The sequence below is a fragment of the Curtobacterium sp. PhB172 genome (assembly GCF_003752545.1).
Lineage (GTDB): Bacteria > Actinomycetota > Actinomycetes > Actinomycetales > Microbacteriaceae > Curtobacterium.
The window spans coordinates 1-55,502 of sequence record NZ_RKIF01000011.1; the positions used below are offsets into that span (position 1 = coordinate 1).

51 protein-coding genes, 2 tRNA genes, 1 pseudogene and 1 riboswitch (1 of these 55 running past the window's edge) are annotated in these 55,502 nt (G+C 71.4%); of the genes and pseudogenes, 30 read left to right on the forward strand and 24 right to left on the reverse strand.

Annotated features, from left to right (window positions below; translation table 11 throughout):
- Positions 1-402 (forward strand): annotated as a pseudogene (locus EDF42_RS15710) (dolichol-phosphate mannosyltransferase); the annotation flags it as partial.
- A gap of 149 nt (positions 403-551) precedes the next feature.
- Here EDF42_RS15710 and treZ read toward each other — a convergent pair.
- Genes treZ through glgX form a run of 3 tightly spaced genes read right to left on the reverse strand, consistent with a single transcriptional unit; the run spans position 552 to position 7,035 of the window.
- Positions 552-2,306, reverse strand: a complete 1,755-nt coding sequence (gene treZ / locus EDF42_RS15715) for a malto-oligosyltrehalose trehalohydrolase (protein WP_123673284.1) — start codon at positions 2,304-2,306, stop codon at positions 552-554.
- Complete coding sequence (gene treY / locus EDF42_RS15720) at positions 2,303-4,804, reverse strand: malto-oligosyltrehalose synthase (RefSeq protein ID WP_123673286.1); 2,502 nt, start codon at positions 4,802-4,804, stop codon at positions 2,303-2,305. Before treY ends, treZ begins: the two co-directional genes overlap by 4 nt.
- Entirely contained in the window at positions 4,801-7,035 is a 2,235-nt protein-coding gene (gene glgX / locus EDF42_RS15725; RefSeq protein ID WP_123341134.1) for a glycogen debranching protein GlgX, read from the reverse strand. The genes treY and glgX overlap by 4 nt, the downstream gene beginning before the upstream one ends.
- Before the next feature lie 129 nt (positions 7,036-7,164).
- Here glgX and EDF42_RS15730 point away from each other — a divergent pair, with 129 nt between their 5' ends.
- From EDF42_RS15730 to EDF42_RS15745, 4 genes are all read left to right on the forward strand, one after another.
- A complete protein-coding gene (locus tag EDF42_RS15730) occupies positions 7,165-7,485 on the forward strand; it encodes a hypothetical protein (protein ID WP_111086838.1) in 321 nt (106 codons plus the stop codon).
- 99 nt (positions 7,486-7,584) lie between these two features.
- A riboswitch (TPP riboswitch) is annotated at positions 7,585-7,696 on the forward strand.
- Positions 7,692-8,330 carry an ECF transporter S component gene (locus EDF42_RS15735; RefSeq protein WP_123294023.1) on the forward strand — a complete coding sequence of 213 codons (639 nt, stop codon included), beginning with the start codon at positions 7,692-7,694 and terminating at the stop codon, positions 8,328-8,330. Its footprint overlaps the riboswitch before it by 5 nt.
- A 2-nt stretch (positions 8,331-8,332) precedes the next feature.
- Positions 8,333-10,945 carry an ATP-binding cassette domain-containing protein gene (locus EDF42_RS15740; RefSeq protein WP_221181037.1) on the forward strand — a complete coding sequence of 871 codons (2,613 nt, stop codon included), beginning with the start codon at positions 8,333-8,335 and terminating at the stop codon, positions 10,943-10,945.
- Positions 10,938-11,597 (forward strand): ATP-binding protein, encoded by a 660-nt coding sequence (locus tag EDF42_RS15745; protein ID WP_221181038.1) that lies wholly within the window; start codon positions 10,938-10,940, stop codon positions 11,595-11,597. The genes EDF42_RS15740 and EDF42_RS15745 overlap by 8 nt, the downstream gene beginning before the upstream one ends.
- A gap of 105 nt (positions 11,598-11,702) precedes the next feature.
- On the opposite strand, the gene EDF42_RS15750 is transcribed toward EDF42_RS15745, so the two are convergent.
- On the reverse strand, positions 11,703-13,106 hold the full coding sequence (locus tag EDF42_RS15750) for an MFS transporter (protein ID WP_260235534.1): 1,404 nt from the start codon (positions 13,104-13,106) through the stop codon (positions 11,703-11,705).
- Between the two features lie 102 nt (positions 13,107-13,208).
- Between EDF42_RS15750 and EDF42_RS15755 the strand changes: the two genes are divergently transcribed.
- Both EDF42_RS15755 and EDF42_RS15760 read left to right on the forward strand, forming a co-directional pair.
- Complete coding sequence (locus EDF42_RS15755; protein ID WP_123673290.1) at positions 13,209-14,642, forward strand: LLM class flavin-dependent oxidoreductase; 1,434 nt, start codon at positions 13,209-13,211, stop codon at positions 14,640-14,642.
- Complete coding sequence (locus EDF42_RS15760; protein ID WP_123673292.1) at positions 14,639-15,904, forward strand: acyl-CoA dehydrogenase family protein; 1,266 nt, start codon at positions 14,639-14,641, stop codon at positions 15,902-15,904. Before EDF42_RS15755 ends, EDF42_RS15760 begins: the two co-directional genes overlap by 4 nt.
- A gap of 125 nt (positions 15,905-16,029) precedes the next feature.
- On the opposite strand, the gene EDF42_RS15765 is transcribed toward EDF42_RS15760, so the two are convergent.
- The 5 genes from EDF42_RS15765 to EDF42_RS15785 all read right to left on the reverse strand — a co-directional run bounded on the left by EDF42_RS15765 (position 16,030) and on the right by EDF42_RS15785 (position 19,767).
- Positions 16,030-16,374 carry a metallopeptidase family protein gene (locus EDF42_RS15765; RefSeq protein WP_123341128.1) on the reverse strand — a complete coding sequence of 115 codons (345 nt, stop codon included), beginning with the start codon at positions 16,372-16,374 and terminating at the stop codon, positions 16,030-16,032.
- A 124-nt stretch (positions 16,375-16,498) separates the two neighbouring features.
- Positions 16,499-16,574 (reverse strand) — tRNA-His (locus tag EDF42_RS15770).
- A 75-nt stretch (positions 16,575-16,649) separates the two neighbouring features.
- A complete protein-coding gene (orn, locus tag EDF42_RS15775; protein WP_123673294.1) occupies positions 16,650-17,288 on the reverse strand; it encodes an oligoribonuclease in 639 nt (212 codons plus the stop codon).
- Positions 17,289-18,088: 800 nt separating this feature from the next.
- On the reverse strand, positions 18,089-19,330 hold the full coding sequence (locus tag EDF42_RS15780) for an MFS transporter (protein WP_123673296.1): 1,242 nt from the start codon (positions 19,328-19,330) through the stop codon (positions 18,089-18,091).
- Entirely contained in the window at positions 19,327-19,767 is a 441-nt protein-coding gene (locus EDF42_RS15785) for a MarR family winged helix-turn-helix transcriptional regulator (protein WP_123341126.1), read from the reverse strand. The genes EDF42_RS15780 and EDF42_RS15785 overlap by 4 nt, the downstream gene beginning before the upstream one ends.
- Before the next feature lie 81 nt (positions 19,768-19,848).
- Here EDF42_RS15785 and EDF42_RS15790 point away from each other — a divergent pair, with 81 nt between their 5' ends.
- Both EDF42_RS15790 and EDF42_RS15795 read left to right on the forward strand, forming a co-directional pair.
- The gene (locus EDF42_RS15790) at positions 19,849-20,139 is read left to right on the forward strand and encodes an oligoribonuclease (RefSeq protein WP_111086801.1); all 291 of its coding nucleotides are present in this window, start codon (positions 19,849-19,851) and stop codon (positions 20,137-20,139) included.
- A gap of 29 nt (positions 20,140-20,168) precedes the next feature.
- On the forward strand, positions 20,169-20,429 hold the full coding sequence (locus EDF42_RS15795; protein WP_123313641.1) for a thioredoxin family protein: 261 nt from the start codon (positions 20,169-20,171) through the stop codon (positions 20,427-20,429).
- On the opposite strand, the gene EDF42_RS15800 is transcribed toward EDF42_RS15795, so the two are convergent.
- Genes EDF42_RS15800 through EDF42_RS15810 form a run of 3 tightly spaced genes read right to left on the reverse strand, consistent with a single transcriptional unit; the run spans position 20,373 to position 23,688 of the window.
- Complete coding sequence (locus tag EDF42_RS15800) at positions 20,373-21,965, reverse strand: DUF6716 putative glycosyltransferase (protein WP_123673298.1); 1,593 nt, start codon at positions 21,963-21,965, stop codon at positions 20,373-20,375. The two genes, EDF42_RS15795 and EDF42_RS15800, sit on opposite strands and share 57 nt — an antisense overlap.
- 26 nt (positions 21,966-21,991) lie before the next feature.
- Positions 21,992-22,864 (reverse strand): N-acetylneuraminate synthase family protein, encoded by an 873-nt coding sequence (locus tag EDF42_RS15805; protein WP_123673300.1) that lies wholly within the window; start codon positions 22,862-22,864, stop codon positions 21,992-21,994.
- Positions 22,861-23,688, reverse strand: a complete 828-nt coding sequence (locus EDF42_RS15810) for a cytidylyltransferase domain-containing protein (protein ID WP_123673302.1) — start codon at positions 23,686-23,688, stop codon at positions 22,861-22,863. The genes EDF42_RS15805 and EDF42_RS15810 overlap by 4 nt, the downstream gene beginning before the upstream one ends.
- Before the next feature lie 112 nt (positions 23,689-23,800).
- On the opposite strand from EDF42_RS15810, the gene EDF42_RS15815 reads away from it, so the two are divergent.
- A tRNA-Arg gene (locus tag EDF42_RS15815) sits at positions 23,801-23,873 on the forward strand.
- A gap of 124 nt (positions 23,874-23,997) precedes the next feature.
- On the opposite strand, the gene EDF42_RS15820 is transcribed toward EDF42_RS15815, so the two are convergent.
- On the reverse strand, positions 23,998-25,290 hold the full coding sequence (locus EDF42_RS15820) for a hypothetical protein (RefSeq protein WP_123673304.1): 1,293 nt from the start codon (positions 25,288-25,290) through the stop codon (positions 23,998-24,000).
- Positions 25,291-25,379: 89 nt separating this feature from the next.
- A complete protein-coding gene (locus EDF42_RS15825) occupies positions 25,380-25,646 on the reverse strand; it encodes a hypothetical protein (protein ID WP_111086795.1) in 267 nt (88 codons plus the stop codon).
- Between the two features lie 159 nt (positions 25,647-25,805).
- Here EDF42_RS15825 and msrA point away from each other — a divergent pair, with 159 nt between their 5' ends.
- The 3 genes from msrA (at position 25,806) to EDF42_RS15840 (ending at position 27,303) form a co-directional block, all read left to right on the forward strand.
- The gene (msrA, locus tag EDF42_RS15830) at positions 25,806-26,333 is read left to right on the forward strand and encodes a peptide-methionine (S)-S-oxide reductase MsrA (protein ID WP_123673306.1); all 528 of its coding nucleotides are present in this window, start codon (positions 25,806-25,808) and stop codon (positions 26,331-26,333) included.
- A gap of 37 nt (positions 26,334-26,370) precedes the next feature.
- The gene (locus tag EDF42_RS15835) at positions 26,371-26,574 is read left to right on the forward strand and encodes a methyltransferase (RefSeq protein WP_111086793.1); all 204 of its coding nucleotides are present in this window, start codon (positions 26,371-26,373) and stop codon (positions 26,572-26,574) included.
- A 123-nt stretch (positions 26,575-26,697) separates the two neighbouring features.
- Complete coding sequence (locus tag EDF42_RS15840; RefSeq protein ID WP_123341120.1) at positions 26,698-27,303, forward strand: single-stranded DNA-binding protein; 606 nt, start codon at positions 26,698-26,700, stop codon at positions 27,301-27,303.
- Positions 27,304-27,332: 29 nt separating this feature from the next.
- Here EDF42_RS15840 and EDF42_RS15845 read toward each other — a convergent pair whose 3' ends face one another.
- A complete protein-coding gene (locus EDF42_RS15845; RefSeq protein WP_148053908.1) occupies positions 27,333-28,061 on the reverse strand; it encodes a hypothetical protein in 729 nt (242 codons plus the stop codon).
- A gap of 129 nt (positions 28,062-28,190) precedes the next feature.
- Here EDF42_RS15845 and ettA point away from each other — a divergent pair, with 129 nt between their 5' ends.
- Complete coding sequence (gene ettA / locus EDF42_RS15850) at positions 28,191-29,876, forward strand: energy-dependent translational throttle protein EttA (protein WP_111086790.1); 1,686 nt, start codon at positions 28,191-28,193, stop codon at positions 29,874-29,876.
- A gap of 32 nt (positions 29,877-29,908) precedes the next feature.
- Positions 29,909-30,364: a thioesterase family protein gene (locus EDF42_RS15855; RefSeq protein ID WP_123673308.1), complete on the forward strand. Its 456-nt coding sequence runs from the start codon at positions 29,909-29,911 to the stop codon at positions 30,362-30,364.
- Here the strand turns inward: EDF42_RS15855 and EDF42_RS15860 are convergent.
- The gene (locus EDF42_RS15860; protein ID WP_123673310.1) at positions 30,351-31,214 is read right to left on the reverse strand and encodes an acyl-CoA thioesterase II; all 864 of its coding nucleotides are present in this window, start codon (positions 31,212-31,214) and stop codon (positions 30,351-30,353) included. The two genes, EDF42_RS15855 and EDF42_RS15860, sit on opposite strands and share 14 nt — an antisense overlap.
- 47 nt (positions 31,215-31,261) lie before the next feature.
- On the opposite strand from EDF42_RS15860, the gene EDF42_RS15865 reads away from it, so the two are divergent.
- Both EDF42_RS15865 and EDF42_RS15870 read left to right on the forward strand, forming a co-directional pair.
- Positions 31,262-31,963 carry a hypothetical protein gene (locus EDF42_RS15865; RefSeq protein WP_123341116.1) on the forward strand — a complete coding sequence of 234 codons (702 nt, stop codon included), beginning with the start codon at positions 31,262-31,264 and terminating at the stop codon, positions 31,961-31,963.
- Between the two features lie 37 nt (positions 31,964-32,000).
- Positions 32,001-32,843, forward strand: a complete 843-nt coding sequence (locus tag EDF42_RS15870) for an NAD-dependent epimerase/dehydratase family protein (protein ID WP_123673312.1) — start codon at positions 32,001-32,003, stop codon at positions 32,841-32,843.
- A gap of 198 nt (positions 32,844-33,041) precedes the next feature.
- Here EDF42_RS15870 and EDF42_RS15875 read toward each other — a convergent pair whose 3' ends face one another.
- The 3 genes from EDF42_RS15875 to pepN all read right to left on the reverse strand — a co-directional run bounded on the left by EDF42_RS15875 (position 33,042) and on the right by pepN (position 37,273).
- Complete coding sequence (locus EDF42_RS15875) at positions 33,042-33,554, reverse strand: globin (RefSeq protein ID WP_311316784.1); 513 nt, start codon at positions 33,552-33,554, stop codon at positions 33,042-33,044.
- Positions 33,551-34,618: a mechanosensitive ion channel family protein gene (locus EDF42_RS15880; protein ID WP_123673314.1), complete on the reverse strand. Its 1,068-nt coding sequence runs from the start codon at positions 34,616-34,618 to the stop codon at positions 33,551-33,553. The genes EDF42_RS15875 and EDF42_RS15880 overlap by 4 nt, the downstream gene beginning before the upstream one ends.
- Before the next feature lie 75 nt (positions 34,619-34,693).
- Positions 34,694-37,273, reverse strand: coding sequence for an aminopeptidase N (gene pepN / locus EDF42_RS15885; protein WP_123673316.1), 2,580 nt, complete (start codon positions 37,271-37,273; stop codon positions 34,694-34,696).
- A 227-nt stretch (positions 37,274-37,500) separates the two neighbouring features.
- Between pepN and EDF42_RS15890 the strand changes: the two genes are divergently transcribed.
- Positions 37,501-38,061: a disulfide bond formation protein DsbA gene (locus EDF42_RS15890; RefSeq protein WP_395865825.1), complete on the forward strand. Its 561-nt coding sequence runs from the start codon at positions 37,501-37,503 to the stop codon at positions 38,059-38,061.
- Positions 38,062-38,113: 52 nt separating this feature from the next.
- On the opposite strand, the gene EDF42_RS15895 is transcribed toward EDF42_RS15890, so the two are convergent.
- Positions 38,114-38,641, reverse strand: a complete 528-nt coding sequence (locus EDF42_RS15895) for a GNAT family N-acetyltransferase (protein ID WP_123673320.1) — start codon at positions 38,639-38,641, stop codon at positions 38,114-38,116.
- Here EDF42_RS15895 and EDF42_RS15900 point away from each other — a divergent pair.
- Genes EDF42_RS15900 through EDF42_RS15910 form a run of 3 tightly spaced genes read left to right on the forward strand, consistent with a single transcriptional unit; the run spans position 38,640 to position 40,707 of the window.
- Positions 38,640-39,248: an XRE family transcriptional regulator gene (locus EDF42_RS15900; protein WP_123673322.1), complete on the forward strand. Its 609-nt coding sequence runs from the start codon at positions 38,640-38,642 to the stop codon at positions 39,246-39,248. The two genes, EDF42_RS15895 and EDF42_RS15900, sit on opposite strands and share 2 nt — an antisense overlap.
- A gap of 22 nt (positions 39,249-39,270) precedes the next feature.
- Positions 39,271-39,768, forward strand: coding sequence for a ribose-5-phosphate isomerase (locus EDF42_RS15905; protein ID WP_123293994.1), 498 nt, complete (start codon positions 39,271-39,273; stop codon positions 39,766-39,768).
- A gap of 9 nt (positions 39,769-39,777) precedes the next feature.
- Positions 39,778-40,707 carry an Fpg/Nei family DNA glycosylase gene (locus EDF42_RS15910; RefSeq protein WP_123673323.1) on the forward strand — a complete coding sequence of 310 codons (930 nt, stop codon included), beginning with the start codon at positions 39,778-39,780 and terminating at the stop codon, positions 40,705-40,707.
- A gap of 48 nt (positions 40,708-40,755) precedes the next feature.
- On the opposite strand, the gene EDF42_RS15915 is transcribed toward EDF42_RS15910, so the two are convergent.
- Together EDF42_RS15915 and EDF42_RS15920 are read right to left on the reverse strand one after the other, a co-directional pair.
- On the reverse strand, positions 40,756-42,225 hold the full coding sequence (locus EDF42_RS15915) for an amidohydrolase (RefSeq protein ID WP_123673326.1): 1,470 nt from the start codon (positions 42,223-42,225) through the stop codon (positions 40,756-40,758).
- Positions 42,222-42,881 (reverse strand): FMN-binding negative transcriptional regulator, encoded by a 660-nt coding sequence (locus tag EDF42_RS15920; RefSeq protein WP_123673563.1) that lies wholly within the window; start codon positions 42,879-42,881, stop codon positions 42,222-42,224. The genes EDF42_RS15915 and EDF42_RS15920 overlap by 4 nt, the downstream gene beginning before the upstream one ends.
- Positions 42,882-43,039: 158 nt before the next feature.
- Between EDF42_RS15920 and EDF42_RS15925 the strand changes: the two genes are divergently transcribed.
- The 7 genes from EDF42_RS15925 to EDF42_RS15955 all read left to right on the forward strand — a co-directional run bounded on the left by EDF42_RS15925 (position 43,040) and on the right by EDF42_RS15955 (position 51,659).
- The gene (locus EDF42_RS15925; RefSeq protein ID WP_260235535.1) at positions 43,040-44,626 is read left to right on the forward strand and encodes an ABC transporter substrate-binding protein; all 1,587 of its coding nucleotides are present in this window, start codon (positions 43,040-43,042) and stop codon (positions 44,624-44,626) included.
- Positions 44,627-44,637: 11 nt separating this feature from the next.
- Entirely contained in the window at positions 44,638-46,125 is a 1,488-nt protein-coding gene (locus EDF42_RS15930) for a M14 family zinc carboxypeptidase (protein ID WP_260235536.1), read from the forward strand.
- Complete coding sequence (locus EDF42_RS15935) at positions 46,125-47,066, forward strand: ABC transporter permease (RefSeq protein ID WP_123293990.1); 942 nt, start codon at positions 46,125-46,127, stop codon at positions 47,064-47,066. The genes EDF42_RS15930 and EDF42_RS15935 overlap by 1 nt, the downstream gene beginning before the upstream one ends.
- The gene (locus EDF42_RS15940; protein WP_111086776.1) at positions 47,063-47,953 is read left to right on the forward strand and encodes an ABC transporter permease; all 891 of its coding nucleotides are present in this window, start codon (positions 47,063-47,065) and stop codon (positions 47,951-47,953) included. Before EDF42_RS15935 ends, EDF42_RS15940 begins: the two co-directional genes overlap by 4 nt.
- Positions 47,954-48,037: 84 nt before the next feature.
- Positions 48,038-49,447: a serine hydrolase gene (locus EDF42_RS15945; RefSeq protein WP_260213549.1), complete on the forward strand. Its 1,410-nt coding sequence runs from the start codon at positions 48,038-48,040 to the stop codon at positions 49,445-49,447.
- Positions 49,444-50,010 (forward strand): GbsR/MarR family transcriptional regulator, encoded by a 567-nt coding sequence (locus EDF42_RS15950; RefSeq protein ID WP_123673328.1) that lies wholly within the window; start codon positions 49,444-49,446, stop codon positions 50,008-50,010. Before EDF42_RS15945 ends, EDF42_RS15950 begins: the two co-directional genes overlap by 4 nt.
- A complete protein-coding gene (locus EDF42_RS15955) occupies positions 50,007-51,659 on the forward strand; it encodes an ABC transporter ATP-binding protein (RefSeq protein WP_123673330.1) in 1,653 nt (550 codons plus the stop codon). Before EDF42_RS15950 ends, EDF42_RS15955 begins: the two co-directional genes overlap by 4 nt.
- Positions 51,660-51,674: 15 nt before the next feature.
- On the opposite strand, the gene EDF42_RS15960 is transcribed toward EDF42_RS15955, so the two are convergent.
- Together EDF42_RS15960 and EDF42_RS15965 are read right to left on the reverse strand one after the other, a co-directional pair.
- Entirely contained in the window at positions 51,675-52,256 is a 582-nt protein-coding gene (locus EDF42_RS15960; protein ID WP_123673333.1) for a hypothetical protein, read from the reverse strand.
- 101 nt (positions 52,257-52,357) lie between these two features.
- On the reverse strand, positions 52,358-53,200 hold the full coding sequence (locus tag EDF42_RS15965; protein ID WP_185041001.1) for a helix-turn-helix domain-containing protein: 843 nt from the start codon (positions 53,198-53,200) through the stop codon (positions 52,358-52,360).
- A 133-nt stretch (positions 53,201-53,333) separates the two neighbouring features.
- Between EDF42_RS15965 and EDF42_RS15970 the strand changes: the two genes are divergently transcribed.
- Entirely contained in the window at positions 53,334-54,890 is a 1,557-nt protein-coding gene (locus EDF42_RS15970) for a sensor histidine kinase (RefSeq protein WP_123341100.1), read from the forward strand.
- A gap of 39 nt (positions 54,891-54,929) precedes the next feature.
- A protein-coding gene (locus tag EDF42_RS15975; protein WP_111084503.1) for a response regulator transcription factor crosses the window boundary here: on the forward strand, positions 54,930-55,502 show its 5' portion. It continues 90 nt past the right edge of the window; 573 of the gene's 663 nt are visible here — the first part of the coding sequence; it begins with the start codon at positions 54,930-54,932; its stop codon lies off the right edge, out of view.

A 55,502-nucleotide genomic window follows, 5' to 3' on the forward strand; every position in this document is an offset into this window, starting at 1 on the left:
TGGTACCGCGAACTGCTCTCCCGTGGCGGGAACCTCTACACGCGCCTGGCGCTCGGCATCGCTGTCCGCGACGCCACCGGCGGGTTCCGGGTCTTTACCTCGCGGGCGTTCGAGCGGATCGACCTGGCCGGCGTCGCCTCGAAGGGCTACTGCTTCCAGGTCGACCTGTGCTGGCGTGCCCTCGAGGCCGGTCTGCGCGTCGTCGAGACCCCGATCACGTTCACGGAGCGGGAGTTCGGTGTCTCGAAGATGAGCGGCAACATCGTGCGCGAGAGCCTGGCCCTCGTGACGAAGTGGGGCATCGACCGCCGCATCCGCGAGACCCGTTCCCTGGTCAAGGACCACCGGAAGCTGCCGTCCGTGCGCACCAACGCACACGCCGTGGCCGACCACGCGGCCTGACCCGCTGGAACGGCGTCCGACGTCGGCGTCCGACGTCGGCCCCCGGCGTCGGTACCGCGAAAGCGACAGTGTCCCGCGAACCATTCGCAGGACACTGTCGCTTTCGCGGATCGGGCTCCCATGGGCAGCCCGGGCGCCGAGCGCACTGACTAGCGCAGCACCACCACGCCCCGCCCGCGAAACCGCACGCAGTCCGTCGCGACGTCGGCCGCTCCGAACCGGTAGAGCTCTTCGCCGGTGGCACCGGGGACCGGCACCTCGGCAGCGTCGTCGAGGAAGTTCACCACGACGTGCACGGGTGCCACGTCCGGTCCGAGCAGCCCACGTGTGAGCACCAACCACCGCCGGTCCTCGCTGAACCGCACGGCGTTCGCCTCGTACCGGTGGTCGACGAAGGCCTGGTCGGTCCGGCGCAGGGCGACGAGCACCCGGTAGGCGCGCAGGATCGCCGCACCCCGCTCGGAACTGACGTCGGCCCAGTCGAGCTTCGAGTTCGTGAACGTCGTCGGGTCCTGCGGGTCCGGCACGGCCGACTCGTCCCAGCCGTGCTCCGCGAACTCGCGGATGCGGCCCTCGGCCGTCGCCTTGCCGAGCTCGGGCTCCGGGTGCGAGGTGAAGAACTGCCACGGTGTCGTCGCGGCGAACTCCTCGCCCATGAACAGCATGGGCGTGAACGGACCCAGCAGCGTCAGTGCCGCGGCGATGACGAGGCCTTCGTCGTCGAGCGTCGCCGCCAGACGGTCGCCCGCCGCGCGGTTGCCGATCTGGTCGTGGTTCTGGTTCGTGACCACCAGCGCCGTCGCCGGGGAGGTCCCACGGTCGATCGGTTGCCCGTGGCGTCGGCCACGGAACGACGACCACGTGCCGTCGTGGAAGAACCCGTGGTCGAGCACCTTCGCGAGCGCCGACAGCGGTGCGAAGTCGGCGTAGTACCCGTTCGTCTCGCCCGTCAGCGCCACGTGCACGGCGTGGTGGAAGTCGTCGGACCACTGTCCGGCGAGCCCGTACCCGGCGGCTTCCCGCGGGCGGAACATCACCGGGTCGTTGAGGTCCGACTCGGCGATCAGCGACAGCGGACGACCGACGAAGGAACCGTAGGCGTCCGTCTCGTCGGCCATCTCGGCCAGCACGTGCGGTCGGGTGGTGTCGCGGATCGCGTGCACGGCGTCGAGTCTGAGCCCGTCGACGTGGTGGTCGCGGAACCACATGCGCACGTTGTCGAGGACGTACCGACGCACCTCGGGGTGCTCGACGTTCACCGAGTCACCCCACGTGTTCGCGAGCCCCTGCACCAGGTACGGCCCGAACAGCGGCAGGTAGTTGCCGCTCGGCCCGAGGTGGTTGTAGACGACGTCCTGGATGACGCCCAGGCCGAGTGCGTGCGCCGTGTCGACGAAGCGGTCGTAGGCGTCGGGGCCGCCGTACGGGGCGTGCACCGCGTACCAGGCGACCCCGTCGTAGCCCCAGTTCCACTCGCCGTTCACACCGTTCACGGGCAGCAGTTCGACGAACTCGACGCCGAGCTCGACCAGGTGGTCGAGCTTCTGCGCCGCCGCGTCGAGGGTGCCCTCCGGCGTGTACGTGCCGACGTGCATCTCGTAGATCACGGCACCGCGGGCTGGACGTCCGGTCCACGACTCGTCGGTCCACGCGAAGCGCGCAGGGTCGACGACGGCGGACGTGCCGTGCACTCCGTCCGGCTGGAAGCGGCTGCGGGGGTCGGGTCGCACCGCGTCGTCGTCGCCGAGGCGGAACCCGTAGCGGGCACCGACGACCGGCATGATCGCGTCGGTCGACCACCAGTCGTCGTCGCCCCGGGTCAGCGGGTACTCGACGTCGTCGACGACCAGCCGGACGCGGTCCGGCTCGGGCGCCCAGACGGCGTAACGGTCGGGTGCGGTCATGCGTGACCCTCCAGGATGTCGATCTCCGCTTGCGCGTCGGACTCGGTCGCCGGGGTGGTCCGGGCAGTCGACCGGGAGGCCCGTTCCGCGTCGGACGCGTCGGTCACCGTGTCGGCGTGGCCGGGTTCCCCGACCGTGGCGGCCGGCACGAGCAGCGCGACCGGGTAGGTGGTGAGCAGGTCCGCGAGTGCGATGCCCCGGCTGGCCGGGAAGGTCCTGCCGGTGAGCAGGTCGACCCGGTCGACGGGGACGGCGTGCACGAGGGTGTCACCCCAGCCACCGACCCGTTCGAGGCCGATCGGCAGTCGCGTGGCGACCGTGACGGCACCGCCGCGGTCGAACGCGACGACGTGGTCCGCCGCGCTGCCCGTCGCCTCGAGCGCGAGGTACCGCGTGAAGAGCTCCGGGTGGTCGCGGCGGAGACGGAGTGCACGGGCGGTCACGAGGAGCTTCGCGGCGCCGTCGATCCCGATCGCCGGGAGGTCCTCGGGGCCGTCGTCGTCCGGGCCGTCGATCTCGGCGAGGACGTGGCGCCGTTCGGCGTAGTCCACGGCTCGGCGGTTGTCGGGGTCGACGAGGGACCGGTCCCAGAACTCGGTGCCCTGGTAGACGTCGGGGACGCCGGGTGCCGTGAGCTGCACGAGCTTCTGCGCGAGCCCGTTCGACCACCCAGCCGCGTCGATCCGTTCGTCGAGGGCATCGAGCACGGCCACCACGGCGGGCTCGTCGAACGCTGCGTCGACGAGGGCGTGCATGCGCTCCTCGAACGCCGTGTCCGGCTCGGTCCAGGTGGTGCTGTCGCCGGCTTCGCGTGATGCCTTCTCGGCGTAGGCGTGCAGCCGCTCACGACTCGCGGGTCGGGCGCCGACGATCGCCTGCCAGAGCAGGTCCGCGAACACGCGGTCCTCGAGCGGGACGAGGGACTGCAACCGGTCGAGCGCGTCGGCCCACTCGCTGCCGAGCTCGGCCAGGACCGCGATGCGTGCGCGGGTGTCCTCGCTGCGCTTCGTGTCGTGGGTGGTGAGCGTCGTCATGGTGTGCGGCCAGCTGCCGAGTCGGTCGCGCTGCGCCTGGTGGAAGTCGGCCACGGACACCGCGAAGACGCTCGGGTCACCCCCGACCTCGCTCAGGGACGTCAGGCGCGATGTGCGGTAGAACGCGGTGTCCTCGACGCCCTTGGCCATCACCATGCCGCTCGTCTGCTGCAGGCGGATCGCGGCGGCGTTCTCCGGGTCGACGAGCGCCGGGGCGATCCGGTCGATGACGTCGTCGAGGTCGGGACGGGCCTCTGCCGCGCGTTCGAGCGACGCGATGAGGTGGTGCGCGCCCTCGGGCAGGTAGGTGCGGTACACGTCGAACGACGCCACGACCTCGGCGAGGGCGTCGACGAGCCGTTCGTGCGTGATCGCGTCCGCTCCGGCGGTGACCGGCGCGAGCAGTCGGGCGAGTCGCTCGACCTCGCTGCCGAGGATCCCGTCGGCGATGCCGCGGCGGGTGTCGTGCGTGAGCTGCTGCCACTCGGCGGGCTCCGCGCCCGATGCCGCGGTCAGCGCGGGTTCGCCCGCGGGGTCGACGAGCACACGGTCCAGGACGCCGAGCGCGTCGTACCCGGTCGTGCCGTCGACCGGCCAGGAGCTCGGGAGCTCCTCGCCGGGTTCGAGGATCTTCTCGACGAGGGTGTACGCACCGCCGGTCAGCTCGGCGAGGTCCTGCAGGTAGCCGGCGGGGTCGTACAGTCCGTCCGGGTGGTCGATGCGCAGTCCGTCGACGAGGCCGTCGCGGAACCAGCCGCCGATGACGCCGTGCGACGCCGCGAACACCTCGGGTTCCTCGACCCGGATGGCCGCGAGCGTGTTCACCGCGAAGAACCGGCGGTAGTTCAGCTCGTGGTCCGCACGCTTCCAGTGCACGAACGCGTAGTGCTGCAGCGCGTGCACGGCCTCGACCGAGTCGCCCGGGTGGGCGGTGCCCGGCGCGGTCGGGTACGCGGTCTCGCCGACCCGGAGCACCGGGTGCTCGGCGTCGGACGTGTCGAGCGTCACCGCGTCGAGCAGCCGGTCGTCGAGGACCGGCACCCGGACCTTGCCGTCGCCGGCGTCCCAGTCGACGTCGAACGCCCAGGCGACGGGGGAGCCCTGGCCGAGTTCGAGCAGGGACCACCACCACGGGTTGACCGCCGGGGTGGCGACCCCGACGTGGTTCGGGACGACGTCGACCAGCACGCCGAGCCCGACCGCGTGCGCGGCCTCGGCGAGGACCCGGAGGGCCTCGTCGCCGCCGCGGTCGGTGTCGACGTGCGTGTGGTCGACGACGTCGTAGCCGTGGTTCGAGCCGGGCTCCGACTGCAGGACCGGCGACAGGTACAGCCAGTCGGCCCCGAGGTCGTGCACGTAGTCGACGAGGTCGCGTGCGGCGGCCAGGTCGAAGTCCGCCGACACCTGCAGCCGGTACGTCGAGACGGGCACGCGACGCCCGGCCCCCGTCGTGCCGGTCGTCATCGCGCGGTGCCGCTCGGTGCGGTGGAACCGGCCGGGTTGGCCGGGGTGACGGCGTCCTGCGGGGACCGGGGCTCGGGGGCGCCGTCGTGGTGCTGCACCTCGACCGGGGTGACCGAGACCTCGTGGTTCGGCTCGGCACGCAGGACGATCATCGACCGCGCCGGCACGTCGAGCGGTGTGCCCGCCTCGACGATGTCGTCGCGGGCACCGGGCTCGGCGGTGTCGATGCGGACCGTCCAGCCGGGTGCGTACTCCTCGGGCGGCAGCGTGAAGGTCACGACGTCGTCGTGGGCGTTGAAGTACGTGATGAACGCAACGTCGGTGACGCGCTCGCCGCGGGAGTCACGCCCGCGGATGCCGTCGCCGTTCAGGTACATGCCGACGCTCTTGCCGAAACCGGAGTCCCAGTCCTCCGGCGACATGGCGTCGCCCTCGGGCGTGAGCCAGACCACGTCGGGCAGCGGCTCGTCCTGACCACGGCGCACCGGGCGCCCGTTGAAGTACCGGGTGCGGCGGAACGTCGGGTGGTCGTGGCGCAGCTTGACGACGTCGGCCGTGAACTGGACGAGGTCGTCGTCCGCGGTGTCCCAGTCGATCCAGCTGAGCTCGGAGTCCTGTGCGTAGACGTTGTTGTTGCCGGACTGCGAACGGCCGAGCTCGTCACCGTGGGCGATCATCGGCACGCCCTGGCTGAGGAGCAGCGTCGCCAGGAAGTTCCGGCGTCGCTGGAGCCGCAGGGCGTTCACGGACTCGTCGTCCGTCGGGCCCTCGGCGCCGGAGTTCCAGGACCGGTTGTGGCTCTCGCCGTCGTTGTTGTCCTCGCCGTTGGCGTCGTTGTGCTTCTCGTTGTAGGCGACGAGGTCGTACAGCGTGAATCCGTCGTGGGCGGTGATGAAGTTGATGCTCGCCTTGGGCGTCCGGCCGTCGTGCTCGTACAGGTCGGCCGAGCCCGAGATGCGCGAGGCGAACTCACCGAGGGTCGACGACTCGCCGCGCCAGAAGTCGCGCACGGTGTCGCGGTACTTGCCGTTCCACTCGGACCACTGGGGCGGGAAGTTGCCGACCTGGTAGCCGCCGGGGCCGACGTCCCACGGCTCGGCGATGAGCTTGACCTGCGACACGATCGGGTCCTGCTGCACGAGCTCGAAGAACGCGGACAGCCGGTCCACCTCGTAGAACTCGCGGGCGAGCGCCGAGGCGAGGTCGAAGCGGAAGCCGTCGACGTGCATCTCGGTCACCCAGTAGCGCAGGGAGTCGAGGATGAGCTGCAGCGAGTGCGGGTGCCCGACGTTGAGCGAGTTCCCGGTGCCCGTGTAGTCCATGTAGAACTTCTTGTCGTCGTCCACCAGGCGGTAGTACGCCGCGTTGTCGATGCCGCGGAACGACAGCGTCGGCCCGAGGTGGTTGCCCTCGGCGGTGTGGTTGTAGACGACGTCGAGCACGACCTCGATGCCGGCACGGTGGAGCTCCCGCACCATCGTCTTGAACTCCTGCACCTGCTGCCCCTGGTCGCCCGAGGACGAGTACGAGGAGTGCGGCGCGAAGAAGCCGATGGTGTTGTAGCCCCAGTAGTTCGACAGCCCCTTGTCCTGCAGGGTCGAGTCGTTCACGAACTGGTGCACCGGCATGAGCTCGAGCGTCGTGATGCCGAGTCGCTTCAGGTGCTCGATGACCGCGGGGTGCGAGACGCCGGCGTAGGTGCCGCGCTGCTCTTCGGGTACGTCGGGGTGGGTCTCGGTGAGGCCCTTGACGTGCGCTTCGTAGATGACCGTCTCGCCGTAGGGCGTGCGGGGTGCGCGGTCGCCCTGCCAGTCGAAGAACGGGTTGATCACGACGCCCTTCATCATGTGCGCCGCGGAGTCGTCGTCGTTCGTCGAGTCCGGGTCGCCGAACGTGTAGGCGAAGAGCGACTGGTCCCAGTCGATCTCGCCGCTCGTCGCCTTGGCGTAGGGGTCGAGCAGGAGCTTCGACGGATTGCAGCGTGCACCGTTGTCGGGGTCGTACGGGCCGTGGACACGGAAGCCGTACTCCTGGCCGGGGCCGACGTTCGGCAGGTATGCGTGCCAGACGTAGGCGTCGACCTCGACGAGGGGGATGCACTCTTCGTTGCCGTCGGTGTCGAACAGACAGAGTTCGACGCGCTCGGCGACCTCACTGAAGAGCGCGAAGTTCGTGCCGCTTCCGTCGTAGGTCGCCCCGAGCGGGTACGGGTTGCCGGGCCAGGTGTGCAAACGGTCCTCCAGGTGATGGTCGCGCCAACATATCGGTGACACCCGTCCGCGTCCGCAGACAAGCACCAGCTGTGTACCCGTGCGCGCGTGGCCCGCCCTGTGGAGGAACGGACGAGTAGCGTCGCGCGCATGGCCAACATCGTCACGCAGATCGCAGACAAGGTACGCCCGATCGGCGTCTCCACGAACTACGGAGACCCCGTCGAGGTCGGCGACCAGACCCTCATCCCGGTGTCCCTCGGCTGGTTCGGCTTCGGGGGCGGCGGGGACGACGAGAACGGCGGCGGCGGTGGCGGCGGCGCGTCGATCCCGGTCGGCGCGTACATCCGTCGCCCCGGCAAGGACCTCGAGTTCGAGCCGAACCTCATCTCGCTCGTCGCCGTGAGCATCCCGCTCGTCTGGGTGACCGGCACCGTGCTCCGCAAATTGGTGCGCGTCCTGAAGAAGTAGCGACACATCGGACGGGAGGCCCGTGGCGGACCCGCCACGGGCCTCCCGTCCGATGTGTGGTCGCGACCCGTCACGTGGTCGCGACCACGTCTAGACTGCTGGGACACACACGGGAGTCCGGGACCGCCGGGCTGAGAGGGAGCGAGTGGCGCTCCGACCGTCGAACCTGATCCGGATCATGCCGGCGCAGGGAGGAGTCCAGCACCATGTCTTCTGGCACGTCATCAACCGTCCACACCGCACCGCGGCGATCGCTGCGCTGGCGGGTCGTCGACATCGTCGTCGCGAGCGTGCTCGCGGTGGCGCTCGGCGTCGTCTTCCGGCTGTGGGAGTTCGGCTACGAACCCATCAGCGCCGTCATGGACCTCGTCCTCCCGGGAACGAAGGCCCTGTTCGGCGGAGTGTGGTTGCTCGCCGGCCCGCTCGTCGCGATCGTCGTCCGCAAGCCCGGTGCCGCGCTCTACGGCGAGATGGTCGCCGCGTCCGTCGAGGCACTGTTCGGCACGCAGTGGGGGTGGCTGACGCTCGAGGCCGGACTGGTCCAGGGACTCGGTGCCGAGATCGTCCTCGCACTCTTCCTGTACCGCGTGTACCGGCTGCCGGTCGTCGTCCTGGCGGGCGCCGCAGCCGGCCTCGCGCTCGGCATCAACGACACCGTGCTGTGGTACCCGGGTCTCGACGCCGCGTTCAAGGTCGTCTACGTCGTGTGCGCGATCGTGTCGGGTGCCGTCATCGCGGGCGCCGGCTCGTGGCTGGTCGTCCGGGCGCTCGCACGCACCGGCGTGCTGTCGTCGTTCGCGGCCGGCCGGGAGCACAGCCGGCGTCGGCCGCGCGAACTGGTGTGACGGTGTCCGCTCCGTCGTCGACGTCCCCGGACGTCGTCGGCGTGCGCGCCGCGCGCATCGCGTTCCGCGACTGGGGGTGGCGCTACCCCGAACGCGCCGAGTGGGCCGTCCGCGGCGTCGACCTGACCGTCGAGCCGGGGGAACGGGTCGCGATCGTCGGGCCGTCCGGCTCCGGCAAGTCGACGCTGCTCCGGGCAGTGGCCGCCGTGCTGCCCGACGAACCCGACCCCACCGACGACACCGCTGCTTCCGTGCAGGGCTCGGTCCTGGTCGACGGTGCCGACCCCCGCGCGGTCCGCGGGCGTGTCGGCCTCGTCATGCAGGACCCCGAGGCGCACACCGTGATGTCGCGGATCGGCGACGACGTGGCCTTCGGGTGCGAGAACCTCGGCGTCCCGCGCGACGAGACCTGGGCACGGGTGCGGGCGGCGCTCGCGGTCGTCGGGCTCGACCTGCCGCTCGACCGTTCGACCGCGATGCTCTCCGGCGGCCAGCGGCAACGACTGGCGCTCGCCGGGGTGCTCGCGATGCGTCCGGGAGCCCTCGTGCTCGACGAACCCTGCGCGAACCTCGACCCGGCCGGCGTGGCCCAGGTGCACGACGCCGTCCGCGCACTGCTCGACGAGACGGGGGCGACCCTGCTCGTGGTGGAGCACCGGATCGGCACCTGGCTCGACCTGGTCGACCGGCTCGTGCTGCTCGAACCCGGCGGCGGGGTCGTCGCGGACGGCGCGCCTGCCGAGGTGCTCGCGCGCCACGGCGCCGCACTCACCGCGGCCGGGGTGTGGGTGCCCGGCGCCGAGCCCGAGCGTGGTGCGGCCCGCGGGCGGATCCGTGCGGCTGCGCGAACGGGCGAAATGCCCGGGTCGGCCGCCGAGGCCACCGCGGCATTTCGCCCGCTCGGCGAGGGGGCCGGAGAGGTGGCGGGCGACGAGTTCCGTGCGGCTGCGCGAACGGGCGAAATGCCCGGGTCGGTCGCCGGGGGGACCGCGGCATTTCGCCCGCTCGGCGAGGGGGCGGGCGCGGGCGTCGGGGCGGGGGCGGGCACTGGGGCGGGCGCGCTGCTCGTGGCGCGGGACCTCGGGACTGCCCGGGGCAAGCGACAGCGGGTGGGCAGCGGGATCGACCTCGAACTCCGAGCCGGGCAGGTCCTGGCGATCACGGGGCCGAACGGGATCGGCAAGTCGACGCTCGGCCTCACGCTCGCGGGGCTCCTGCCGCCGGTCGCGGGGGAGCTCGCCGCCACGCAGGACCTCGCCACCGGCCTCGGCCCGGCGCCGCACACGTGGTCGAGCCGTGAACTCGCCGCCCGCATCGGCACCGTCTTCCAGGACCCCGAGCACCAGTTCGTCGCCGGCTCCGTCCGCGAGGAGGTCGAGGCCGGCCCCCGCGCGATCGGTGCTCCGGACTCCACGGGTCGGGCGGACGTGCTCCTCGGCGAGTTCGGCCTCGCCCACCTCGCCGACGCCAACCCGTTCACGCTCTCCGGCGGCGAGCAGCGACGGCTCGCCATCGTCGCGGTCGTCGCCGCGCGGCCGCCGGTCGTCGTGCTCGACGAACCGACCTCCGGGCAGGACCGGTCCACGTGGGACGCCGTCGTCCGGCACCTCGGAGCGCTCGCCGACGCCGGTACCACCATCGTCGCCGTCACGCACGACCGCGACCTGATCCGGGCGCTCGACGCCGACGAGGTCGTGCTCGCGGCGGACGGCGCCCGGCGTGTGGACCGCGACCAAGGGGGTGTGACGGCGACCACCCCGGAGACGGGGCCGACGTCGACGGGCCGAACCGCGCCTCCAGGCCGAACCGACGCAACGACCGCGACCGCGACCGATCCGCCCGCGACCGCCACCGACCGGACAGACCACCGCCGCGGCGTCCGCGCCGTCCAACCGGTGGCCTCGCTCGTCGGCGTCCTCGCGCTCGGCGTGTGCCTCGTGCTGAGCCTGGACGTCGTGTCCGCAGCCGTCGCCCTCGCGGTCGAGCTCGCGCTGCTGCCCCTCCTGCGGCTGCCGGTGCGGACCCTGCTGCTGCGGGTGTCACCGGTCCTGGTGGCCGTGCCGCTCACGGCGGTGAGCATCGCGCTGTACGGGCGGCCCTCCGGACGGGAGTGGTTCGACTTCGGCTTCGCCCACGTCACCGACGGGTCGCTGACGCTCGCGTTGGCGACGGCGCTCCGCGTGCTCGCGGTGGGGCTGCCCGCGGTCGCGTTGTTCATCCGCGTCGACCCGACCGATCTGGCCGACGGGCTCGCGCAGGTGCTGCGGCTGCCGGCACGGTTCGTGCTCGGGGCCCTCGCGGCCATCCGGATGATGACGCTGCTGGTGGACGACTGGCGGCAGCTCGCGATGGCGCGGCGTGCGCGGGGTCTTGCTGACACCGGGCGGCTGCGGCGCGGGGCGTCGATGGCGTTCGCGCTGCTGGTCCTGGCACTGCGACGGGCGACGACGTTGGCGGTGGCGATGGAGTCGCGCGGGTTCGGGGCTCCCGGGCGACGCACGTGGGCGCGGGCCGCACGGTTCGCGTGGGCGGAGTGGGCGATGGTGGCGGTGCTCGTCGGGATCGGTGTCGCGTCGATCGCGGTCGCCGTGGCAGCGGGGACCTGGCATGCGTGAGTCGGCGGACCCGGCGGACCCGGCGGACCCGGCGGACCCGGCGGACCCGGCGGACCCGGCGGACCAGGTGGACCAGTTGGACCCGGCGGACCCGGTGGACCCGGTGGACCCGGTGGACCCGGCGGACGGCGAGGGCCTCGCCGCAGGCGTCGCTGCGGCCGCGGCCGGTGCTGCGGCGGCATCGGGCGGGCGCCTCGTGGTCCTCGTCGACGGCCGCTCCGGCACCGGCAAGACGACTCTCGGCGATCAGCTCGCGCAGCTGCTGGGGGCGCAGGTCGTGCACCTCGACGACGTCTACCCGGGGTGGGACGGACTCCGCGCGGCGGCCGACGCCGTGGTCCGCGACGTGCTCGGGCCTCCCAGCGGGTACCGCCGGTGGGACTGGGTGTCCGACGGCCCGGCGGAGTGGACCGCGGTCGACCCCGACCTGCCGATCGTGATCGAGGGTTGCGGGGCGGTGTCCCGGGCGTCGGTGGCGCTGGCCTCGTTGGCGGTGTGGCTCGAGGCCGACGACGCAGTCCGCTGGGACCGGGCGATCGGCCGCGACGGCGACACCTTCGCGCGCGAGTGGGACCGGTGGGCGGCGCAGGAGCAGGACTTCATCGCCGCCGAGGACCCGGCGTCCCTCGCCGACGTGGTGCTGCGGACGTAGCGGACCGCCCGGCGCGGCCAGCTGGCCGCGCCGAGTCTCGGGCCGGCCGCGCCGAGTCTCGGGCTGAGCGACAGTTCACGGACGCCCGAGCGCGAGAACTGTCGCTCACCGCGAGACTCGGCCCCGCGCAGCGCCCCGCGCAGCGCCCCGCGCACCGCCCCGCGCACCGCCCCGCGCACCGCCCCGCGCCCGCGCGACCGGATCCACCGCGAACACCGCCGCCACGATGGTCAGCACCGCGTACACCCCGAGGTACCCGCACAGGATCCACGGCGAGCCCCCACCGAGCTCCACGAACACCGCGGCCAGCAGCGGCGTGAGTCCCACCGAGAAGATCGACCCGATCTGGTACCCGAGCGACATCCCCGAGTAGCGCCGACCGGTCGGGAACTGCTCCGCGAACCAGGCCGCCTGCGGCCCGTAGATGCTGTCGTGGAAGACGCACATCCCGATCAGCGCCACGAGCGGCAGCAGCACGAGCGGCCCGGCGTCGAGGAACGCGAAGAACGGCCAGATGAGCACGGCGATGCCGACGGCCGACCAGATCGTGAGCACGCGGCGTCCCACCCGGTCGGACAGCCACCCCCAGAACGGCGTCGACACGAGCGACACCGCCGAGATGACGAGCACCGCCTGGAGCCCGGCGGCCGACCCTTCCTCGCCGCGTTTCGCCAAGAGGTACGTCAGCGAGTACGTCGTCAGGATCGAGTACAGCGCCGGCTGCACCAGGCGCAGTCCGGCGGTCACCAGGATCGCGCGCGGGTGGTGCCGGATCGCCTGCCAGACCGGGAACCGCTCGACCCCGCCGGAGGCCCGCAGCTCCTGGAACACCGGAGCGTCCTGCACACCGAGCCGGATCACCAGTCCGACGGCCACGATCACCGCGGAGAACAGGAACGGCAGCCGCCACCCCCAGGCCAGGAACGCCTCGTTGCCGAGCAGGGACCGCACCACGGTGAACACGCCGGTCGCGAGCAGCATCCCACCCGCCGATCCCATCTGCGTGAACGCCCCGAACAGCCCGCGGTGCCGTTCGGGTGCGTGCTCGACGGACAGCAGTGCAGACCCGCCCCACTCCGCGCCGGCGGCGACACCCTGCAGCAGCCGCAGGAACACCAGCGCGACGACGGCACCGACCCCGATGGTCGCCGCCGACGGCACGACCCCGATCAGGGTCGACGCGATGCCCATCAGCACCAGGGACGCGACGAGCAGCTTCTTGCGTCCGATGCGGTCGCCCAGGTGTCCGGCGATCACCCCGCCGAGCGGCCGCGCGACGAAGCCGACCCCGTAGGTCGCGAACGACGCGATCACCCCGACCGCGGGCGTCACCGACGGGAAGAACGTGGGCGCGAACACCAGGGCGGACGCCGTCGCGTACAGGTAGAAGTCGTAGTACTCGACCGTCGTGCCGACGAACGAGGCGAGGGCGACCCGACGGCGGGTCGCGGTGGTCGACGGTGCGGCGGGACGGCCGGGAGGCGCGGTGACGGTGCTCGGGGTCGGCATGCCTCAGGAGCATGGTCGCCTCCAGGGCCGGGGGGAACACCGCGCGTAACGGAAGGTCACGTCGCTGTCGTCCGGCGGTGCCCGCCGACCACGATGGGGTGCATGAGCGATGCACCGAACCGACCGCTGCGCTTCGCGGCCTTCGTCATGAACACGACGTCGCACATCCAGCACGGCCTCTGGCGGCACCCGGACGCCCGCCAGGCCGACTTCGACGATGTCACGCTCTGGACCGACCTGGCGAGGACCCTCGAGCGCGGCAAGTTCGACGCGATGTTCTTCGCCGACGTCGTCGGGACCTACGGGCCGGGGCGCGGCGACTACTCGACCAACCTGCGCGAGGGGCTGCAGATCCCCTCGGACGACCCCTCGGTGTTGCTCTCCGCGCTCGCCGTGTCGACCGAGCACCTCGGCCTGGCGTTCACGTCGAGCGTCATCCAGTCGCACCCGTTCGACTTCGCCCGCAAGGTCTCCACCCTCGACCACATCACCCGGGGCCGGATCGGCTGGAACGTCGTCACGAGCGCGCTCGACAGCGCCGCCCGGAACTTCGGCGCCGACCGGCTCGAGGAGCACGACGAGCGCTACGTCTGGGCCGAGGAGTACCTCGAGGTCTGCGCGAAGCTCTGGGAGGGCTCGTGGGAGGACGGCGCCGTGCTGAAGGACCCGGTGCGTGGCTACGCCGACCCCGACAAGGTGCACCGCATCGATCACCACGGGAAGCGCTACGACGTGCAGGGGCCGCACCTGAGCGCGCCGAGCCCGCAGCGGACGCCGGTGCTGTTCCAGGCCGGCTCCTCGCCCGCCGGTCGGGCCTTCGCCGCACGGAACGCCGAGGCCCAGTTCATCCTGACCTCGAACCGCGACGCCACCGAGCAGCTCATCCGCGAGACCCGCGACCTCGCCCGGGCAGCCGGGCGTCGGCGGGAGGACATCGCGTTCTTCCTCGGGCTGACCTTCGTCACCGGGTCCACCGAGGCCGAGGCGAAGGCGAAGGAAGCGGAGATCGACGAGTACCTGGCCGCCGACGGCTTCCTGGTGCACTCGAACCTCGGCTTCGACCCGGACACCGGCGAGGCCCTCGACCCGGACACCCCGCTGTCCGAGGTCCGCACCCACGCCGGGCAGTCGCACCTGCAGTGGCTCCGCGAGGCCGCCGGCGACCGCGAACCCACGATCGCCGACCTCGCCCGCCTGTCCGCCAAGCTCCGTGCGCGGGTCGTCGGCACACCCGACCAGATCGCCGACGAGCTCGCCGACTGGCAGCGCGTCGGCGTCGACGGGGTGAACGTCATCAACTGGACCCTGCCCGGCTCGTACGAGGAGTTCGTCGACCACATCGCGCCCACCCTGCAGGAGCGTGGGCTGATGCAGTCCGAGTACCGCGAGGGGACCCTGCGCGAGAAGCTCTTCGGGCACCCGCAGCTGCCGGACTCGCACCCCGCCCGGCAGTGGCGCGGCGCGTTCACGGGCGGCGCGAGCGCGACCGTGCCGGCGCCTGCGGACGCGGCACGTGCCGTGGAGGTGACCGCATGACGGCCGCGACGACGACCGACGGACGGGTGACGGGCCTCCCGGCCGATCGTCTGGCGACCCTGCGCGAACGCTTCGCACCCGTGTTCGCGACCATCCGCGAGGGCGCGGTCGAGCGCGAGCTCGCCTCCGGCACCCCCGGCGACCGGCCGTTGCCGCACGCCGAGGTCCGCGCACTCGCCGACGCCGGGTTCGGGCGGCTGCGCGTCCCCGAGGACCGCGGCGGGTTCGGCGTGAGCCTGGTCGAACTCGTGCACCTGGTGGCGGACCTGGCGGCCGCGGACTCGAACATCGCGCACCTGTGGCGGGGGCACTTCGGGTACACCGAACTCGTGCTGCTCCGGCGATCGTCGGCCGGACGGGATGAGTGGCTCCAACGCATCGTCGACGGGGCGATCGTGGGGAACGCGACCTCGGAGCGGACCGGGACGACCCTGGCCGACATCTCGACGACGGTGACGCCGGCTGGCGATTCCCTCCGTCTCGACGGGCGGAAGTTCTACTCGACCGGCACGCTCTACGCCGACTGGATCTACCTGGCGGCGGACCGCTCGGGGGACCGCGTGACGTTCGCCGTGCCGGTCGACGCGCCGGGCGTGACGAGCGTCGACGACTGGGACGGGTTCGGCCAGCGGCTGACCGCCTCCGGCACCACGGTCTTCGAGGGTGTGCCGGTCGACCCCGCCGTGGTGTCGGCGTACAAGGACGCCCCGCTGTCGCACATCCAGGCCTTCTACCAGCTGTACCTGCTGGCAGTCCTGGCCGGCATCGGACAGGCGGTGTCCGACGATGCGGTCGCCTTCGTGCGGCCGCGGACCCGGACGTACATCCACGCGAACGCGGCGACGCCGGGGGAGGACCCGCAGGTGCTGGCGGTCCTCGGTCGGTTGTCCGCCGGGGCGTTCACCGCCCGGTCGCTCGTCGTCGCGGCCGCGGGGCTGCTCGACCAGGTCGTCGCGACGAACGAGCCGGGGGTCGGGGTCGACCACGTGCTGCTCGATGCCGCCGAGAACGCCGTGTACCAGGCGCAGGTCGAGATCGGGCCGCGGGTTCTCCGGTCGTGCTCTGAGCTGTTCGAGGTCGGCGGGGCGTCCGCTGCCGACCGGACGCGCGCGCTGGACCGGCACTGGCGGAACGCGCGCGTCGTGGCGTCGCACAACCCGGCCGTCTACAAGGAGCGGCTCGTGGGGGAGTACGCGCTGCACGGGCGGGGGCCGGTGGACGCGTGGGAGAAGTACCACGAGGTGGGGCCGACGCGGTTCTGAGGGGCGCGGGGGCTGTCCGGGCGGAGGCGGCGAGACTCGGCGTGGGCGACACTTCTCGCGTCCCGAGCGCCGAGAAGTGTCGTGCAGCCCGAGTCTCGGCCCCCGCGCGACGAGTCTCGGGGCGCCTACGCCCAGCCGAGCTCGTGCAGCCGCTCGTCGTCGATGCCGTAGAAGTGCCCGATCTCGTGCACGAGGGTGGTGTGCACCTCGTCCTTGAGCTCCTCGACGGTGTCGCACTCGGCCAGGTGCTGCTTGCGGAACACCACGATGCGGTCGGGCAGCTCGCCGAAGCCGTACTGCCCGCGCTCGGTCGCCGCGATGCCGTCGTACACGCCGAAGAGCTCTTCGCCGTTCTCCGGCTCGTCCTCGACCACGAACACCACGTTGTCGAGCCCGTCGACCATCTCGTCGGGGAGCAGGTCGAGTTCGTCGGTCACGAGCTGCTCGAAGTCGTCGGCGGACATCTCCATCACGCAGGGATCGTCCCACACCGCGCTGACCACTCGCGGCGAAGCCGCACGGCGTCGGAGGCGCCCAGACAAACACTGAGGAAGAGTCCTGGTTGCGTCACACGCAACAGGACTCTCCCTCGACTGGGGTGAATAACGGGTCTCGAACCCGCGACCTCCTAGACCACAACCAGGCGCTCTACCAACTGAGCTATATCCACCATGCACACACCGGCGGACCGGCGCGACCACTCAATAGTAGTACATGCTGCGGGCGGTGCCGACCACCCGTGTCGTCACTCGGCCGCAGGCTGTGCCAAGCGCGGTTCCCACTTCTCGACGACCTCGTCCTGGACGGCACGCACCTCGTCGGTGGTCGGCCCCGGCTCGGCGACGAAGCCGGCGCGGCGGTAGTACTCGAGCTCGCGGATCGACTCGAGGATGTCCGCGAGGGCACGGTGCCCGCCGTGCTTCTCCGGCGAGTTGAAGTACACGCGCGGGAACCAGCGGCGGCAGAGCTCCTTGATGCTCGACACGTCGACGCTGCGGTAGTGCAGGTGCCCGTCGACGCGGGGCATGTACTTGGACAGGAACGCGCGGTCGGTGCCGATGGTGTTGCCGGCCAGGGGGGCGGTGCCCTCGGCCGGGACGTGCTCGAGGATGTACTCGAGCACCTGGTACTCGGCGTCCGCCAGGCTGACGCCGTTCGGGATCTCCTCGATGAGTCCCGACGTGACGTGCATGTTCGTCACGAACTCGTTCATGTTGTCGAGCGCGGACTGGTCCGGCTTGATCACGATGTCGAATCCGGGGTGCACGGGCTCGAGGTCGAAGTCGGTGATGACCACGGCCACCTCGACGAGTTCGTCGACCTCGAGGTCGAGGCCGGTCATCTCGCAGTCGATCCAGACGAGGCGGTCATTCGCGGTTGCCATGTGCACGATCCTATTCCCGGCGTGCGCACGCCCCGTGCGCAGGTGGTGCGCGGCCGGTGTGGGGCTCGCGTCCGCGGCTGGTGCGCGGTCGCGTCCCCCGAACCCGCGAGCGGGCGAAATGCCCGGGTCGCGTCGCGAGGCACACGGGCGTTTCGCCCGCTCGCGGGCGCGGCGGTGCCGGAGGCGCGTGTGGCGGTGGTGGTGACGGCCTGGAGGCCCGGTTCCGGTCCGCCGGGCGGGCGCCGCGCCTCCCGGCTGGTCGCGTCCAGTGCGCGCACCGCGAGCGGGCGAAATGCCGCGGTTGCGCGGCGGGGTGACGCGGGCATTTCGCCCGCTCGGCGAGGCGCTCGGCGAGACCCTGGGGAGGGGCTGCGCTCTGGCCACTCCGCGCCAGCGCGAGCGGGCGGAATGCCCGGGTCGCGTCGGGAGGCACCCAGGTGTTTCGCCCGCTCGGCGAGCGGGCCGGCCGAGGGGGCGGGGCGGACGCACGCCCGGCGGTGACGATGGCCACCTGGAGGCCCGGTGGCTGTCCGTCGGACTGGCGCCGCGCCTCCAGGCTGGTCGCGCCCAGTGCGCAGAGCGCGCGCGGGCGAAATACCCGGGCCACGTTGCAGGGGACCCAGACATTCCGCCCGCTCGCGGCCGGCCAGCCGGGCGGACGACGGCAGGCGGACGTGCGTGGGCAGAGCGCGAGTGGGCGAAACACCCGGGCTGCGTCGGGAAGTACCCGGGTGTTTCGCCCGCTCGCGGAAGCGGCGGCGGGGTGGGGCGGGGCGGGGCGGGGCGGGTGAGCTGTGCGGCTAGGACATCTCGCCGGCGCCGATCGCCTCGGCCTCGATGCGCTCTGGCTCGGCACCGTCGTCCACGCGGCGCAGGACCTTCGTGGTGCAGAGGATGACGACGAACGCGACGGCGACGGACGCTCCGGCGAAGACGTACGCGGCCGAGGGGGCGTACGCGTCGGCGAGCAGGGTCGCGACGGGCGGGGCGATGGCGCCGCCGATGAAGCGGACGGCCGAGTAGGCGCTCGAGGCGACCGAGCGGGGCAGGTCCGTGGCCTCCATGACGCACTCCGTGAGCACCGTGTTCAGAACACCGAGCACGAGTCCACCGATGATGACGCAGATGATGAGGCCGACCTGCGAGTCCACGACGACGGCCGCGGCGAAGAGGTCGAGTGCCAGCAGGGGCAGCGCGATCTTCAGCACCGTCGTCCTGCGGAGACGGGCGGTGAGCATCGGGGCGACCCAGACGGAGGTGATCGCGAGACCGAGCCCCCAGCCGAAGAACGTGAAGCCGATGCCGAGCGCACCGAAGCCGAGCGGGAACGGCGTGTAGGCGAGCAGGACGAAGAAGCCGATGTTGTAGAAGAGAGCGGTCGCGGCGAGTGCGGCGAGCGCGGGACGGCCGAGGGCGCGGAACGGCGCCGAGAGCTTCGTGGGCGTGGGCTTCTCGAGGCTGCCGGTCTTGAGGAGCGCCACGATGGCGATGAACGCGACGGCCATCAGGGTGGTGACGCCGAAGAACGGGCCGCGCCAGCTGACCGACCCGAGCAGGCCGCCGACGAGCGGGCCGACGGCGATGCCGATGCCGAGCGCTGCTTCGTACAGGATGATCGCCGAGGCGGTCCCGCCCGACGCTGCACCGACGATGGTCGCCAGGGCGGTGGAGATGAAGAGCGCGTTGCCGAGGCCCCAGCCGGCACGGAAGTCGATGATGCTCCACACGCTGTTCGACGTCGCGGCGAGGACCGAGAACACGACGATGAGCGCCAGGCCGATGAGCAGCGTGCGCTTCGCGCCGATGCGGCTCGAGACCCAGCTCGTGAAGAACATCGCGACGCCGGTGACGGCCAGGTAGCTCGTGAAGAGCAGTTCGGTCTGCGCTGGGGTCGCCTTGAGCGATCCAGCGATCGCGGGGAGGATCGGATCGACGAGGCCGATGCCCATGAAGGCGACGACGCAGGCGAAGGCGATCGCCCAGACCGCTGAGGACTGCTTGAGGATGGAGCCGGACTGGCCGGCAGGTGCGTGGGCGTTCACGCGGTGGTCTCCGTTCTGGTGTTCGTGCGCTGGGCGATCAGGACGGACGCGTGGTGCAGCACGTCCCAGTCGTCGTCGGTGAGGTCGGCGAACAACGGGCCGACCGTGTCGGTGAGCGTGGCGCGCCAGGCGGTGAGCCGGGCGCGCCCCGCGTCGGTGATCTCGATGAGCTGGCCGCGGGAGTCGTCGGGGTCGACGCTCCGCGTGACCAGGCCGTCGGCGAGCATGCCCGTGACGAGCCGGGTCATCGTGGGTTGCGCCACGCGCGAGGCCGCCGCGAGCTCACCGAGCCGGAGCGGCTCGTCGGACTCGAGGATGCCGAGCGTGCGCCAGACCGCTGCCGACGTGGTGTTGCCCGTCGACTGCGCGGCGCTGCGGATCAGGCGGTTGACGGAGACGAGGAGTGTCTCGATCGTCTGCGCACGCGTTGTTTCCATAGCTGAACTATATAGCAATGCTATGCGTTCTGCAACAGACCGCAACAGACCGCATCAGGGGCCGCCTGGTAGAAGGGATGCATGAGCGACATCACCATCCACGAAGGCGACGAGTACACCGCGATCTTCCACGGCGGACCCTTCGACGGCACGACCGACACCCGCACCGCGACGAGCGACGCGCTGGACGACGAGGTCACGGTGTTCGCCGACGTCGAGGGCCTGCAGACGGCCTTCACCTACCGCGCCACCAAGTCCCGTCAGGTCCTCGACCAGACCTCGGTCGAGTTCACCTACGAGCCGGGGGAGTCCGACCCGGTGGACGACCTCGCCGACCGCGGCGACCGCAGCGGCGAGTTCGACCGGGAGTAGAACCCCGCGCCGCCGCGTTGCACGGTCACATGCAGCTCGACCTCTGGACGTCCGCCTTCTGTGCGCCGTGCGCCGCCGCCCGCCGGGTGTCGGCCGAGGCGTCGGCGCTCGTCCCCGGGCTCGCCGTGACCGAACGCGACGTGGCGTCGTACCCCGACGACGCAGAGGACCTCGGCATCCGTTCCACGCCCACGATCATCGTGCGGCGGGAGGACGGGGCCGAGGTCTTCCGTTCACCCGGGGTCCCCACCCGCGACCAGCTCCTGCTGGCGATCGCCAAGGCCCTCTGACGCGGCGTTCGCCGCGCCGCCCGCCACGCGCTCGCCGCCCGCCACGCGCTCGCCGCCCGCCACGCGCTCGCCGCCCGCGCCGCCCGCCACGCGCTCGCCGCCCGCGCCGCCCGCCGCCCGTTGGGAAGTCGGCGCCGCCACCACGACCGGCTCCGGCGGGTCGACCAGCGCCCTGGCCTTCCGCGCGAGCCGCTTGGTCGTCCGGATCGGCGCCCCGATCACGAGCGCGAGCCAGCCCAGCGCCGAGCGGTCCGCTCCGCCCAGGGCGTTCTTCCGCTCCCAGGCCCGGCGCAGTACCCCGCCCCGGCTGCGGCGTGCGGGTTCCCGGTCGACGAGGGTCCCGGCGTCCCGCTGCACCATGAGCTCGGTGAGCCGGCGCTGCCAGTCGTCGTCCGAGGCCGGGTGGAAGTAGTTGTCCTGCATCCAGCTCGGGCGGACCGTCCCGAACCGGCCGTCCACCAGGTCGACCGAGTCGCCCTCGAGGCCGCTCGACACGAACACCTCGTTGATGAGGTGGCGGCCGATGCCGAAGTCCGTCAGCGTCAGCGCGGGCACACCACGTGCGGCCGCTTCGAGCACCGCCGTCGAGCTGATCGTCACGAGGGCAACCGCACGGTCGAGGTGTTCGGCCATCGGCCCGCTCTCGACCACGAGGTTCGCCGGTGCGTCGGCCGGCACGAGGTCGGGGTAGGGGTGTTCCTCGCGGTGCGTCTGGTGTTCGCCGGCGGCCGCGCGGGTCTTGATCACGACGCGCCACTCCGGGTGCTGCCGTGCGGTCGCGACGAGCCACTCCACGACGAGGGCCCGGTCGACGCGCTCCAGCGGGACGCTCGGCTGGGCTGCGAAGACGACGGCGTCGCGGACGGGGGCACCGTTCGCGCCCGTGCTGGCGCTCGCAGTCGCGCCCGTGCTGGCGGTCGAGCTCCGGGCGAAGGGCAGCGTGGCGAGCGCGAAGTGCGGCTCCACACCGCCCTCGGTCGCCATCTCCTCGTACGCCCGTACCTCGCGGTGGCTGTGCAGCACGAACAGGTCGGCACGCGCACGGAAGAAGATGCCCTTCCACTTCGCCGGGAACGAGATGCCCGGCAGGCCGGACACCAGCACCGGCCGGTCCGGGATCCGGCGGTGCACCTCGTCGATGACGAGTTCGGCGACCGGGCCGATCAGGGACACGAGGACGGCGTCGGGCGGATCGACGCGGAGCTCCTCGACGACGGCGTCGACGTCCTTCGGCGTCGGCGGAGTCGCCCGCAGGTGCGCGAGTCGTGCGTCGAGCCCGCGGAACGCCGAGCGCAGCTGCTTCGCGCTGGCCGAACGCGGCGTCGCGACGGTCCGCAGGTCGAGGTCCCAGCCGGCCGGTGCCGCCGCGAGCAGGTGGGCGCCCCACTTGGCGAACGAGTCGGTGTCGACCAGGGCGACCACACGTCGGCCGCGGGATGACGGGCCGGACGGGAGGCGCGCCTCCCGTCCGGCGGTCGACGCACCCCCGTCAGCCGGCACGTCCAGGGCGCCGGTCTCGTCGACCGGGCCGCTCACGCGGTCTCCGCTCACGCGGTCTCTGCTCACGCGCCGACGCGGCGCAGCTTCGCGAGCGGCGCCCGCTCGCCGGGGAAGATCCGCTTCACCCCGTCACCGAGCGCGGTCTCGATGATCCGGATGTCCCGCGCCAGGGTCTTCAGGCCGTGCGGCTCGAGCGAGGCCGCGTGGTCCGAGCCCCACATCGTGCGGTCGAGCGTGATGTGCCGTTCGACCGCGGTGGCGCCGAGGGCAACGGCGGCGATCGAGATCTGCAGGCCCGGCTCGTGGCCGGAGTACCCGACGGGCACGCCCGAGTAGCGGTGCGCGAGGGTGTCGATCATTCGCAGGTTCGCCTCCTCGGCGGGGAGCGGGTACGTCGACGTGGCGTGCATGAGCACGAGGCGGTCGGTGCCGAGGGCGTCGACGGCGGCGTCGATCTGCTCGAGCGTCGACATGCCCGTCGACAGGATGACGGGCTTGCCGGTCGCGGCGACGGCCGCGAGCATCCCGAGGTCGGTCACCGACGCCGAGGCGATCTTGTACGCGACGACGTTGAGGTCCTCGAGGAATTCCACCGACGGCTCGTCCCAGGGGGAGGCGAACCAGTCGAGGCCACGCAGCGTCGCGTGGTCGCCGATCTCGATGTACTGGTCGCGGTCGAACTCGACGCGGTAGCGGTACTCCAGGTAGGTCATCTCGCCCCACGGGGTGCTGCGGGGCGTGTTCTTCATGTGCTCGGGCGTGGAGATCGCCGGGGTGCGCTTCTGGAACTTGACGGCCTGCAGCCCGGCGTCGGCGGCGACGTCGATGAGCCGCTTGGCGATGTCGACGTCACCGTTGTGGTTGAGGCCGATCTCGCCGATGAGGTACGCGGGGTGGCCCGCGCCGATCGTGGACGTGCCGATGGTGACGGTCATGGTGCTCCGTTCAGTGCGGGGGCTGCCCGCGTCGGGGATGGGTCGTGGTCGGGGATCTGGGGAACGACGACATCGGCCGCGACATCGGCCGCGGCTTCGGCCGTGACTTCGGCCGCGGCTTCGGCCGCGGCTTCGGCCGTGACTTCGGCCGCGGCTTCGGCCGCGATCAGGTCGGTCTCGTCGTCGATGTCGATCGCGCCGGCGGGGTCGACGGCGATGAGCTCGACGCGGCCGTGGAAGCGGTGCCGGTGCTGCCGGAAGCCGTCGGTCCGCATGACGTACGAGGCCCCGGTCTCGCGGTACTCGGCCGCGCGGTCCTGGCGACGCGGACGGGTGGCCGCGTCGTGGTTCACAGCGACGGCGGAACCGTCGTCGGCGACCCGCCACAGGAACGCGTGCGACGGCGCTGCGGTGAACACGACGTCGGCGTGCCCGTCCGAGACGCGCCGGATCGCCGTGTCGAGGTCGTCCGGGTCGATGAACGGCGAGGTCGCCTGAAGGAACACCAGGACCTCGGGCAGCGCACCGCCGGCGGCCTCGAGTTCGTCGAGCACGTGGAGCAGCGCGGACTCCGATGACGCCTGGTCGCCCGCGAGGTCGGCCGGCCGTCGGACCACGTCGGCACCGGCGGCGCGGGCCTCCGCGGCGATGGCGTCACCGTCGGTCGTGACGACCACGGCGTCGATCAGTGCGGCGCTCCGCGCCGACTCCACGGCCCGACGGACGAGCGATCGGCCGGCGACCGTCCGGAGGTTCTTGCCCGGGATGCCCTTCGAGCCGGCGCGTGCGGGGACGACGGCGAGGACGGTGGCAGAGGAGTGCATCTCCCGGACGGTACGAAGCGCGGGTGTCCCGGAGGCGAACTGTGGGCAGACGACGGCCGAACCGTTCCGGAACCGCTCGACCAGCGGGTCCCGGTTAGAATCGACGTCGCTCGCCTCCGTAGCTCAGTGGATAGAGCAGGTGGTTTCTACCCACCGTGCCGCGGGTTCGATTCCTGCCGGGGGCACGACGCGAACGGGCCGCCATCCGATCGGATGGCGGCCCGTTGCTCGTTCGTGGGGGTGTCGGACGCTGGGTGCTGGGTGCTGGGTGCTGGGTGCTGGGTGCCGGGTGCTGCTTGTCCGTGCCCGCTACTCGTCGTCGTCCGCGGCGCGGCGACGGAGTTCGGAGGCGCTGATCGGCTGCGTGTGCGTCGCCTCGGACGTCTCGTCCGCGTCCGTGGGCTCTGCCGGCGCCTGGGTGATGCGGGTCGGGATCGACGTCGTGTTCGTCGTGCCCGGGGTTTCGACCCTCGGAGCAGGAGCGGACGCCGGGGTCGTCGGTGCGCCCGGGGTCGTCGGGACGTCGTTGGCGGGCGTCCGGTTGACGTGGGCGTCGGCCGAGGTGGGCGCCGGCGTCGCGACGGTGGACGACGCGGGACGGTCGGTGCCGCGGGCCGGGGTCACCCGGTCGGTGTCACCGAAGGCCTTGGTGACGGCGTCGTCGTCCACCACCTCGGTGTCGTCGGTGCCGCGGCTCGGGGTCGAGCGTGCGGGGGACGTGGGTGTGCCGAGCGCCGGGCGCACGGGCGGTGCGGCGTCGTCACCGTAGACGCGGGTGGTGTTCTCGCCGTAGGAGCGGGTGGCGTTGGCGTCCGACCCACCGCGGTTCACCGAGAACCCGGGTCCTGCAGCGGGAGCGGACGCCGACCCGGCTGCGGCAGCGGGGGCGCCACCGGCGGGGGCCGACCCGGCGTTGGCGGGGGCCGACGGCGCGGAGGCGGGCGTGCCTCCTGGACGCTGTGCCGGACGCAGGGAAGTCGTCGTCGGCGTCGGGCGCTCGACGGGAGCGGCCTGAGCGGGCGCTGCCGGGGTCTGCGGGCGGGGGGTGCTGTTCTGGTCGGCGTTCCAGTCCTGCTGGCGCTTGATCAGGTCGGCATCCGGGTCGGGGGACTCGAACTTCCAGCGCTCGAGGTCGGCCTTGAAGAGCTTGCGTGCGCGACCCGGACGGGCCTGCCACTCGAGCAGGCGGTCGCGGAACTCCGCGAGCGACTGGTCGGCCTGGAAGCTGAAGGTCGACGAGTTCTTCTTGATGTCGGCGATCTCGTGCTGTGCCCAGTTGGCGGCGAGGGGCGCACCCTGCACGGGGAGCAGCCGGAGCCGGATGTCGGCATCCTCTGCCAGGTGGTCCGCGTAGCCGCGTTCGTCGTGCCCGAGCGAACCCCAAGCAGCGGCCTTGCGCGCCGCGGAGATGATCGCCGCGACGGCGGCGTTCTTCGACTCGCGCTCCTGCAGGGCCACGACCCGTTTGGTCGCACCCCGTCCGATGAGCGCCGCGATCACGCCGGCGACGACGATGGCGACGAAGGGGATCACGGCACCCGAGATCACCCGCCATCCGTCGTCGGACGAAGTCCAGTCGGTCAGGTCGTTCCACCAGTCCATGCGCGCACCATACTCACGAAACGGTCAGGCCCCGGGGAGGACGAACGGCGTTCCGCGCATCCGACCCGAGATGATTCCAATCTGGAACATCATGACCAGCGGAGGCAGTCCACGGCGTCGTCGGCGGACCACACGTTCGGCAGCTCGACGAACCGACGCTCGGTCGCGACGTAGCGACGGGCGCGGTAGGCGGTGTCACCGGCGACGTCGATGCGGTCGACGTAGCCGACGATCTCGCCGTTGGCGCGGGTCACGCGGCTCAGGTCGTCGCGGACGTCGAGGATGCGGTAGTCGCCGCGCGACCGGGAGAGCGGGACGGTGCGGATCCGCAGTGCGGGTTCGGTCGTGGTCTGCATCGTGGGCCTCCTGGTCGGTGTGGACTCGACGCTACGGGCCACCACCGACACGCCGGGGTGATGCCGGCGCACCGTGGACGGTCGGACAGGCGGTGCGCGTTGTGGAGGGACTGTCCCCTGTCCGATCCCGTGCGGATGTGGGGGAGGTAGGTTGTGGCCATGACCACGTTCGTGCTCGCAGGTGGATGTTTCTGGTGTCTCGACGCCGTGTACCGCACGCTCCAGGGCGTGCAGGACGTGGAGTCCGGCTACATCGGCGGTCGGGTGGAGAACCCGTCGTACGAGCTGGTGTGCACGGGGTCGACCGGTCACGCCGAGGCGGTCGCGGTCACCTTCGACGAGACGGTGATCCCGGCCGAGGTCATCCTCGACGTGTTCTTCACGCTGCACGACCCGCGGCAGCTCAACCGGCAGGGTGCCGACGTCGGCACGCAGTACCGCTCCGCGATGTTCCCGGCCGACGACGCGCAGCGCGCACTGTTCGAGCAGGCGATCGAGCGCGCGTCCGACATCTGGGACGGCGGGATCGTCACCACGATCGAGCGGCTCTCGACGTTCTACCCGGCGGAGGAGTACCACCAGGACTTCTTCGCGAAGAACCCCGGTCAGGGCTACTGCCTCGCAGTCGCGCTGCCCAAGGTGAACAAGGTCCGGAAGGCCTACAGTCAGTACATCCTGGCGTCCTGATCCTCGGGCGTCGGGGCCACGAGGAGGTGGTCGAACGATGACGAACAACACCGGGACCTGGGTCGCGATCGGTCCGGCAGGTGCGGTGGGCAGCATCCACCGTGCCGCGGACGGCTTCCAGGTCGAGCTCTACGGACGAGGGCGCACCGGCGGGCTCTACCCATCGCTCGAGTCGGCGAAGGGCGCGGTCCACGCCGCGCTCGGCCCGCTCGCGGCGCGGCCCGAGTTCCGAGCGCACTAGCGGTCCAGGGCCGGACAGGAGGCCCGGGGGACTCGTCCTCCACAGGTCGCCTGATCGGGTCCACACGCCACAGATCGAGCCCGGGGCTGCTTCCGCAGCCCCGGGCTCGATGACGATCGACGCATGAACGACATCATCACCGTCTGCGGAATCGTCGCCACGGAACCCCGTCACCTCGTCACCGAGACCGGCATCGCCATCACGAGCCTGCGCCTCGCCTCACCGTCACGTCGATGGGACCGGGCCAGCGCGGCCTGGGTCAACGGTGCGACCAACTGGTACACCGTCACCGCGTTCCGCTCCCTCGCGTCGAACGTGTTCAAGTCCCTGAAGAAGGGCGACCGCATCGTCGTGTCCGGCCGCGTCCGGATCCGCACCTGGGAGCGCGACGGCCGGGGCGGCACGTCGGTCGAGATCGACGCCGACGGCATCGGGCACGACCTGGCGTGGGGCATCAGCAACTGGGTCCGCGTCCCTCGTCACACCGGAGAGCCGACCGCGCCTCCCGGACCTGCCCAGACGGTCGACCCGCGCACGGGCGAGATCGGCGCTGCCGGTCCGGACGCGGACACGCAGATCGACGGCGACCACCCCGACCTCGACCACCACGACCTCGACGCCGACGGTGGTCACCCGCAGCCCGATCCTGCTTCCCCGGACGCGATCGGGCAGGATCCTCGCCGACCCGCAGACGACGACGGGGACCCCAGCACGCGGATGGCGGCGTGAGGTCCCCTCGACGGAATCCGACCCGGGCGCTACCAGCGCTGGGTGATCATGGCGATGCCGGCGACCTCGGTCGTGTCCCAGTTGCCGCCCTTCGGCAGCCCGGACACCCGACCGTCGACCCAGAACGTCGCGCCCTGGACCTTGCCCGGGTTGGTCTGCTTGGCCTTCAGTCCGTGGAACGAGAAGTTCGGGTTCCAGGTGCCCTGGAGTCCGCTCACACCGGGCTTGTTGCGCACGGTGATCTTCACGTCACGCATCGAGGAGTGGACGACGTCGCCGTTGAGACGGCCGTTCCCCTCGACGTTGAAGAACAGCCGGCCCTTGAGGTTCAGGCCGACCGCGGCGATCGTGTGGCCGTTCGCGAAGAACGTGCCGACGTTGTTCGGGTAGAAGCGGAGTCCGACGGGTGTCACGTTGTGCGTCGCCGGACCGAGGTACCCGTAGGTGAACTTGCCGTTCTGCACGCGCTCCCAGATGAACCGCGGGGCGCCCTTGCTGACCGTCGACCCCTTGTCCGACTGGATCCCGACCGAGAAGGCGTTGTTGTAGGCGTCGTGCACGTTGATGTAGGACGAGTAGCCCGTCCCCGAACCACCCTCGGTGATGTTGGCCGTGTACTCGACCAACGGGGTGCCGTGGGGGGCGACGGTCGCGGCGGACGCCGTCGACGTGGTGCCCGTCGGGACGACGAGGGCCGCTGCCAGGGCGATGGCCCCGACGAAGGGGAGTGCGAGTCGGTGCAAACGTGTTCTGGTCATGATCCTGATCCTGATCTCCGCATGGACGACGATGCCTCTGGTCGAAGGCGAGGCCACGGTACGTCGAAGTACGCGAGGACAACACCCCCCGTGCGGGTTCCGGCGATCCGTCAGTAGACTTGCACCGATATGGCTGAGTACATCTACCAGATGGTCCGCGCCCGCAAGGCGGTCGGCGACAAGCTGATCCTCGACGACGTCACGATGTCGTTCCTCCCCGGCGCCAAGATCGGCGTCGTCGGACCGAACGGTGCGGGCAAGTCGACGATCCTGAAGATCATGGCCGGTCTCGACCAGCCGTCGAACGGTGAGGCGAAGCTGACGCCGGGCTTCACCGTCGGCATCCTCATGCAGGAGCCGGAACTCGACGAGACGAAGACCGTGCTCGAGAACGTCCAGGAAGGTGTCGGTGAGATCCACGCGAAGCTCGCCCGCTTCAACGAGATCTCCGCCCTGATGGCCGAGCCGGACGCCGACTTCGACGCGCTCCTCGCCGAGATGGGCACGCTGCAGGAAGAGATCGACGCTGCCGACGCGTGGGACCTCGACTCGCAGCTCGAGCAGGCCATGGCCGCGCTCCAGTGCCCCCCGGGGGACGAGCTCGTCACGCACCTGTCCGGCGGTGAGAAGCGTCGTGTCGCGCTCTGCAAGCTCCTGCTCCAGAAGCCCGACCTGCTCCTGCTCGACGAGCCCACCAACCACCTGGACGCCGAGAGTGTGCAGTGGCTCGAGCAGCACCTGCAGCAGTACCACGGTGCCGTCCTCGCCGTGACCCACGACCGGTACTTCCTGGACCACGTGGCCCAGTGGATCGCCGAGGTCGACCGTGGTCGCCTCTACCCGTACGAGGGCAACTACTCGACGTACCTCGAGAAGAAGCGTGCGCGCCTCGAGGTGCAGGGCAAGAAGGACGCGAAGCTCGCGAAGCGCCTGTCCTCCGAGCTCGACTGGGTCCGCAGCAACACCAAGGGCCGTCAGGCGAAGTCGAAGGCCCGTCTCGCCCGGTACGAAGAGATGGTCACCGAAGCCGAGCGCACCCGCAAGCTCGACTTCGAGGAGATCGTGATCCCCGTGGGCCCGCGTCTGGGCTCGCAGGTCATCGACGCCGAGAAGCTGCACAAGCAGTTCGGTGAGCGCGTCATCATCGGTGACCTGTCGTTCACGCTGCCCCGCAACGGCATCGTCGGCGTCATCGGCCCGAACGGTGTCGGCAAGACGACGCTGTTCAAGACGATCGTCGGGCTCGAGCCCCTCGACGGCGGCACGCTCAAGATCGGCGACACGGTCGACATCTCGTACGTCGACCAGAGCCGTGGCGGCATCGACCCGAACAAGAACCTGTGGGAGGTCGTGTCCGACGGGCTCGACTACATCCAGGTCGGCAAGACCGAGATCCCGTCCCGCGCGTACGTCTCGCAGTTCGGCTTCAAGGGCCCGGACCAGCAGAAGCGTGCCGGCATCCTGTCCGGTGGTGAGCGCAACCGTCTGAACCTCGCGCTGACCCTCAAGCAGGGCGGCAACCTGCTGCTCCTCGACGAGCCGACCAACGACCTGGACGTCGAGACCCTCGGCAGCCTCGAGAACGCCCTGCTCGAGTACCCCGGTTGCGCCGTGGTCATCACCCACGACCGGTGGTTCCTCGACCGCATCGCGACCCACATCCTGGCGTGGGAAGGCCTCAACGAGGACGGCACGCCGAACTGGTACTGGTTCGAGGGCAACTTCGAGGCGTACGAGGAGAACAAGATCGAGCGCCTCGGTGCCGACGCCGCGAAGCCCGGGCGTGCGACGTACCGCAAGCTCACCCGCGACTGACCCGCGTGGCGAGACTGCACGCTCCCATCCGCATGCGGTGGAGCGACATCGACGCCTACGGCCACGTCAACAACTCCGCGATGCTGCGCCTGCTCGAAGAGGCCCGCATCGTGGGGTTCTGGGGCCCGGACGCCGGTGAGCTGTCGGCTGACGGCAGCCTGCCCGAGCCGATCATCGACGGTCGGCCGGGCTCGGGCACGATGACGGTGATCGCCGGACAGCGCCTCGAATACCTCGCGTCGATCCCGTACCTGCGCCAGCCGCTCGACATCCAGATGTGGATCGGGCGGCTCGGCGGGGCGAGCGTCGACGTGTCGTACGAGGTCTGGTCGCCGGTCGGGCAGCAGCCGGCCGAGCTCTACACCCGGGCGACGACCGCGCTCGTCATGGTGGACGCCGCCACGAACCGTCCTCGGCGGCTGACCGCGGCCGAGCGCGCGGCGTGCGAGCAGTACCTCGAGGCGCCGGTGGAGTTCAGCCGCCCGTAGGGACCCGCATCATCCCCTCCTGCGCCACGGTCGCCAGCAGGCGTCCGTCGCGGGAGAACATCCGGCCGAACGCGAGCCCCCGGCCGCCCTGCGCGCTGGGGGACTCCTGCGTGTACAGGACCCACTCGTCGGCCCGACCGTCGCGGTGCCACCACATCGCGTGGTCGAGGCTGGCGCTCTTCACGCCGGGCGTGCCCCAGGCGACGCCGTGCCGACGCATGATCGGTTCGAGGATCGACAGGTCGCTGGCGTACCCGAGGACCGCACGGTGCAGCGCCGGGTCGTCCGGCAGGTCGCCCTGCACACGGAACCAGACCGCCTGGTGCGGCACGTGCTCGCCCTGCACGTCGACGAACACCGGTCCCTCGACGTGCCGCAGGTCGATCGACCGTTCGGCCCAGGCCTTGGCGACGGGGTGGTCGATGGTGGACAGGATCGACGCGGCGGACGGCAGCGACTCCGGTGACGGCGTGTCGACCGGGTACGGGTCCTGGTGCTCGACCCCGGTGTCCGGCACCTGGAACGACGCGATCATCGAGAAGATCGGCACACCGCGCTGGTAGGCCTGCACGCGCCGCGTCGCGAAGGACCGACCGTCGTGGATGCGTTCGACGCCGAAGGTGATCGGCACGTCGATGTCGCCGGGGCGCAGGAAGTACCCGTGCATCGAGTGGATGTCACGCCCCTCGATGGTGGCCTGCGCAGCGACGATGCACTGGGCGAGCACCTGACCGCCGAACACCCGCCCACCGGGGGACCAGTGGTTCGCGCCGGTGAGGATCGTCTCACCCGTGCTCGCACCGGTGTCCTCGAGTCGGAGTGTCCGCAGGAAGTCGGGTTCGCCGTTCACGTGGTGCAGTCTACGAACACAGGGTGCGCCGGTAGGATCGGTTCGACATGGGCACCTCGTTCACGCTTCCCGACGCCGCCTCCCTCGGGGACCTCCGCACGTACCTCGGACGTGCCGCTCGGATCGAGGACGGTTCGGTCCGGCTCATCGCCGACTCCGGTGTCCTCGCGGTCTACACGGCGATCCTGTACCCCCTCGGGCTCCTCGACGAGCTGCCGACGGTGCTCGGCCTCCGCACGTTCTCGCTCACCGAGCCCGCGACGATCGACGTCGTGGTGCCGCTGCAGTCCCTGCTCGAGCGGCTCCGGCTCCTCGCCGAGGCGCAGGACGCCGAGCACGCCGACGGCGCCGACCCGACGCGGGCCACCCCGATCGAGGTCGAGCTCCCGCACGAGGTCCACACCGTGACGTGGGCGGCGATCTCCCCGCCCCGTGGCGGATGGGTGCCGCTGCCCGACGTCTCACCGGAGCTGCTGCGCCGCGCCACCCGTGACGGCATCGCCGAGGTCGCCGACGCTGTCCCGACCAACGCGGGTGAGGCGATCATCCGCAAGGTGCGATCCGAGGTCTGGGGCCGTCCGGTCCCGGGCATCGAGCACCTGCCCGCTGGTGCAGGCTTCGCAGGGGAGAGCCTCGGCTTCCTCGGGCACGACCCGGTGCGCCTGTTCGAGACGGGTCCGTGGAGCCGCCTGACGACATCGCGCGGGCACGTGCTCGTCAAACGCCGCGCCTGGACCCTGAACCTGTAGCGAACGCCGCGTCCAGGCCAGGTGGTTGGCTGGCCGCATGCAGGTCTTGCTCACCGGCGCGTCCGGGTACATCGGCTCTTCCGTCCTCCGCGCCCTCGTCGCCCACGGGCACGAGGTGACCGCCATCGTCCGCTCCGACGAGAAGGCGCAGCACGTGCGTGATGCCGGTGGGCACGCCCTCGTCGGGGACGTCACCGACACCGAGGTCGTCGAACGACTGCTGCACGAGACCGACGGCGTCGTCCACACGGCGTCCGCGCCCGACGTCGACCCGGACTTCACCGCGACGGTCCTTCGCGCGTCCGCCGGCACACCGAAGCCGTTCGTGCACACCGGCGGCATCTTCACCTTCGGCAACTCGACGGACATCTCCGAGCAGTCGCCGATCGATCCGCCCGAGCTGACGTCGTGGCGTACGGCGAACGAGGCTGCCGTGCGGGCGAGCGACGTGCGGACCACGATCGTCGCCCCGGGCATCGTGTACGGGCGCGGTGCCGGCATCCCCGCGATGTTCGTCAGCGATGGCACCCAGCCGGTCACGCTGGTCGGTGACGGCTCACAGCGCTGGACCACGGTGCACGTCGACGACCTCAGCGAGCTCTACGTCCTCGCGCTGGAGCGTGCCGAGCAGGACGGGTACATCGTCGCCGCGACCGGGGACAACCCGACGGTGCGCGAAGTCGCCGAAGCGGGGGCGCATGGCGCACCGGTCGTCGCCGAGAGCGTCGACGCTTCGCGCGAGCGACTCGGTGGGGCCTTCGCCGACGCGCTGCTCCTGCACCAGGAGACGTCCGGAGCCCACGCCCGCTCGGCCTTCGGCTGGAACCCGACCCACCCGTCCCTGGTCCAGGACCTCGCCACCGGCTCGTACGTGCGTTGAGGACGACGAACGGCCCTCGACGACGGCGTCAGCGCCGCCGAGGTTCCACGACACGCCGCGCACTGTTCGCCAAGGTTCCACGAACGGGGCGAGGCGGCGCCGAGATGTGCAGATTTCGGAACCTGAACGGCAGTCGGAACCTGGGCGGCAGTCGGAACCTGGGCGGCAGACGGAACCTGGGCGGCTGAAGAGCTGGCGTCAGTCGAAGGTGTTCGTCATGGCGTGCGCTGCGCGGTCGAGGTACGCCCAGAGCTCGGCCTCGTCGAGGGGTGCGAGCTGCAGGGACTCGACGGCCTCGCGCATGTGGTGCAGCCAGCGCTCGCGGGCCTCGGACGTGATGCGGAACGGGTTGTGCCGCATCCGCAGCCGGGGGTGTCCGCGTTCCTCGCTGTAGGTGCCCGACCCGCCCCAGTACTGCTGCAGGAAGGCCGACAGGCGCCAGATCGCGCCCTCGAGGTCGTCGGCCGGGTACATCGGCCAGATGACGTCGTCCTGCTGCACGCCCTCGTAGAAGCGGCGCACGAGCCGGTCGAAGGTCGGGGCGCCGCCGATGCGGTCGAACAGCGAGCCGGTGGCCGAGACGCCGTGCTCGCCGACGCGAAGCGTGATGGGCTGCGCCGGAACACCCGGAACACCCGGAACACCCGGCACGCCGGGCATGCCGAGACCAGCCCCGCCGGAACCGCTGCTCGGAGGTGTGGGATCGATCACTGGGAGTCCTTCCCACCGTCGTGGTGGTCGTCGGTGCGGATCGGCTGCCCGAGCATGTTGCGCTTGGTGCGGCGCGGCTTGGTCGGTGCCGGGGTGGGGCGCGTCTGCACCGACCGCAGGCCGTTGATCGAGGTGGCGTTCTCCCAGCCCTCTGGCATGATCATCGCCATCGCCGGCAGGGTGATGCCGAGCTCGTCGACGGCGTGCTTCAGGCGGGCGCGGAGTTCGCGGCCGACGACGTCGAGCTCGGAGGCGCGGGTCTTCACGACGAGGCGGAAGACCATGCCGTCGGGGGAGACCGACTGCAGCCCCCAGATCTCGGGCTTCTCGACGATGCGCTGGCGCCAGCGGGGCTCCTGCGACATGGTGACGGCGGCCGCGAGCAGGGCGTCCTGCACGGCGTCGATGTCGGTGTCGTAGGGGACGGTGATGTCGACGAGGACGCGCGACCAGCCCTGGGACAGGTTGCCGACGCGCAGGATCTGCCCGTTCGGCACGAACCACAGGATCCCGTTGACGTCGCGCACCTGCATGACACGGAGTCCGACGTTCTCGACGACGCCGGTGGCCTGCCCGGTGTCGACGACGTCGCCGACGCCGGCCTGGTCCTCGAGGATCATGAAGATGCCGGACAGCAGGTCCTTCACGATCGACTGCGCGCCGACGGCGAGGCCCGCGGCCACGAGCGATGCGCCACCGACGATGCCGACGGCGGCGTCCGGGATCGCCACGGGGATGATGATCGCAAGGGCCACCACCACGACGATGACCGTCGCGAGGTTCTCGAGCACGCTGCCCAGGGTGCGGGTCCGCTGCACCACGCGCGCGGTCTGGACCGGCGACGCGATGAGTGCCTGCGTGTCCTCGGCGCCCTGACGCTTCTTCACGCCGTTCACGACACGGTCGACGATCTGCTTGATCATCCGGCGGAGGATCACGCGCAGGATGATCGCCGCGATGATCGTGATCACGATCGTGATCGGGATGTGCCAGGCGTCGACGAACTGGGTGAACGCGTTGGATGCCCACTTCGGGACGTCGGAGGTCTCTGCAGCCAAGGTCATATCCGGTCGATGCTAAGGGCGGGGCCTCGGCGTTCCATGAGGAACGCCGAGGCCCCGCAGATCAGCGACGCAGACTCAGGCGTCGGCGGCCTGCACCCGGAGCGCACGCTCCGTGCCCGCAACGCTCTCGGACACGATGCGACGCAGCGCCGGGGTCTCCGGGTGCGCCTCGAGCCACGCGTGGGCGGCGTCGCGGAGCTCGGCCGACGCGAGCGGCGCCGGGTAGAGGCCCGAGACGATGGTGTCGGCCATGTGGTAGCTGCGCTCGGCCCAGATGCGGGTGAGCACCTCGAAGTACTTCGGCACGAGGCCTTCGAGCACGACGGGGCTGTTCACGTGCTGGAACCCGACCGTGGTCTGGCGCACGATCGCGTTCGGCAGCTCGGCGGAGTCGACGAGCGACGCGAAGGCGGCCAGCTTGCCCTCGGCGGTCGGGATCGTCGCACGGGCGCGGGCCGCGGCCTGCTCACCCGACGCGGTCTTGTCGGCCGCGAGTTCGGCGTCGACCTCGGCGTCGGAGGCGGCACCGGCGAGCACGAGGCCCTCGAGCAGCTCCCAGCGCAGGTCGGTGTCGATCTCGAGCCCGTTCAGCGTGACCGAACCGTCGCGCAGCCCCTGCAGGGTGGCGACGTGCTCGGGCGTCGACGCGATCTGCGCGAAGAACTTCACGAACTGGAACTGGGCGTCCGAGCCGGCCTCGGCCGAGGCCGCGAGCTGCCAGAGCGTCTCGCCCACCGTGCGGACCGTGGCGTCGACCTTCGACGGCGCCACGTAGTTGCGCGTCGTCAGGAGCAGCTGCGACAGGGTCGTGCGGATGGTCGTCGACTCGGACTCGGTCGCGATGTTGCCGAGCGCGAGCCGGACGTAGTCGCTGGCGGGCGACTCGGCGTCGCGCGTGGCGTCCCACATCGCACCCCACACGATCGAGCGGGCGAGCGGGTTCGCGATGGCTGCGAGGTGCTCGATCGCCGTCGTGCGGGACTGCTCGTCGAGACGGATCTTGGCGTAGGCCAGGTCGTCGTCGTTGAGGAGCACGAGGTCGCCGCGCTGCACGCCGACGAGCTCGGGGACCTCGGTGCGTGCGCCGTCGACGTCGATCTCGACGCGGTGCACGCGCTCGAGCTTGCCGCCCGAAGACGCGGTGTCGGCACCGAACGGCGCGGAGTCGTCCGTCCCGAACGCGTAGACGCCGATGGCGAGGCGGTGCGGGCGGAGCGTCGGGTAGTCGGCCGGCGCTTCCTGCAGGACGGCGAACGAGGTGATCGCGCCGGACGCGTCGACCTCGATCTCCGGGCGGAGTGTGTTGACGCCCGCGGTCTCGAGCCAGAGCTTCGACCACTCGGACAGGTCGCGGCCGCTGGTGGCCTCGAGCTCGACGAGCAGGTCACGCAGCTCGGTGTTCGAGTGGTGGTGCTTCTTGAAGTAGGCCGAGACACCGGCGAAGAACGCGTCGATGCCGACCCACGCCACGAGCTGCTTCAGGACGGAGCCGCCCTTGGCGTACGTGATGCCGTCGAAGTTGACCTGGACGTCCTCGAGGTCGTTGATCGTCGCGACGATCGGGTGGGTCGAGGGGAGCTGGTCCTGACGGTAGGCCCAGGACTTCTCCATCGCCTGGAACGTGGTCCAGGCCTCGGTCCACTCGGTGGCCTCGGCGGTGGCGATCGTGGAGGCCCACTCGGCGAAGGACTCGTTCAGCCACAGGTCGTTCCACCACTTCATCGTGACGAGGTCGCCGAACCACATGTGGGCGAGCTCGTGCAGGATCGTGACGACCCGGCGCTCCTTGATGGCGTCGGTCACCTTCGAGCGGAAGACGTAGGTCTCGGTGAACGTGACGGCGCCCGCGTTCTCCATCGCGCCGGCGTTGAACTCCGGCACGAAGAGCTGGTCGTACTTCTCGAACGGGTACGGGACGTCGAACTTCTCCTCGTAGTAGGCGAAGCCCTTCTTGGTGGTCTCGAACACGTAGTCGGGGTCGAGGTACTCGGCCAGCGACTTGCGCGCGAAGACGCCGAGCGGGATGGTGCGGCCGTCGCTGCTCGTCAGTTCGTCGCGGACGACCTCGTACGGGCCGGCGATGAGCGCGGTGATGTAGCTCGAGATGGTCGCGGTGGGCGGGAAGGCCCAGGTCGCGTTCTCACCGTCGACGTGGGGCTCGGGCGTCGGGGAGTTCGACACGACCTGCCACCGTGACGGCGCCGTCACGGTGAAGGAGAACTGTGCCTTGAGGTCGGGCTGCTCGAACACCGCGAACATGCGGCGCGAGTCGGGGACCTCGAACTGGGAGTACAGGTACACCTCGTCGTCCACGGGGTCGACGAAGCGGTGCAGGCCCTCGCCGGTGTTCGTGTACAGCGCGTCACTGACGACCACGAGCTCGTTCTGCTCCTGCAGGTCGTCGAGCTGGATGCGGACGCCGTCGTTCACCGCGGCGACGTCGAGCGCCGTGCCGTTCAGGGTGACGGAGTGCACGGTCTTCGTGATCGCGTCGATGAACGTGGACGCACCGGCGGTCGCGGTGAAGCGCACGCGGGTGGTGCTGCCGAACGTCTCGGCGCCGCGGGTCAGGTCGAGCTCGACGTCGTACGTCTGCACGCTGACGATGCCGGCACGTTCCTGGGCTTCGGTTCTGGTGAGGTTCTCTCCGGGCACGCAACGCTCCATCTTCGCTGAGGACGCGGACGATCGTGGTCCGCGAGGGGGAGTCCCGGCACGGCGTCGTGCACCGGCGGGACGGTCATCCCCAGCCTAGCGACGCCGCGTACGCTCGGAGCGTGAGCGAGACGACTGTGGACAAGACGCCGGAACACACGACGGAACACCCGACCGAACGCACCACCGTGGAGTTCTGGTTCGACCCGAACTGCCCCTGGGCCTGGATGACGAGCCGCTGGGTGGGCGAGGTCGCCGAGCACCGCGACCTCGACGTCACGTGGAAGGTGATGAGCCTGTTCGTCCTGAACGAGGACCAGGACATCCCCGACGAGTACCGCGAGCGCATCCACAAGGGGCAGCTCTACCCGCGCATCGTCACGGCGGCGCGGCTCCGGCTCGGCCAGGACATCGTGAAGCCGCTCTACGACGCCCTCGGTGAGCACATCCACCACCGCCAGGAGCCGGACCCCGACCAGGTGGTCCCCGCCGTGCTCGCGGAACTCGGCCTCGACGCCGACCTGCTCGAGTACGCCTGGACGGACGAGGTCGACGCCGCCGTGCGCGTCAGCCACCAGGACGGCATCGACCGCGTCGGACAGGACGTCGGCACGCCCGTCATCGCCGTCGCCGGCACCGCGTTCTTCGGCCCGGTCATCTCCCCGGCGCCCAAGGGCCAGGAAGCGCTCGACCTGTGGGACGGCGTCGTCGCCGTGGCGAAGTACCCCGGCTTCTTCGAGCTCAAGCGCTCGCGCACCGTCGGCCCGGTCTTCGACACCACCGCCTGACGCTCCGGCAAGCGGACGGGAGGCGCGGCTCGCCCCCGCCCCTCGGCTCGCGTCAGGCGAGCGGCAGGCGCATGAGCGTCAGGTCCAGCCAGCGGTCGAACTTGCGTCCGACCTCGGGTACGACCGCGACCGTGATGAACCCGAGCTTCTCGTGCAGGGCGATCGACCCGGTGTTCGTGCTGCAGATCCCGGCCATCATGACGTGCAGGCCCTCGGCTGTCGCCCGCTCGACGAGCGACCGCATCAGGGTCGACGCGATGCCCCGACCGCGGAACGACTCGACCACGTAGACGCTGTGCTCGACGGTCAGTCGGTACCCGTGGTGCGGTCGCCACTGCGAGTACGTGGCGTACCCGGCCACGGTGCCGTCGACCTCGGCGACGAGCACCGGGTACCCGTCGCCCTGGCGTTCGGCCAGCCAGCCGTCGAAGTACGCGCGGGGGTGCGGGGTCTCCTGCCAGATGGCGGTGGAGTGCAGCACGGCGTCGACGTGCAGGGCGTGCACGACGTCGAGGTCGCGGGGTCCGCAATCGCGCACCACGACCGGATCCGTCCCGTTCGTCGCATATGCTGTCGTCATGTCTCACATCGTAGACGACGAGCCGGGTCTCGCGGAACGTGCCCTCGGCGAGCGCCTCCAACGCCTGCGCACCGAACGCAAGTGGAGTCTCACCGAGCTCGCCGAGGAGTCCGGTGTCTCCCGCGCGATGATCAACCGCGTCGAACGCGGGGTGTCGAGCCCCACCGCGACGATCCTCGGCCGGCTCTCCGGCGCCTTCGGCCTGACGATCTCGCAGCTCCTCGACGAAGCCCTCGAGCACGAGGTGCCCAGGGCGACCGACCCCGACGACGCACGTGGCATCCAACGCGGCGCGACCGCGGAGTCCTGGACCGATCCCGACACCGGGTACCGCCGCCGTCCGGTCTCGAGTGCGGCGTTCCCCGCGGACGTCACCGAGGTGCGCCTCCCGGCCGGCCGCGAAGTGGCCTACCCGGCGTCCGCCTACGCGTTCCTGCGGCACTGCATCTGGGTGGTCGACGGCGTGCTCGAGCTCGTCGTCGGCGGCGAGCCGACGCGGCTCGCCGCGGGCGACCGGATCGAGCTCGGTGACCCCGCCGACGTGGTCTACCGGAACCCGGGCGAGGGGCCCACGCGGTACGTCGTCGTGGTGGTCCGGGGGCAGTAGTCGCAGGAATAGGATCGGTTCCATGCGCATCCACCTCGGAACGGACCACGCCGGCCTCGAGTTCAACCAGACCCTCGCAACGCACCTGACCGAAGCCGGGCACGAGGTCGTGGACCACGGACCGACCGAGTACGACGCGCTCGACGACTACCCCTCGTTCTGCATCAACGCCGCGCACGCCGTGGTGCAGGACCAGCGGGCCGGCGTCCAGGCGCTCGGCGTCGTGTTCGGCGGCTCCGGCAACGGTGAGCAGATCGCCGCGAACAAGGTCGAGGGCGTCCGCGCAGCGCTCGTCTGGAACGAGTCGACCGCACTCCTCGCACGCCAGCACAACGACGCCAACGTCATCTCGATCGGTGCGCGCCAGCACACCGAGGACGAAGCGATCCGCTTCGTCGACCTGTTCATCGCCGAGCCGTTCTCGGGCGAGGAGCGTCACGCGCGCCGCATCGCGCAGCTGGCCGAGTACGAGCAGACGGGGCACATCGCCGGCAAGCAGATCGACGGCTCGGCCGAGTAGACAGGTCCCATGCCCGAGGGTCACTCCGTCCACCGAATCGCCAACCAGTTCACCCGGCACTTCGTCGGCAAGCGCTGCGAGGTGTCCAGTCCGCAGGGGCGGTTCGCCGCCGGGGCCGCCCAGCTCGACGGCAAGCAGATGATCGCTGCCCGGGCGGTGGCGAAGCAGATGTTCCTCGAGTTCGAGGGCGACCTGTTCCTGCGCGTCCACCTCGGGCTCTACGGCGCGTGGGACTTCGCCGGCGACCTGTCGACCGCCACGGCGCTGTCCGCCGACGACGACGGCGAGGAGTCCCTCACGTCGATCGGCGCACCCCGACTGGCGCGGTACCGGATGGCCGAGCAGGAGAAGGTCGAGGACCCGATCGAGTCCTTCCCGCCGGACCCCGTCGGCCAGGTGCGCGTCCGGATCCTGACCGAGGACACCGTTGCCGACCTGCGCGGCCCGACGGCCTGCGTGGTGGAGACCCCGGCCGAGGTGCAGCGTGCCCTCGACAAGCTCGGCCCCGACCCGATGAACGACGACGGCCCCGAGGCCGAGAAGACCTTCGTGGACAACGTCCGGAAGCGGAACGTCGCCATCGGCCAGCTGCTCATGGACCAGTCCGTGGTGAGCGGCATCGGCAACATCTACCGGGCCGAGTTGCTGTTCCGGCAGCGCATCGACCCGTACAAGGTCGGCAAGAAGATCACCGTCAAGCAGGCGAAGGCGCTGTGGGCGGACTGGTCGACGCTGCTGCACGACGGCGTCCGCGACGGCCTGATGATGACGATGGACGGCCTGTCCGACGCCGAGTACAAGAAGGCGCAGCGGTCGCGCAAGGACCGGCACTGGGTCTACCACCGCCAGGGTGAGCCCTGCCGGGTGTGCGGCACCGAGATCCGGGTGGCCGACATGGCCGGTCGGAAGCTCTACTGGTGCCCGAAGGACCAGAAGTAGCGCGGCTCAGAACCGAGAGCTCAGAACCGAGAGCTCAGAACCGAGAGCTCAGAGCTCGCAGTACGTGAACCGCCCGGCGATCGCGGTCGCGAGCACGCGCATCGACCGCAACGAGGACGACGACGCTGCCAGCGGGTCCGACCCGACGAGCACCAGGTCCGCGACGTCGCCGACGGCCACGCTGACCCGACCGTCCGTCGAGCCCTGCCACGCGGCGATCGCGGAGAGCCGTTCGGCGGGGTGCCACGGGTCGCGGCCGTCCCGGTCGCGTCCGACGGCCGCGGCCATCGAGATCCACGGGTCGAGCGGCGCGACGGGGGCGTCCGACCCGAGCAGCAGCCGGGCACCGGCTCGGGCGAGCGACGCGAACGCGAAGGCGCGGTCGGTGCGGCCCGCCCAGTGCCGGTCGGCGATGTCGCGGTCGTCCATGGCGTGCTCGGGCTGCACCGAGGCGGCCACTCCGAGCCTGGCGAACCGGTCGACGTCGGTGTCGACGAGCAGTTGCGCGTGCTCGATGGTGCCGCGGGCGCCGACGGCTTCGAAGACGTCGAGCGCGAGGGTGTTCGCGCGGTCGCCGATGGCGTGGATGGCGGGCACGAGTCCGGCGTCGACGGCTCGGCGGGTGATCGCGACGAGGTCGTCGAACTCCCACGCCAGCACGCCGGAGCCGTCGGCCATGGCCGCGGTCCGGGTGCCGAGCGAGCCGTCGGTGACGACCTTGAACGGCCCCATCGTGAGCAGGCCGCGGGTCCGGTCGACGACGTCACCGGTGCGGAGTCCGCGGTCGATCGCCGCGTCGAGTTCGGCCGGGTAGACGCCCGACGCCACCCGGAGTGCGTCGGTGCCAGCGTGGATCCGGCGCGCCCAGCGGTCGAGGCCGAAGCGCATCTCGAGGTCGACGATGCCCGTCACGCCGCGGGCGGCAGCGGCCTCCGCGGCGTCGGCGACGTACCCGTCGAGCAGGTCGTCCGGCACCTGCGAGAGTGCACCGGTCACGTCGAAGGCGTCCTGCTCGCGCAGGACCCCGTCGTCACCCGCCTCGAGCGAGCGGCCGACGAGTGCGGAGAAGTGCGCGAGCGCGAGGGCGTTGCACCAGACGGCGTGCAGGTCACCGCTGATGACGACGGTCGGGAGGCCCGGTGCGGTTTGGTCGAGCAGCTCGCGTCGTGCGGGGGTCGGCCACAACCCGTCGCGGTAGCCGTGGCCGATCAGCACGCGGTCCGGCACCCCGGTCCGCGCGACCGCGGCGAGGAGGTCGGCGGTCGACTCCGCGGAGTCGCAGGCGGAGACGTCGACGCGGCGGCGCACCAGGGCCCACTGGTCGAAGTGCGTGTGGTGGTCGCGGAGGCCGGGGCCGAGCCAGGCGCCGGCGGCCTCGACGACCTCGGTGTCGGGGCCGGCGGGGTCGAGCGTGCCGGCCGGCGCGATCTCGGTGACCAGGCCGTCGGCGATGCGGACGTCGGCAGGGGCCCCGGAGGTGCCCACCCTGCGGACGGTGCGGAGCAGGATCTCGCTCATCGCGCCTCCCGGCTGTCCGTCGTGGAGCCGACGGACCGGACCCGCTCCATCTCGTCGGCGAGCGCCGGCGACGCGTAGGGGCCGTCGCCGCGCAGCCCCGCGATGATGCGGTCGACGACCTCGGGCGCCTTGTTCTGGGAGAGCTTCGCGCGGGCGTCGAACCGGGTGATGCGGATCCGGATGCCCACGGTGCCCTTCGCCATCCGGCGTGCGGTCTCCTCGTCGATCTCGAGCGAGACCGGCTCCGGCATGACCTGCTCGAAGTGGTCGACGAGCTCGCCGAGCACCCGGAAGTTCTCGTCGTCGGACAGCAGCTCCGGCGTGCCCCACAGGTGGGCCGTGACGTGGTTCCAGGTCGGCACGAACTGCTCCGGCGGGTACCAGGCGGGGGAGACGTAGCCGTGCGGACCCTGCACCACGACCAGGACCTCGTGGCGGCCGAGTTCGTGCGCGAGTTCGTCGGGGCGGCCGACGTGCGAGACGAGGACGACCTCGTCGGGGTCGTCGTCCGGCCCGGGTGTCTCGAGCAGGAACGGGTAGTGCGACGCGACGATCCCGGCGTCGGTGTGCGACACGATCGTGGCCCACGGGTTGCCGGCGACGAGGCGCTTGACCTCGTCGACGTCCGTCATCAGGAAGTGGGGTGTGTGCCGCATGGTCCGAGCGTGGCACACGGCCCCGGTCGAGCGCGACACCTGTCGTTTCGCGAGTGTTTCAGAACGGTAAAAGTTTCAGAGTTCATTGAAAGAAGCATTGTGCCGGGTACTCGAACGGGCCTAGCTTCACTCAGCAACGACGACCCGAGGAGACCCCCATGCGACGCAGGACCATCGCCGCCCTGGCCACGGCAGCCACACTGGCGCTCGTGGTGACCGGCTGTTCGGCGAGCGGCACGGCCGACTCCGCCGGCGGATCGAGCCTGGTGTACGCCACCGGCGAGCCCGACCACCTGACGCCCGGACGACAGACCGTCGCGTTCGACCAGGTGCAGAGCCTGTTCGCGCCGCTGACGCAGACCGACGCGAAGGGCGAGCTCCACGACGTCGCCGCGAAGAGCGTCGAGAGCGACGACGCCACCACGTGGACCATCACCCTCCGGGACGGCTGGACGTTCCAGAACGGCGAGGCCGTCACCCCGGAGAGCTACGTGAAGGCCTGGAACCACGTCGCCTACGGCCCCAACGCGTGGGAGAACAGCGGGCAGCTCGCCGCGATCGTCGGGTACACGGACCTCAACCCGGCGAAGGGCACCCCGAAGACGAAGGAGATGTCGGGGCTGAAGGTCACCGGCAAGGACACCTTCACGGTCACGCTCACGCACGCCGACAGCCAGTTCCCGCTGCAGCTCAGCCAGGCCCAGACGGCGTTCTACCCGATGCCCGAGGCCGCCTACGACGACCTGAAGGCGTACGACGAGAAGCCGATCGGGAACGGCCCCTACGAGATGCAGTCGGCGTGGAAGGCGGACAAGGAGTTCACCGTCACCGCGTGGAAGGACTACGAGGGCACGAAGCCGGTCACGAAGGACGTCACGTTCCGGAGCTACTCGGACATGAACACCGCCTACACCGACGTCCTCGCGGGCAACGCCGACGTGCTGTTCCTGCCGACCGACAAGATGACGAGCGCGAAGGCCGACTTCGGCGACCGCCTGCACTCCTTCGACGCCCCGGGCATCGACTACCTCGGCTTCCCGCTCTGGGACGACCGCTACTCCGACCCCGACGTCCGACGCGCGATCTCGATGTCGATCGACCGCGACGAGGTGAACACCGCCATCTACGGCGGCCTGTACGACCCCGCCACCGCACTCACGCCCCCGTCGATGTCCGGCACCGAAGAAGGCATCTGCGGCGACGCGTGCGAGTTCGACCCCGCAGCGGCGAAGCAGCTCCTGGCGAAGTCCGGTGGCTTCGACGGCACGATCACGCTCGTCTACCCCGGCGGCAGCGGCCTCGACTCGCTCTACGAGGCCTACGCCAACCAGATCCGGCAGAACCTGGGCGTCGACACCGTCGCGAAGGCCACCACCGACTGGGCCTCGTACTACTCCGAGCTGACGGACAAGAAGGTCGCCGGCCCGCACTTCGGTCACTGGGGTGCGCTGTACATCAGCCAGCAGAACACCCTCCGCGCCCTGTTCACCCTGGCCGGCGGCTGCTCGCCCTGCACCGGGTACTACCAGTCCGACACCGTCGACGCGTTGCTGGCGAAGGCCGACTCGGCCGGCTCGCAGGACGAAGCGAACGAGTACTACACGAAGACGCAGGAAGCCGTGCTCGAGGACTTCCCCGTCGTGCCGACCTTCTTCGACAAGTACTCGTACGTCACGAGCGACAAGGTCACGAAGCTCCCCGCGGTCGCCGGCAGCCCGGTCGTCGCGCAGATCGCCGTGAAGTAGGGCACCACCACATGGACCAGCGCACCATCCTCCGCCTGGCGGCCGAGGTCCCCGACCACGACGGCTTCCCGCTCGTCGACGACCTGCACGCCCGGTTCGACGCGCTCGCAGCGTCCCACCCGGACCAGGTCACGGTCACCCGGATCGGCACCAGCCGGCTCGGCGAACCGCTGCACTCCTACCGGATCGGCACCGGGGCGCACGCCGCCGTCGTGGTCGGCGGCGTGCACCCGAACGAACCGATCGGCTCGTGGACGGCCCTGCACCTCGCCGAGACGGTGCTCACCGACGACGACGCCCGTGCGCTCGACGTCACCTGGCACATCGTCCCGACGATCGACCCGGACGGCATGCGGCTCAACGAGGCGTGGTTCCACGACCCGCACGACCGGGTGTTCTACTCGCGGCACTTCTACCGCCCGGCACCGGACAGCCAGGTGGAGTGGACGTTCCCGAACAGCCACAAGTCGGTGTACTTCGATCAGGTGCTGCCGGAGACGCTCGCGTTCATGCGGCTCATCGACGACACCGAGCCGGACCTGCTGGTGTCGCTGCACAACGGCGAGATGGGCGGGGTCTACTACTACCTGTCCGAGGACCTGCCCGACGTCGTCGACACCCTGCACGCGGTCCCCGCTGCGCTCGGGCTGCCGCTCGACACCGGGGAGCCCGAGTCACCGTTCCTGCGCGAACTCGCCCCCGCGGTGTTCGCGATGGACGGGATCGAGACCGCGTACGACTACCTCGAAGGACTCGGGGTCGACCCGGGCGAGCACATCCACGGTGCGTCGAGTGCGGCGTGGGCGATGCGGCACGGAGCACTGTGCATGGTCGCCGAACTGCCGTACTGGAGCCACCCGGACGCCGACGACCAGACCCCGACCGACGAGTCGTACGCCGACCTGCTGCGGCGCTGCTCCGCCGAGCTCGGTGCCTCGGGCGAGGAACTCCAGCAGCTGCTCGACGAGGCGTCGCCGATGCTGTCGATCGCGTCGCCGTTCCTCGAGGCGTCGCGGGCCTTCGTGCCGATGCTCGCCGGCACGGCGGACACCGACCGCCGCCGGGCCGACCGCGAGCCGGCCGACCGGCGGGCCACCGTCGCGGAGCGCTTCGGCTGCGAGGACCTGGTCCGTTGCTTCCGGCTGCGCTACGGCGGCATGCTGCTCCGGGCGTTCGAGGCGGAGACCACCGCCGGCACGGCGTCCGCGCCGCTCCGGCGCCTGCGCGACCGCCTGGCGGAGCGCTACGCGCACTGGCAGGCCGACGCCGCCACCGAGGCGGACCCGATCCCGGTGCGGAGACTGGTGGGGGTGCAGTACGGGGCGATCCTCGCCTGCGCGAGCCACGTCGCCGAAGGCGACGACGGAAGGCACAGTGCGGACCCGACCCGTGCCTCCCGTCCGCCCCTGGTCACCACGAGCGGGTCTGGGCCCACGCCGCCGGTTCCGGACCGACGCGCCAGCGGCGGGACGGCCGTGCCGGTGGGGAGAGGCGCGTGATGCGTCCGACGCTCGCCGTCGGTCGCCGACTCGGCGGCCTGGCCATCGTGTTCCTCGGGGTGACGTTCCTCATCTACGCGATGACGTTCGCGCTGCCCGGTGACCCGATCCGGGCGCTCGGCGGCGACCGGCCGCTCAGCGACGCGGTCGTCCGCACGCTCCGGGCCGAGTACCACCTGGACCAGCCGCTCTGGCTGCAGTACGTGCAGTACGTCGGCGGGCTGTTCCGCGGCGACTTCGGCACCGACTTCAACGGGCAGTCCGTCGGCGAGCAGATGGCCTCGCGGTGGCCCGTCACGATCACCCTGGCGCTCACCGCGTGGGCCCTCGAGATCGTCCTGGGCATCGGGCTCGGGGTCCTCTCCGCCCTGAAGCGCGGGACGGCCCTCGACAAGACGGTCCTGGTCGGCACCATCGTCGTCGGTGCGATCCCCGTGTTCGTCCTCGGCGTCGCCCTGCAGCTCGTGTTCTCGGTGCGGCTGCACTGGTTCCCGGTCGCCGGCGTCACCGCGGGCTGGCCGACGGCGTACATCCTGCCGGCGTTCGTCATCGCGCTGTTCGGGCTCGCCGCGGTGTCCCGGCTCACCCGCACCTCGATGATCGAGACCCTCGACGCCGACTACGTCCGGACCGCACGGGCCAAGGGGCTCGCACCCGGTCGGATCGTCGGCGTGCACGTGATGCGGAACTCGCTCATCCCCACCGCCACCTACCTGGCCACCGACCTCGGGTACCTGATGGGCGGCACCGTGATCATCGAGGGCATCTTCAACCTGCCCGGCGTCGGGAACCTGCTGTTCCAGGGCATCCGGTCGCACGAGGGCGCAGTCGTCGTCGGCATCTCGACCGCGCTCATCCTGGTGTTCCTCGTCACGAGCGTGCTCGTCGACCTGCTGCACGCCGCCCTCGACCCCCGCGTCCGGACCGGAGCAGCCGCATGACCACCTCAGCGCTCAGCGCCACCGTCGAACCCGTCGTCGGCGGACGACGACGACCCCTGCTGGCCGCGGCCCGCACCCCGGGCTTCTGGGTGCCCGCGTCGGTCCTGGTCGTCGTGCTGCTCGTCGCGTCGTTCCCGCAGCTGTTCGCCGGACTGTTCGGCCACGGTGACCCCCGGGTGTGCGACCTCGGGCAGAGCGGCGCCTCGCCGACCAGCGGGCACCCGTTCGGCTTCGACCTGCAGGGCTGCGACGTGTACGCCAACGTCGTCTACGGCACCCGGTCGTCGATCGCCGTCGCGGTGCTCACCACCGTGCTCGCCGGCATGGTCGCCGTCGTCGTCGGGACGATCGCCGGCATGGTCGGCGGCTGGGTCGACGCCGTGCTCGCCCGCCTGACCGACGTGTTCCTCGGCTTCCCGTTCCTGCTCGGCGCCGTCGTGGTGCTCAACAGCGTGGGGGAGCGGTCCGTGCTGACGGTGTCGCTCGTGCTCGCGCTGTTCGGGTGGCCGACGATGGCCCGGCTCGTGCGGTCGAGCGTCCGCAGCGTGCGGAACGCCGAGTTCGTGCTCGCCGCCCGCACGATGGGGCTGTCCACCTGGCGGATCACCACCCGGTACGTGCTGCCGTCGTCGATCTCGCCGCTGCTCGTGCTCGCGACCATCACCGTGGGCGGCGTCATCGTGTCCGAGTCGTCGCTGACCTACCTCGGCATCGGGCTCGAGAGCCCGGCGATCTCGTGGGGACTGCAGCTCTCCGCCGCGACGTCGCAGTTCCTCCGCGCCCCGCACATGCTCATCGCACCCGCGGCGTTCCTCGCCGTCACGGTGCTCTCCGTCATCGCGCTCGGCGACACGCTGCGCGCCGCGCTCGACCCGCGTCGGCGCTGACCTGCACGGTGCACGCCGCGTCGCGGTGGGCACCGTCGCGACCGACGCGCCAGACTCGAACCACCGCCCTTCGAAAGGACCACCGTGACCGACACCCTCTCCGCGTACCGGAAGACCCTGCCCTACATCCACGAGTGGGTGTCGTACAAGGTCTGGCAGCTGCGGGTGCCGGGCGTGCAGGTCGCCATCGGGTTCGGCGGCGAGGTGCTGTTCGACGAGGCCTGGGGCTACGCCGACGTCGAGGCCGGGCGTCGCCTGACCACCACCGACCTGTTCCGCATCGCGTCGCACTCGAAGACCTTCACCGCGACGGCACTGCTCCAGCTCGCCGAGCGCGGGTCGCTCCGGCTCGACGACACCGTCGGCACGTACGTCCCGGCGCTGGTCGACGGCGGCTCCCCGCTCGCCGACGCCACGATCCGTGAGCTCATGGAGATGGGCGCCGGCGTCATCCGCGACGGCCACGACGGCGACTACTGGTCGCTCCTGCGCCCGTTCCCCGACGAGCAGGAGCTGCTGGCGCTCGTGCTCGACCGCGGGCAGAAGGTCCCCACCGGGTCGTCGTTCAACTACTCGAACCTCGGCTACTCGCTGCTCGGGCTCGTCATCGCCGCGGTCTCCGGCCGGTCCTACAACGACTTCGTCCGTGAGTCGATCACCGAGCCGCTGGGCCTGCGGAACACCGGCCCCGACTGGGACCCCACGCGCGCCGACGACTTCGTGGTCGGGTACACCGGCTTCCACACCGCGCGGCAGCGGCAGCGCATCGACCACGTGGACACCCACGCGATGGCCGCCGCCACCGGGTTCCACGGCACCGCCTCCGACCTGGTCAAGTACTTCTCGCAGCACGTCATCGGGGCCGGCAGCCTGCTCGACGACCACTCGAAGCGACTCGCGCAGCGCAAGGCCTGGAGCGCCACCGACGACCCGGCCGCCCGCGGCTACGGCGCCGGGTTCATCGTCGACCGCATCGGCGGCCGCGACGTCCGCGGCCACTCGGGCGGGTTCCCCGGGCACATCACGCAGTCACTGTTCGACCCGGCGTCCGGACTCGTCGTGTCCGTCATGACGAGCGCCGCCGCCGGGCCCGCCACCCTCATCGCCACCGCCGTCGTGCAGATGCTCGACGCCGCGGCGGACACGTCCGCGCCGGGTACTCCCGTGCCCGACGACGTCGACACCGCCGCCTACACCGGACGCTTCGCCAACCCGTGGGGCGTCAGCGACATCGCCCGGATCGGCGACCGGCTCGTCGAGGTCGACCCGTCCGGACCCGAACCGCTCGACACCCCGACCCGGCTCGAGGTCGTCGACGCGGACACGCTCCGGATGACGCACGGCAACCGCTTCGGCTCGGTCGACGAGGACATCACCTTCACGCGCGACGCCGACGGTACCGTCCGGTCGATCCGCGCCGGTGGGGGCATGACCGAGGAACCGTGGACGATCCCGACCGAGTCGCCCGAGGTCGCGGCAGGGCTGGCACCGTGAGCGACGTCGACGGTCGGGGCGACGGTGCCGGGCACGACGACGTCGTGCTCGAACCCGAGCGTCAGGCGTTCGTCGAGGAGTTCGCCCTCATGCTCAACGACGGTGCGGGCATGGCGCTCACCGATGCCCGGGTGCTCGGCTACCTCATGATGACGCGCGCGCCGCACTCGTCCTCGGCCGATCTCCAACGCGCCCTCGGCGCCAGCTCGGGTTCGGTCTCGATGGCGACGCGCCGGCTCGTCGACTCCGGGTTCGTGAAGCGGCAGATCGTCGCGGGCGAACGCAGCCACTACTTCCGTGCCGAGGCCGACGTCTGGGGCTCCTGGCTCGCCGGCGAACGGAAGTACCTCGACCGGCAGCGCGACATCATCGGACACGGCCTGGCGGTGGTCGAGCACGCCGGCCGCACCGGGGCGGGCGACGTCGACGCCGAGGTCCGCGAGCGCCTGCTCAACGGCCGCGACTACATGCAGTGGTTGCAGGGCCACCACCACAAGATGCTCGAGGACTGGGAGGCGTTCAAGGCCGCCCGCGACCGCACCGACCGCTCGGAGACCCCATGACCGACGTCCTGACCGTCGACCACCTGTCCGTGACCTTCGACGTCGACGGCGCCGAGGTCCGCGCGGTCGACGACGCCTCGTTCACCGTCGGCCGCGGCGAGGTCGTCGCCGTCGTCGGGGAGTCCGGATCCGGCAAGAGCATGACCGCGATGACGGCGATGGGGATCGCGCCGGACGGGGCACGGTCCTCCGGCAGCATCCGGCTCGGCGACCTCGAGGTGCTCGGCACCGACGAGCGCACCCTGCGCGGGGTCCGCGGCCGCAGCGTGTCGATGATCTTCCAGGACCCGTCGGCCGCCCTCAACCCGGTGTTCACGATCGGGTTCCAGCTGGCCGAGGCCGTCCGCCGCGCCGACGCCTCACACGACCGCGCCGCCGTCCGTGCTCGGTCGCTCGAACTCCTGCGTGCCGTCGAGGTGCCGGAACCCGAACGCCGGCTCGGCCAGTACCCGCACGAGCTCTCCGGCGGACAGGCGCAGCGGGTGATGATCGCGATGGCGCTCGCCGCCGACCCCGACCTGCTCATCGCCGACGAGCCGACGACCGCACTCGACGTCACGGTGCAGGCCGAGGTGCTCGACGTCCTGCGTGCGCTGCGGGAACGCACCGGCACCGCGATCCTCCTCATCACCCACGACATGGGCGTCGTCGCCGACATCGCCGACCGCGTGGTCGTCATGCGCCGCGGTCGCATCGTCGAGACGGGCACCGTCGCCGCGGTCTTCTCCGCACCGTCCGCCGACTACACCCGTGACCTGCTCGCTGCGGTCCCACGCATGGGCACCGAGGTCGGCCGGGAGGCGCGGGTCGACCCCGTCACGGAGGCCCCGTCGGTCGTCCTCGACGTCCGGCACCTCGTGGTCGAGTACGGCGGTGCACTGCGCGGGCGGTTCCGCGCGGTCGACGACGTGTCGTTCACGGTCGGTCGCGGCGAGATCGTCGGACTCGTGGGCGAGTCCGGCAGCGGCAAGACCACCATCGGCCGCGCCGCCGTGGGGCTGGCACCGATCACGTCCGGTTCGGTCGTCGTCGAGGGCACCGACGTGGCGGTCGCCCGACGAGCAGCTCGTCGGGAGATGCGGCGACACGTCGGCGTGGTCTTCCAGAACCCGCTCCGGTCGCTCAACCCGCGCTACACGGTCGGACAGACCGTCGCCGAGCCGCTCCGGCAGATCCTGCGCCTGCCGTCGGCACAGATCGACGAACGGGTGGACCGGCTGCTCGCGGACGTCGGCCTGAACGGCGGGTACCGCGAGCGCTTCCCGCACGAGCTCTCCGGCGGACAACGGCAGCGCGTCGCGATCGCCCGCGCCGTCGCGCTCGACCCCGCACTGCTCATCGCCGACGAGCCGACGAGCGCCCTCGACGTCTCGGTACAGGCCCGGGTGCTCGACGTCTTCCGGGAGCTGCAGGAACGCCTCGGCTTCGCGTGCCTGTTCGTCACCCACGACCTCGCCGTGGTCGACACGTTGTGCGACCGGGTCGTCGTGCTGCACGGCGGGAAGGTCGCCGAGCAGGGGACCCGCGACGCCATCCTCCGGTCGCCGCAGGACCCCTACACGCGTCGACTCATCCAGGCCGCGCCGGTGCCCGACCCGGACGAGCAGGCAGTGCGCCGATCCGAGCGCCTGGCGGCACGGGCCGGCTGAGGGGCGCTCGCCGGCTCAGCGCACCTCGGCCGAGGCCCAGAGCGCGTTCACGCCCCGGCCCACCGGACGCAGGAGCGGGACCGCGACGAGCACCGTCGCCGCCAGGTAGGCCACGGTCTGCAGCAGCCCCGGGACGGAGAACGCGATGCCGAGCGCCCCCTGCGGCAGCGCTGTGAGCAGGACCGTGTTCGACAGCAGCGCCAGGACGAACCACAGCGACGCCGCCACGGTGACGATCCAGCCGAAGGCCCGCTGTACGCCGTCCTCGTTCCGGATGATCAGCACCCCGAACGCCACGAGTGCACCCTGCGCGACGACGAGGAGCACCTCCGTAACCCAGCTCGGCGCGGGCCACAGGAGCGCGAACGCAAGGACCGACACCGCGAACGCGAGCGCCCGACGGTCCCGAGCGCGCACCGCGGCGACGAGCACGACCGCACCCGCCAGCCCGGCGAGCGCCGTGGCGACGAGGAGCAGTCCGTTCGGCAGGTCCCACGGCGCGAGCCAGATCGTCCCCACCAGCCCGCGCGCCCCGAACACGACCGCTGCGACGACTGCCGCGGCCGAGACCACCCGAACCCCCGTGATGTTCTGCATGCCCGCACACTACGCGCAGCCCGCGCCGCGGGGAGAGCATGTTCTGTCCGGGCGGCTGACGGTCCTGGTTCGCGAACCGCGGGATTCGTGAACCGGAACCGTCAGAACCGCCGAGGGAGGTCGGTCTCCGGTGCACGGACCCGCTGCAGCGCGCGTCGCATGGAGGCGGTGGTGCTGAAGCCGAAGCGTGCAGCGACCTCGGCGGGACGGTCACCCCGGGTGAGTGCACGCCGGACGCCGAGGCTCCGGAACCACCGCCCGAGCTGGGCCGGCGTGCAGCCCGTGGTCTCCGCGCACCGGCGCTCGAGGGTGCGCGGAGACATGCCGACCCCGTCGAGCAGGTCCGCTGTCGAGTGCCCGCCCGCCGGGTCGAAGAGCCGGTCGAGAACCCTCGCCAGGCTGTTGTCGCGCAGCGAGGGCGGTGGGTTGTCGTGGAGCACGGTCGTGACCACGAGTCGCGCGAGCGCATCCTGCTGCACGCCGTGCCACCGGCCGCCGTCGAGGTGACCGACGTGCCGCAGCGCCAGCACGACGTCCGCCGACGCGAAGCCCGCGGGCTGGGTGGTGGCGATCGACGGGAGCGCGAGGACCTCGGCAGCGAGTGGCCCGAGCGTCGCCGACCCGACGACGACGCCGGTTTCGGCGAACAGGGCCTCGTGCGGGAAGTCGTACGATGGAGCAGTGCGAGGCGGACCGTGCCGCTCGGGGTCGGAGCCGATCGACGTCGTCGGGTGCTGCTCGACCAGTGCGGCTCCACCCGCCTCGATGAACACGAGTGTGTCGTCGCGGTGGAGCCAGATCGGCCGGTGCCGGGTCGCGACCCAGGCGTGCGTACCGTCCGGATCGAGGTCGATCGTCCAGCGGTCGTCGTCGGATCGGATCTCCTCGCCGGGGCCGACCTCGAGGCCGACGGCGTCGATCAGTGCTCGGAGTGCGTCGCCCATCACCACGAGCATGTCCGGCGGGCCGTCCCGCGACGATCGGCCTCGGGAGATCTGTGGAGAGGGGGGATAACCCCACCCGGGGTGGGGAGGGGGCAGGATGGGGGAACGGCCCCGTGATCGCGAGGCTGGAGTCATGACCGACACCGACCGCCTCGACCAGGCGCGAACCGTCCCGCTGGACGACGTCACACCCTCGCCCGACCAGGCCCAGACCGTCCCGCTGGGCGACTCCGTCCCACCTGGAGCCACCAAGCCGATGCCGCAGTACCCGCGACAGCACGAACAGCAGACCCCGCCGGCGTCGTGGGGAGCGACCCCGCCGAACGGATCGGCACCGGGTGGCGGTCGTGGCGGCAGTGCGGGCTCCGGCATGACCGCCGGCGCGTTCTACCGCGAGTCCTGGAAGCGCCTGCCGCGCGACTTCGGGTACATGGCCCTGACCGGGGTGCTGCTCTGCACGCTCTACTTCGCGTTCCCCGCGGCGATCTTCGGCGGCGGCTTCCGCGACCTGTTCAACCCGTTCGTGCTGCTGATGTTCTTCATCGCGCTGTTCGTGGCGCGGTGGCTCGGACAGTTCGAGAAGCTCCGCATCGGATGGGCCGACCGGCGTCCGATCCGCCCGGTGGACTGGACGCCCCGTTGGCAGCAGAACTGGTGGACGCGCACCGGTTCCGCGGTCGCCAACCCGCACTACTGGCTCTACCTGCTGCACGCAGCGGTCGTGTACCCGCTCGTCGCGCTCTTCACCGTGGGCGCCGGCGTCCTGCTGCTCGCCGGGTTCCTCTGGCCCGTCGGGCTCGCGGTGGTCGCGTTCGCGAACGGCCTGAGCGCGCAGTACTTCGGGTGGGACATGACCTCCGTCGTCGGCTTCGGGTTCCTCGGGCTGCTGTCGATGGCCGCCTCGGTCGTGCTGTTCCCGCTCTGGGCCCGTGGCTCGGTCATCGCGCACTACTGGGTGGACTTCGGTCTGCTCGGCGGGTTCCGTGCCGAGCAGCTCGAGCAGCGCGTCGCCGGACTCCAGGCCTCCCGTGCCGGTGCGGTGACCGCCGAGGGCCAGGCCCTGCGCCAGATCGAGCGCGACCTGCACGACGGCCCGCAGCAGCGCCTGGTGCGGCTCCGGATGGACCTGTCGGCAGCGGAACGCGCGTTCGACAAGGACCCGCAGAAAGCGAAGCAGCTCATCGGCGAGGCCTCGGAGCACGCGCAGGACGCCCTCGACGAACTGCGTGCACTGTCCCGCGGGTTCGCCCCACCGATCCTGCTCGACCGCGGGCTCGTGGCGGCCCTCGAAGCCCTCGTCGCCCGCACCCCGATCCCGGTCGGCCTCGACGTCCGCCTGCCCGAGGGCCTCGAGCTCGCGACGGAGATCCAGCGCAACGTGTACTTCACGGTGAGCGAGCTCCTGACGAACACCATGAAGCACGCCGGTGCCACGACCGCCGGGGTGTACCTCGGCCTCGTGGTCGACGCCTCCGGGCTCTGGTACCTGACCGTCAGCGTGACCGACGACGGCCGCGGCGGCGCACGACCCCAGCAGGGCCACGGCATCGAGGGTCTGATCGGCCGGATGCGCGCACTCGACGGCGACCTGGTCGTCGCGAGCCCCGAGGGCGGCCCGACCGAGGCCACGGCGCGGATCCCGCTCGGTGCCCTGAACGGCGTCCCCACGACGGCGAACCCGCGGTCGTGACCCCACGGGAGCGCCCGCGCTCCCACTAGGCTGGTCGGCATGACAGACGGCCCGGATGCAGCACGCATCCGGGCCGTCGTCGTCGACGACGCCGTCCTGCTGCGCGAGGGCCTGGCCCGCGTGCTCGACGAAGCCGGCATCGACGTCATCGGCCAGTACGCCGACGCCCGTGCGTTCCTCGCGACGCTGCCGGACGGCGCTCCCGACGTCGTCGTCATGGACGTCCGGATGCCGCCGACCTTCACCGACGAAGGCGTCCGCGCAGCCGTCGAGACCCGCCGGATCGCCCCGCGCACCGGGGTCCTGCTCCTCTCGCAGTACGTCGAGGCCACCTACGCCGAAGACGTCCTCGCCGCCGGTGCGACGGGCATCGGCTACCTGCTCAAGGACCGCGTCACCCGGCTCGAGGAGATCGACGACGCCGTGCGCCGGATCGCCGCTGGCGGCACCGTGCTCGACCCCGAGGTCGTCACGCAGCTGATGAGCCGGCGGCGCGACCCGCTCGCCGCGCTCACCCCGCGCGAACGCGACGTGCTCGGCCTGATGGCCGAGGGTCGCACGAACGCGGCCATCGCCCGCGCCCTCGTCATCGGCACCGGCGCCGTCGAGAAG

What these genes read in the sequence shown, in the direction of transcription:
- treZ (WP_123673284.1), bottom strand. Translation starts at nt 2,306, where the DNA reads ATGACCGCACCCGACCGTTACGCCGTCTGGGCGCCCGAGCCGGACCGC.
- treY (WP_123673286.1), bottom strand. Translation starts at nt 4,804, where the DNA reads ATGACGACCGGCACGACGGGGGCCGGGCGTCGCGTGCCCGTCTCGACG.
- EDF42_RS15730 (WP_111086838.1), top strand. Translation starts at nt 7,165, where the DNA reads ATGGCCAACATCGTCACGCAGATCGCAGACAAGGTACGCCCGATCGGC.
- EDF42_RS15735 (WP_123294023.1), top strand. Translation starts at nt 7,692, where the DNA reads ATGTCTTCTGGCACGTCATCAACCGTCCACACCGCACCGCGGCGATCG.
- EDF42_RS15745 (WP_221181038.1), top strand. Translation starts at nt 10,938, where the DNA reads ATGCGTGAGTCGGCGGACCCGGCGGACCCGGCGGACCCGGCGGACCCG.
- EDF42_RS15750 (WP_260235534.1), bottom strand. Translation starts at nt 13,106, where the DNA reads ATGCCGACCCCGAGCACCGTCACCGCGCCTCCCGGCCGTCCCGCCGCA.
- EDF42_RS15755 (WP_123673290.1), top strand. Translation starts at nt 13,209, where the DNA reads ATGAGCGATGCACCGAACCGACCGCTGCGCTTCGCGGCCTTCGTCATG.
- EDF42_RS15760 (WP_123673292.1), top strand. Translation starts at nt 14,639, where the DNA reads ATGACGGCCGCGACGACGACCGACGGACGGGTGACGGGCCTCCCGGCC.
- EDF42_RS15765 (WP_123341128.1), bottom strand. Translation starts at nt 16,374, where the DNA reads ATGGAGATGTCCGCCGACGACTTCGAGCAGCTCGTGACCGACGAACTC.
- orn (WP_123673294.1), bottom strand. Translation starts at nt 17,288, where the DNA reads ATGGCAACCGCGAATGACCGCCTCGTCTGGATCGACTGCGAGATGACC.
- EDF42_RS15785 (WP_123341126.1), bottom strand. Translation starts at nt 19,767, where the DNA reads ATGGAAACAACGCGTGCGCAGACGATCGAGACACTCCTCGTCTCCGTC.
- EDF42_RS15790 (WP_111086801.1), top strand. Translation starts at nt 19,849, where the DNA reads ATGAGCGACATCACCATCCACGAAGGCGACGAGTACACCGCGATCTTC.
- EDF42_RS15795 (WP_123313641.1), top strand. Translation starts at nt 20,169, where the DNA reads ATGCAGCTCGACCTCTGGACGTCCGCCTTCTGTGCGCCGTGCGCCGCC.
- EDF42_RS15805 (WP_123673300.1), bottom strand. Translation starts at nt 22,864, where the DNA reads ATGACCGTCACCATCGGCACGTCCACGATCGGCGCGGGCCACCCCGCG.
- EDF42_RS15810 (WP_123673302.1), bottom strand. Translation starts at nt 23,688, where the DNA reads ATGCACTCCTCTGCCACCGTCCTCGCCGTCGTCCCCGCACGCGCCGGC.
- EDF42_RS15820 (WP_123673304.1), bottom strand. Translation starts at nt 25,290, where the DNA reads ATGGACTGGTGGAACGACCTGACCGACTGGACTTCGTCCGACGACGGA.
- EDF42_RS15825 (WP_111086795.1), bottom strand. Translation starts at nt 25,646, where the DNA reads ATGCAGACCACGACCGAACCCGCACTGCGGATCCGCACCGTCCCGCTC.
- msrA (WP_123673306.1), top strand. Translation starts at nt 25,806, where the DNA reads ATGACCACGTTCGTGCTCGCAGGTGGATGTTTCTGGTGTCTCGACGCC.
- EDF42_RS15835 (WP_111086793.1), top strand. Translation starts at nt 26,371, where the DNA reads ATGACGAACAACACCGGGACCTGGGTCGCGATCGGTCCGGCAGGTGCG.
- EDF42_RS15840 (WP_123341120.1), top strand. Translation starts at nt 26,698, where the DNA reads ATGAACGACATCATCACCGTCTGCGGAATCGTCGCCACGGAACCCCGT.
- EDF42_RS15845 (WP_148053908.1), bottom strand. Translation starts at nt 28,061, where the DNA reads ATGACCAGAACACGTTTGCACCGACTCGCACTCCCCTTCGTCGGGGCC.
- ettA (WP_111086790.1), top strand. Translation starts at nt 28,191, where the DNA reads ATGGCTGAGTACATCTACCAGATGGTCCGCGCCCGCAAGGCGGTCGGC.
- EDF42_RS15855 (WP_123673308.1), top strand. Translation starts at nt 29,909, where the DNA reads ATGCGGTGGAGCGACATCGACGCCTACGGCCACGTCAACAACTCCGCG.
- EDF42_RS15865 (WP_123341116.1), top strand. Translation starts at nt 31,262, where the DNA reads ATGGGCACCTCGTTCACGCTTCCCGACGCCGCCTCCCTCGGGGACCTC.
- EDF42_RS15870 (WP_123673312.1), top strand. Translation starts at nt 32,001, where the DNA reads ATGCAGGTCTTGCTCACCGGCGCGTCCGGGTACATCGGCTCTTCCGTC.
- EDF42_RS15880 (WP_123673314.1), bottom strand. Translation starts at nt 34,618, where the DNA reads ATGACCTTGGCTGCAGAGACCTCCGACGTCCCGAAGTGGGCATCCAAC.
- EDF42_RS15890 (WP_395865825.1), top strand. Translation starts at nt 37,501, where the DNA reads ATGACGAGCCGCTGGGTGGGCGAGGTCGCCGAGCACCGCGACCTCGAC.
- EDF42_RS15900 (WP_123673322.1), top strand. Translation starts at nt 38,640, where the DNA reads ATGTCTCACATCGTAGACGACGAGCCGGGTCTCGCGGAACGTGCCCTC.
- EDF42_RS15895 (WP_123673320.1), bottom strand. Translation starts at nt 38,641, where the DNA reads ATGACGACAGCATATGCGACGAACGGGACGGATCCGGTCGTGGTGCGC.
- EDF42_RS15905 (WP_123293994.1), top strand. Translation starts at nt 39,271, where the DNA reads ATGCGCATCCACCTCGGAACGGACCACGCCGGCCTCGAGTTCAACCAG.
- EDF42_RS15910 (WP_123673323.1), top strand. Translation starts at nt 39,778, where the DNA reads ATGCCCGAGGGTCACTCCGTCCACCGAATCGCCAACCAGTTCACCCGG.
- EDF42_RS15915 (WP_123673326.1), bottom strand. Translation starts at nt 42,225, where the DNA reads ATGAGCGAGATCCTGCTCCGCACCGTCCGCAGGGTGGGCACCTCCGGG.
- EDF42_RS15920 (WP_123673563.1), bottom strand. Translation starts at nt 42,881, where the DNA reads ATGCGGCACACACCCCACTTCCTGATGACGGACGTCGACGAGGTCAAG.
- EDF42_RS15925 (WP_260235535.1), top strand. Translation starts at nt 43,040, where the DNA reads ATGCGACGCAGGACCATCGCCGCCCTGGCCACGGCAGCCACACTGGCG.
- EDF42_RS15930 (WP_260235536.1), top strand. Translation starts at nt 44,638, where the DNA reads ATGGACCAGCGCACCATCCTCCGCCTGGCGGCCGAGGTCCCCGACCAC.
- EDF42_RS15935 (WP_123293990.1), top strand. Translation starts at nt 46,125, where the DNA reads ATGCGTCCGACGCTCGCCGTCGGTCGCCGACTCGGCGGCCTGGCCATC.
- EDF42_RS15940 (WP_111086776.1), top strand. Translation starts at nt 47,063, where the DNA reads ATGACCACCTCAGCGCTCAGCGCCACCGTCGAACCCGTCGTCGGCGGA.
- EDF42_RS15955 (WP_123673330.1), top strand. Translation starts at nt 50,007, where the DNA reads ATGACCGACGTCCTGACCGTCGACCACCTGTCCGTGACCTTCGACGTC.
- EDF42_RS15960 (WP_123673333.1), bottom strand. Translation starts at nt 52,256, where the DNA reads ATGCAGAACATCACGGGGGTTCGGGTGGTCTCGGCCGCGGCAGTCGTC.
- EDF42_RS15965 (WP_185041001.1), bottom strand. Translation starts at nt 53,200, where the DNA reads ATGGGCGACGCACTCCGAGCACTGATCGACGCCGTCGGCCTCGAGGTC.
- EDF42_RS15970 (WP_123341100.1), top strand. Translation starts at nt 53,334, where the DNA reads ATGACCGACACCGACCGCCTCGACCAGGCGCGAACCGTCCCGCTGGAC.